Annotated in this window: 50 protein-coding genes (1 of these 50 only partly in view); 22 read left to right on the forward strand and 28 right to left on the reverse strand. The window is 69.8% G+C overall.

Annotated elements, in window-relative coordinates; translation table 11 throughout:
* From EFJ44_RS12125 to EFJ44_RS12145, 5 genes are all read right to left on the reverse strand, one after another.
* On the reverse strand, positions 1-93 hold a 93-nt coding region (locus EFJ44_RS12125; protein WP_132095103.1), incomplete at its 3' end, for a GTP-binding protein.
* A 55-nt stretch (positions 94-148) separates the two neighbouring features.
* Positions 149-2,230, reverse strand: a complete 2,082-nt coding sequence (fusA, locus tag EFJ44_RS12130; RefSeq protein ID WP_125257491.1) for an elongation factor G — start codon at positions 2,228-2,230, stop codon at positions 149-151.
* A gap of 135 nt (positions 2,231-2,365) precedes the next feature.
* Positions 2,366-2,839, reverse strand: coding sequence for a 30S ribosomal protein S7 (gene rpsG / locus EFJ44_RS12135; RefSeq protein WP_125257492.1), 474 nt, complete (start codon positions 2,837-2,839; stop codon positions 2,366-2,368).
* 39 nt (positions 2,840-2,878) lie between these two features.
* Positions 2,879-3,250 (reverse strand): 30S ribosomal protein S12, encoded by a 372-nt coding sequence (gene rpsL, locus EFJ44_RS12140; protein ID WP_125257493.1) that lies wholly within the window; start codon positions 3,248-3,250, stop codon positions 2,879-2,881.
* Between the two features lie 251 nt (positions 3,251-3,501).
* Positions 3,502-3,828 (reverse strand): hypothetical protein, encoded by a 327-nt coding sequence (locus EFJ44_RS12145; protein ID WP_125257494.1) that lies wholly within the window; start codon positions 3,826-3,828, stop codon positions 3,502-3,504.
* A gap of 87 nt (positions 3,829-3,915) precedes the next feature.
* Here EFJ44_RS12145 and EFJ44_RS12150 point away from each other — a divergent pair, with 87 nt between their 5' ends.
* The 4 genes from EFJ44_RS12150 (at position 3,916) to EFJ44_RS12165 (ending at position 8,298) form a co-directional block, all read left to right on the forward strand.
* Complete coding sequence (locus EFJ44_RS12150; RefSeq protein ID WP_125257495.1) at positions 3,916-5,499, forward strand: efflux RND transporter periplasmic adaptor subunit; 1,584 nt, start codon at positions 3,916-3,918, stop codon at positions 5,497-5,499.
* Positions 5,496-6,176, forward strand: coding sequence for an ABC transporter ATP-binding protein (locus EFJ44_RS12155; protein WP_125257496.1), 681 nt, complete (start codon positions 5,496-5,498; stop codon positions 6,174-6,176). The genes EFJ44_RS12150 and EFJ44_RS12155 overlap by 4 nt, the downstream gene beginning before the upstream one ends.
* A complete protein-coding gene (locus tag EFJ44_RS12160) occupies positions 6,166-7,464 on the forward strand; it encodes an ABC transporter permease (protein ID WP_206426916.1) in 1,299 nt (432 codons plus the stop codon). The genes EFJ44_RS12155 and EFJ44_RS12160 overlap by 11 nt, the downstream gene beginning before the upstream one ends.
* A gap of 69 nt (positions 7,465-7,533) precedes the next feature.
* A complete protein-coding gene (locus EFJ44_RS12165) occupies positions 7,534-8,298 on the forward strand; it encodes a hypothetical protein (protein ID WP_125257497.1) in 765 nt (254 codons plus the stop codon).
* Between the two features lie 60 nt (positions 8,299-8,358).
* Here the strand turns inward: EFJ44_RS12165 and rpoC are convergent, their stop codons facing one another.
* Positions 8,359-12,555, reverse strand: coding sequence for a DNA-directed RNA polymerase subunit beta' (gene rpoC, locus EFJ44_RS12170; protein ID WP_125257498.1), 4,197 nt, complete (start codon positions 12,553-12,555; stop codon positions 8,359-8,361).
* 103 nt (positions 12,556-12,658) lie between these two features.
* Entirely contained in the window at positions 12,659-16,774 is a 4,116-nt protein-coding gene (rpoB, locus tag EFJ44_RS12175) for a DNA-directed RNA polymerase subunit beta (protein ID WP_125257499.1), read from the reverse strand.
* 368 nt (positions 16,775-17,142) lie between these two features.
* On the opposite strand from rpoB, the gene EFJ44_RS12180 reads away from it, so the two are divergent.
* From EFJ44_RS12180 to EFJ44_RS12190, 3 genes are read left to right on the forward strand one after another with little or no spacing between them, the layout of a single operon-like run.
* A complete protein-coding gene (locus tag EFJ44_RS12180) occupies positions 17,143-17,508 on the forward strand; it encodes a YciI family protein (RefSeq protein ID WP_125257500.1) in 366 nt (121 codons plus the stop codon).
* A complete protein-coding gene (locus tag EFJ44_RS12185; RefSeq protein WP_125257501.1) occupies positions 17,505-18,731 on the forward strand; it encodes an RNA polymerase sigma factor in 1,227 nt (408 codons plus the stop codon). Before EFJ44_RS12180 ends, EFJ44_RS12185 begins: the two co-directional genes overlap by 4 nt.
* The gene (locus EFJ44_RS12190) at positions 18,728-19,228 is read left to right on the forward strand and encodes an FKBP-type peptidyl-prolyl cis-trans isomerase (RefSeq protein ID WP_125257502.1); all 501 of its coding nucleotides are present in this window, start codon (positions 18,728-18,730) and stop codon (positions 19,226-19,228) included. The genes EFJ44_RS12185 and EFJ44_RS12190 overlap by 4 nt, the downstream gene beginning before the upstream one ends.
* Here EFJ44_RS12190 and EFJ44_RS12195 read toward each other — a convergent pair.
* The 3 genes from EFJ44_RS12195 to EFJ44_RS12205 are packed head-to-tail and all read right to left on the reverse strand — an operon-like array spanning position 19,225 to position 21,128.
* Positions 19,225-19,644 (reverse strand): J domain-containing protein, encoded by a 420-nt coding sequence (locus EFJ44_RS12195; protein ID WP_125257503.1) that lies wholly within the window; start codon positions 19,642-19,644, stop codon positions 19,225-19,227. The genes EFJ44_RS12190 and EFJ44_RS12195 overlap by 4 nt on opposite strands.
* Before the next feature lie 7 nt (positions 19,645-19,651).
* Positions 19,652-20,473: a division plane positioning ATPase MipZ gene (locus EFJ44_RS12200; protein WP_125257504.1), complete on the reverse strand. Its 822-nt coding sequence runs from the start codon at positions 20,471-20,473 to the stop codon at positions 19,652-19,654.
* Between the two features lie 58 nt (positions 20,474-20,531).
* Complete coding sequence (locus EFJ44_RS12205; RefSeq protein ID WP_125257505.1) at positions 20,532-21,128, reverse strand: SPOR domain-containing protein; 597 nt, start codon at positions 21,126-21,128, stop codon at positions 20,532-20,534.
* Positions 21,129-21,202: 74 nt separating this feature from the next.
* Between EFJ44_RS12205 and panC the strand changes: the two genes are divergently transcribed.
* Positions 21,203-22,066: a pantoate--beta-alanine ligase gene (gene panC, locus EFJ44_RS12210; protein WP_125257506.1), complete on the forward strand. Its 864-nt coding sequence runs from the start codon at positions 21,203-21,205 to the stop codon at positions 22,064-22,066.
* On the opposite strand, the gene EFJ44_RS12215 is transcribed toward panC, so the two are convergent.
* The 4 genes from EFJ44_RS12215 to EFJ44_RS12230 form a co-directional block, all read right to left on the reverse strand.
* Positions 22,063-22,803: a chorismate mutase gene (locus tag EFJ44_RS12215; RefSeq protein WP_241209798.1), complete on the reverse strand. Its 741-nt coding sequence runs from the start codon at positions 22,801-22,803 to the stop codon at positions 22,063-22,065. The two genes, panC and EFJ44_RS12215, sit on opposite strands and share 4 nt — an antisense overlap.
* 213 nt (positions 22,804-23,016) lie before the next feature.
* Positions 23,017-23,601, reverse strand: a complete 585-nt coding sequence (locus EFJ44_RS12220) for a prephenate dehydratase domain-containing protein (protein ID WP_125257507.1) — start codon at positions 23,599-23,601, stop codon at positions 23,017-23,019.
* A 1-nt stretch (position 23,602) separates the two neighbouring features.
* On the reverse strand, positions 23,603-24,970 hold the full coding sequence (locus tag EFJ44_RS12225; protein WP_125257508.1) for a class II 3-deoxy-7-phosphoheptulonate synthase: 1,368 nt from the start codon (positions 24,968-24,970) through the stop codon (positions 23,603-23,605).
* A 77-nt stretch (positions 24,971-25,047) separates the two neighbouring features.
* Positions 25,048-25,551, reverse strand: a complete 504-nt coding sequence (locus EFJ44_RS12230) for a S49 family peptidase domain-containing protein (protein ID WP_125257509.1) — start codon at positions 25,549-25,551, stop codon at positions 25,048-25,050.
* A gap of 839 nt (positions 25,552-26,390) precedes the next feature.
* Between EFJ44_RS12230 and EFJ44_RS12235 the strand changes: the two genes are divergently transcribed.
* Complete coding sequence (locus EFJ44_RS12235; protein WP_125257510.1) at positions 26,391-26,873, forward strand: hypothetical protein; 483 nt, start codon at positions 26,391-26,393, stop codon at positions 26,871-26,873.
* A gap of 13 nt (positions 26,874-26,886) precedes the next feature.
* Here EFJ44_RS12235 and EFJ44_RS12240 read toward each other — a convergent pair whose 3' ends face one another.
* The 3 genes from EFJ44_RS12240 to EFJ44_RS12255 all read right to left on the reverse strand — a co-directional run bounded on the left by EFJ44_RS12240 (position 26,887) and on the right by EFJ44_RS12255 (position 30,616).
* Positions 26,887-27,162 carry a hypothetical protein gene (locus EFJ44_RS12240; protein WP_125257511.1) on the reverse strand — a complete coding sequence of 92 codons (276 nt, stop codon included), beginning with the start codon at positions 27,160-27,162 and terminating at the stop codon, positions 26,887-26,889.
* A gap of 569 nt (positions 27,163-27,731) precedes the next feature.
* Complete coding sequence (locus EFJ44_RS12250) at positions 27,732-29,264, reverse strand: acyl-CoA carboxylase subunit beta (RefSeq protein WP_125257512.1); 1,533 nt, start codon at positions 29,262-29,264, stop codon at positions 27,732-27,734.
* Positions 29,265-29,317: 53 nt separating this feature from the next.
* Positions 29,318-30,616, reverse strand: a complete 1,299-nt coding sequence (locus EFJ44_RS12255) for a replication-associated recombination protein A (RefSeq protein ID WP_125257513.1) — start codon at positions 30,614-30,616, stop codon at positions 29,318-29,320.
* A 53-nt stretch (positions 30,617-30,669) separates the two neighbouring features.
* Between EFJ44_RS12255 and EFJ44_RS12260 the strand changes: the two genes are divergently transcribed.
* The gene (locus EFJ44_RS12260) at positions 30,670-31,092 is read left to right on the forward strand and encodes a VOC family protein (protein WP_125257514.1); all 423 of its coding nucleotides are present in this window, start codon (positions 30,670-30,672) and stop codon (positions 31,090-31,092) included.
* A 32-nt stretch (positions 31,093-31,124) separates the two neighbouring features.
* Here EFJ44_RS12260 and EFJ44_RS12265 read toward each other — a convergent pair whose 3' ends face one another.
* From EFJ44_RS12265 to EFJ44_RS12280, 4 genes are all read right to left on the reverse strand, one after another.
* Positions 31,125-31,406, reverse strand: coding sequence for a hypothetical protein (locus tag EFJ44_RS12265; RefSeq protein ID WP_125257515.1), 282 nt, complete (start codon positions 31,404-31,406; stop codon positions 31,125-31,127).
* Positions 31,403-31,687 carry a hemolysin gene (locus EFJ44_RS12270; RefSeq protein ID WP_125257516.1) on the reverse strand — a complete coding sequence of 95 codons (285 nt, stop codon included), beginning with the start codon at positions 31,685-31,687 and terminating at the stop codon, positions 31,403-31,405. The genes EFJ44_RS12265 and EFJ44_RS12270 overlap by 4 nt, the downstream gene beginning before the upstream one ends.
* 30 nt (positions 31,688-31,717) lie before the next feature.
* Positions 31,718-31,981: a hypothetical protein gene (locus tag EFJ44_RS12275; protein ID WP_241209799.1), complete on the reverse strand. Its 264-nt coding sequence runs from the start codon at positions 31,979-31,981 to the stop codon at positions 31,718-31,720.
* Positions 31,982-32,067: 86 nt separating this feature from the next.
* Positions 32,068-32,526 (reverse strand): DNA polymerase III subunit chi, encoded by a 459-nt coding sequence (locus EFJ44_RS12280; RefSeq protein WP_125257517.1) that lies wholly within the window; start codon positions 32,524-32,526, stop codon positions 32,068-32,070.
* A gap of 85 nt (positions 32,527-32,611) precedes the next feature.
* Between EFJ44_RS12280 and EFJ44_RS12285 the strand changes: the two genes are divergently transcribed.
* Together EFJ44_RS12285 and EFJ44_RS12290 are read left to right on the forward strand one after the other, a co-directional pair.
* Positions 32,612-33,853 (forward strand): putative DNA modification/repair radical SAM protein, encoded by a 1,242-nt coding sequence (locus EFJ44_RS12285; RefSeq protein WP_125257518.1) that lies wholly within the window; start codon positions 32,612-32,614, stop codon positions 33,851-33,853.
* Positions 33,853-35,397 (forward strand): UdgX family uracil-DNA binding protein, encoded by a 1,545-nt coding sequence (locus EFJ44_RS12290; RefSeq protein WP_241209800.1) that lies wholly within the window; start codon positions 33,853-33,855, stop codon positions 35,395-35,397. Before EFJ44_RS12285 ends, EFJ44_RS12290 begins: the two co-directional genes overlap by 1 nt.
* Before the next feature lie 4 nt (positions 35,398-35,401).
* Here the strand turns inward: EFJ44_RS12290 and EFJ44_RS12295 are convergent, their stop codons facing one another.
* A complete protein-coding gene (locus EFJ44_RS12295) occupies positions 35,402-36,883 on the reverse strand; it encodes a serine hydrolase domain-containing protein (protein ID WP_125257519.1) in 1,482 nt (493 codons plus the stop codon).
* Positions 36,884-36,948: 65 nt separating this feature from the next.
* On the reverse strand, positions 36,949-37,641 hold the full coding sequence (locus EFJ44_RS12300) for a helix-turn-helix transcriptional regulator (protein WP_125257520.1): 693 nt from the start codon (positions 37,639-37,641) through the stop codon (positions 36,949-36,951).
* A gap of 146 nt (positions 37,642-37,787) precedes the next feature.
* On the opposite strand from EFJ44_RS12300, the gene ettA reads away from it, so the two are divergent.
* On the forward strand, positions 37,788-39,455 hold the full coding sequence (gene ettA, locus EFJ44_RS12305; RefSeq protein ID WP_125257521.1) for an energy-dependent translational throttle protein EttA: 1,668 nt from the start codon (positions 37,788-37,790) through the stop codon (positions 39,453-39,455).
* A gap of 58 nt (positions 39,456-39,513) precedes the next feature.
* On the opposite strand, the gene EFJ44_RS12310 is transcribed toward ettA, so the two are convergent.
* Together EFJ44_RS12310 and EFJ44_RS13880 are read right to left on the reverse strand one after the other, a co-directional pair.
* The gene (locus EFJ44_RS12310; protein ID WP_125257522.1) at positions 39,514-41,307 is read right to left on the reverse strand and encodes a PHA/PHB synthase family protein; all 1,794 of its coding nucleotides are present in this window, start codon (positions 41,305-41,307) and stop codon (positions 39,514-39,516) included.
* Positions 41,308-41,309: 2 nt separating this feature from the next.
* Positions 41,310-41,477 carry a hypothetical protein gene (locus EFJ44_RS13880; protein ID WP_164511912.1) on the reverse strand — a complete coding sequence of 56 codons (168 nt, stop codon included), beginning with the start codon at positions 41,475-41,477 and terminating at the stop codon, positions 41,310-41,312.
* 111 nt (positions 41,478-41,588) lie between these two features.
* On the opposite strand from EFJ44_RS13880, the gene EFJ44_RS12315 reads away from it, so the two are divergent.
* The 4 genes from EFJ44_RS12315 (at position 41,589) to EFJ44_RS12330 (ending at position 46,438) form a co-directional block, all read left to right on the forward strand.
* Complete coding sequence (locus EFJ44_RS12315; RefSeq protein ID WP_125257523.1) at positions 41,589-42,533, forward strand: LysR family transcriptional regulator; 945 nt, start codon at positions 41,589-41,591, stop codon at positions 42,531-42,533.
* Positions 42,534-42,633: 100 nt separating this feature from the next.
* Complete coding sequence (locus EFJ44_RS12320) at positions 42,634-43,995, forward strand: hypothetical protein (protein WP_125257524.1); 1,362 nt, start codon at positions 42,634-42,636, stop codon at positions 43,993-43,995.
* Positions 43,992-45,515 carry a type IV secretory system conjugative DNA transfer family protein gene (locus EFJ44_RS12325; protein ID WP_125257525.1) on the forward strand — a complete coding sequence of 508 codons (1,524 nt, stop codon included), beginning with the start codon at positions 43,992-43,994 and terminating at the stop codon, positions 45,513-45,515. Before EFJ44_RS12320 ends, EFJ44_RS12325 begins: the two co-directional genes overlap by 4 nt.
* Positions 45,512-46,438, forward strand: a complete 927-nt coding sequence (locus EFJ44_RS12330) for a 2-hydroxyacid dehydrogenase (protein ID WP_125257526.1) — start codon at positions 45,512-45,514, stop codon at positions 46,436-46,438. Before EFJ44_RS12325 ends, EFJ44_RS12330 begins: the two co-directional genes overlap by 4 nt.
* Here the strand turns inward: EFJ44_RS12330 and EFJ44_RS12335 are convergent.
* Positions 46,435-46,962, reverse strand: a complete 528-nt coding sequence (locus tag EFJ44_RS12335; protein ID WP_125257527.1) for an EF-hand domain-containing protein — start codon at positions 46,960-46,962, stop codon at positions 46,435-46,437. The two genes, EFJ44_RS12330 and EFJ44_RS12335, sit on opposite strands and share 4 nt — an antisense overlap.
* 109 nt (positions 46,963-47,071) lie before the next feature.
* Between EFJ44_RS12335 and EFJ44_RS12340 the strand changes: the two genes are divergently transcribed.
* The 5 genes from EFJ44_RS12340 to metH are packed head-to-tail and all read left to right on the forward strand — an operon-like array spanning position 47,072 to position 53,400.
* Complete coding sequence (locus EFJ44_RS12340) at positions 47,072-48,034, forward strand: ArsR/SmtB family transcription factor (protein ID WP_125257528.1); 963 nt, start codon at positions 47,072-47,074, stop codon at positions 48,032-48,034.
* A complete protein-coding gene (metF, locus tag EFJ44_RS12345; RefSeq protein WP_125257529.1) occupies positions 48,031-48,984 on the forward strand; it encodes a methylenetetrahydrofolate reductase [NAD(P)H] in 954 nt (317 codons plus the stop codon). The genes EFJ44_RS12340 and metF overlap by 4 nt, the downstream gene beginning before the upstream one ends.
* On the forward strand, positions 48,981-50,045 hold the full coding sequence (locus tag EFJ44_RS12350; RefSeq protein ID WP_125257530.1) for a homocysteine S-methyltransferase family protein: 1,065 nt from the start codon (positions 48,981-48,983) through the stop codon (positions 50,043-50,045). Before metF ends, EFJ44_RS12350 begins: the two co-directional genes overlap by 4 nt.
* The gene (locus tag EFJ44_RS12355) at positions 50,042-50,734 is read left to right on the forward strand and encodes a class I SAM-dependent methyltransferase (protein ID WP_125257531.1); all 693 of its coding nucleotides are present in this window, start codon (positions 50,042-50,044) and stop codon (positions 50,732-50,734) included. The genes EFJ44_RS12350 and EFJ44_RS12355 overlap by 4 nt, the downstream gene beginning before the upstream one ends.
* The gene (gene metH, locus EFJ44_RS12360) at positions 50,734-53,400 is read left to right on the forward strand and encodes a methionine synthase (protein ID WP_125257532.1); all 2,667 of its coding nucleotides are present in this window, start codon (positions 50,734-50,736) and stop codon (positions 53,398-53,400) included. The genes EFJ44_RS12355 and metH overlap by 1 nt, the downstream gene beginning before the upstream one ends.
* A 3-nt stretch (positions 53,401-53,403) precedes the next feature.
* On the opposite strand, the gene EFJ44_RS12365 is transcribed toward metH, so the two are convergent.
* Positions 53,404-53,958, reverse strand: a complete 555-nt coding sequence (locus EFJ44_RS12365) for a hypothetical protein (protein ID WP_125257533.1) — start codon at positions 53,956-53,958, stop codon at positions 53,404-53,406.
* A 109-nt stretch (positions 53,959-54,067) separates the two neighbouring features.
* Positions 54,068-55,779: the 3' portion of a TonB-dependent receptor gene (locus EFJ44_RS12370; protein ID WP_164511913.1), read on the reverse strand. The gene runs 1,387 nt beyond the window's last position; only the last 1,712 of its 3,099 coding nucleotides appear in the window; the start codon falls outside the window, past its right edge — the gene reads right to left on this strand; it ends in the stop codon at positions 54,068-54,070.

Consider the following 55,779-nt stretch of genomic DNA (forward strand, 5'->3'; position numbering starts at 1 on the left):
CGCCGCCGTCAGCGTCGTCTTGCCGTGATCCACGTGACCGATCGTGCCGATGTTGCAGTGCGGCTTCGTGCGTTCGAACTTTTCCTTGGCCATTCTCTTAGCTCCTCAGTCCCCGAACCGGGGTTCCTGTCTGGTTGGGGGTGTGGGTTTAGGCGGAGTGCTTCTTGATCACTTCGTCGGCGACGTGTTGCGGCACCGGGTCGTAGTGGTCGTACTGCATGGTGAACTGGGCGCGGCCCTGCGACATCCCGCGAAGGGTGTTCACGTAGCCGAACATGTTGGCCAGCGGCACGAAGGCGTTCACGACGGTGGCGTTGCCGCGCATGTCCTGACCCTGGATCATGCCGCGACGGCCGTTCAGGTCGCCGATGACCGAGCCCAGATACTCTTCCGGGGTCACCACCTCGACGGCCATGATCGGCTCGAGCAGCTTCGGCGCGCCCTGGGTGCGCAGTTCCTTGAAGGCGGCGCGCGAGGCGATCTCGAAGGCCAGCACCGAGGAGTCGACGTCGTGGAAGGCGCCGTCGATCAGGGTCGCCTTGAAGTCGATCAGCGGGAAGCCGGCCAGCAGGCCGTTGTCCTTGGCCGACTCCAGACCCTTCTGCACGCCCGGGATGTATTCCTTGGGCACCGCGCCGCCGACGATGGCGGACTCGAAGACGAAGCCCGAGCCCGGCTCGCCCGGCTCGAACACCAGCTTGACGCGGGCGAACTGGCCCGTGCCGCCGGTCTGCTTCTTGTGGGTGTAGTCGATCTCGGCCTTGCGGCCCAGGCTCTCGCGATACGCCACCTGCGGCGCGCCGATGTTGGCCTCGACCTTGTAGGTGCGCTTCAGGATGTCGATCTTGATGTCCAGGTGCAGCTCGCCCATGCCCTTCAGGATCGTCTGGCCCGACTCATGGTCGGTCGAGACGGTGAAGGACGGGTCCTCCGAGGCCAGCTTGGCCAGGGCGACGCCCAGCTTCTCCTGGTCGGCCTTGGACTTGGGCTCCACGGCGATCTCGATCACGGGGGCCGGGAACTCCATGCGCTCCAGGATGACCGGCGACTTGACCGGGTCGCACAGGGTGTCGCCCGTGCGGGTGTCCTTCAGGCCGGCCAGGGCGACGATGTCGCCGGCATAGGCTTCCTTGATGTCCTCGCGGTTGTTCGAGTGCATCAGCAGCATGCGGCCGACGCGCTCCTTGCGGTCGCGGGTCGAGTTCAGCAGGCCCATGCCCGTTTCCATCTTGCCCGAGTACAGGCGGCAGAAGGTCAGCGAGCCGACGAAGGGGTCGTCCATGATCTTGAAGGCCAGGACCGACAGGGGCTCGTCGTCCGACGCCCTGCGGGTGACGGGCTCCTCGGTCTTGTAGTCGATGCCCTGGGTCGCCGGGATGTCGATCGGCGACGGCAGGTAGTCGACGACGGCGTCCAGCAGGGTCTGCACGCCCTTGTTCTTGAAGGCCGAGCCGCACAGGATCGGATAGAAGGCGCCGGTCAGCACCGCCTTGCGGATGCACTTCTTGATCGTCTCTTCCGACGGCTCCAGGCCGTCCAGGTAGGCTTCCATCGCCTCGTCGTCGAGCTCGACGGCGTTGTCGATCAGGTACTGGCGGGCGGCGGCGGCCTTCTCGACCATGTCGGCCGGGATCGGCACGTCCTTGTAGGAGGCGCCCAGGCCGTCGTTGTCCCAGACCACGCCGGTCATGCGGACCAGGTCGACCAGACCCGACAGGTTGGACTCCGAACCGATCGGCAGCTGGATCGGCACGGCCTTGGCGCCCAGACGGTCGCGGATGGACTCGACCGACTTGTCGAAGTCGGCGCCGATCTTGTCCATTTTGTTGACGAAGACGATGCGCGGCACGCGGTACTTGTCGGCCTGGCGCCAGACGGTCTCGGTCTGGGGTTCCACGCCGGCGTTCCCGTCCAGCACGGTCACGGCGCCGTCCAGCACACGCAGCGAGCGCTCGACCTCGATCGTGAAGTCCACGTGGCCGGGGGTGTCGATGATGTTCAGGCGCTTCTCGCGCCAGAAGGCGGTCGTCGCGGCCGAGGTGATGGTGATGCCGCGTTCCTGCTCCTGGTCCATCCAGTCCATGGTGGCGGCGCCGTCGTGGACTTCGCCGATCTTGTGGGACTTGCCGGTGTAATACAGGATCCGCTCGGTCGTCGTCGTCTTGCCCGCGTCGATGTGGGCCATGATGCCGAAGTTGCGGTAGTCTTCGATTTTATGCGTGCGGGGCATTGGGGAGCGTGCCTTGCGGTCGATGCGGACCGGCGGAGTGCGCGGCCCTTGGAATGGGGTCTGGTCGGAGCGCGGGCGGTCTAGCCCAATCCCGCGGGGCCCGCCAGTGCGGCGAGCCCCGGCGGGCGGAAGCCCTTACCAGCGGTAGTGCGAGAAGGCCCGGTTGGCTTCGGCCATCTTGTGGGTGTCTTCCCGCTTCTTGACGGCGGTGCCGCGGTTGTTGGCGGCGTCCAGAAGCTCGGCGGCCAGCTTTTCCGTCATGGTGTTCTCGCCGCGCTTGCGGGCGGCGTTGACCAGCCAGCGGATGGCCAGGGCGCGACGACGGTCCGGACGGACCTCGACCGGCACCTGATAGGTGGCGCCGCCGACGCGACGCGAGCGGACCTCGACCGACGGGGCGACGTTGTCCAGCGCCGAGTGGAAGGTGGCGACCGGCTCCTGGTCCTTCTTCTTCTCGGCCAGGATGTCGAAGGCGCCGTAGACGATGTTCTCGGCGACGGCCTTCTTGCCCTCGTACATGACGTAATTCATGAACTTGGTGACGATCAGGTCGCCGAACTTGGGATCCGGCAGGACTTCACGCTTCTGGGCGCGGTGACGACGGGACATGGATCAATCCTCTTGAATCTGTAGGGCGCGCAGGGCGGATTACTTCGGACGCTTGGCGCCGTAGTGCGAACGGCGCTGCTTGCGGTCCTTGACGCCTTGCGTGTCCAGCACGCCGCGCAGGATGTGGTAGCGGACGCCCGGAAGGTCCTTCACGCGGCCGCCGCGGATCAGGACCACCGAGTGTTCCTGCAGGTTGTGGCCTTCGCCGGGGATGTAGCACACGGCCTCGATGCCCGAGGTCAGGCGCACCTTGGCGACCTTACGCAGAGCCGAGTTCGGCTTCTTCGGGGTCGTGGTGTAGACGCGGGTGCAGACGCCGCGGCGCTGCGGGCAGCCCTTCAGGGCCGGCACCTTGTTGCGGGCGACTTTCGGCTGGCGGGGCTTGCGCATCAGCTGGTTGATCGTGGGCATTCGAACTCGTCTCTCTTCTTCAATCGATGGAGGCGTGTGCCTTTCGGCCGGAGCGCCTCGACGCCTTCTTTTCGGACGGACCTGACGGACCGCCCCCGGGTGATTTCGAGCCGTCACGACAAACGCAAAAGCCGGAACGCGCGCTGAGGACGTTCCGGCGGGCACAGCCCGTAGAGTGAATTGTCACGATCGGAGCGGACGCGGACGCCCTCTCGAAGGTGGGCGGCTTCTACGCGCGCGGGGCCGCCGGGTCAAGGGCGGGGGCCGGAAGCCTGTGGAGGTCCGGCGGGCGCGAAGCGGATGGTGAATTCGACCCGGGTTTCAGGGGTCCAGATCTCGTTGCCGCCTTCGACGTTCAGGTCGTGGCGCCCTTCCGCCCCGTGTTTGGCGTGAAGGCCATAGCCGAATCCGGCGGGCTCCTCGCGCACCACACGGCAGTCCCGGGCGATGCCCTGGGGCGTGGCCCCGCAGTTGAGGACGACGATGGCGCGCGCCGGGCCGAGCTCGGTCTCCATGGTCGGCGCGCAACCGGCCAGGATCGCCGCGACGCCGAATGTCGGGAGAAGCCTGTTCGGCATGGGGTTGCTCCTGCGACGGAAAGCGCTCCTTCAAGCGTTAGCACATGACCGGGCTCGCGCCCTCCAGCCAGTGAAGATCCGTCGCCCATGACCGCCACGCCGCTCGCCGCCCCCAAGACGACGAAGCCCCGGTTCCGCCGGCCGCGGCGCGGTCTGCTGTTCGGGATCGGCGCCGTGCTGCTGGCGGCGCTGGGGATCTGGTTCTTCTTCCTGCGCGGGGACGGAAACGCCGAGCCCTATCGCACCGAGGCCGTGAGGCGCGGAGAGATCACGCGGTCGGTGTCGGCGTCCGGGACGCTGGAGGCGCTGGTCACCGTCGAGGTCGGCTCCCAGATCTCCGGCCAGGTGACGCAGGTCATGGTCGACTACAACGACCGCGTCCGGCGTGGTCAGGTCATGGCCGTTCTGGATCCCCAGAACCAGCGCAGCGCCGTGGAGCAGTCGCAGGCCCAGATCGCCTCGGCCCAGGCCGGCGTCGCGCAGGCCCAGGCGCAGGTCGCCCTGGCCCAGGCCGAGTACGACCGGCAGAAGTATCTGTTCGACCGCCAGATCATCGCCCAGGCGGCGCTGGACACGGCGGAGGCGTCGCTGCGCACCGCCCGCGCCAACGTCGCCAGCGCGCAGGCGCAGGTGCGGCAGGCGCAGGCGTCGCTGCGCTCCAACCAGGCCACCCTGGGCCGGACCACCATCACCGCCCCCATCGACGGCATCGTCATCGACCGCCAGATCGAGCCCGGCCAGACCGTGGCTTCGGGCCTGAACGTCGCCGTGCTCTTCACCCTGGCGCAGGATCTTGGCCGGGTGCAGGCGCTGGTGAACGTCGACGAGGCCGACATCGGACAGGTGCGCGTCGGCCAGCCGGTGCGGTTCACGGTCGACGCCTTCGCCGACGACAACTTCACGGGCGAGGTCACCCAGATCCGTGTCCTGCCGACGACGGAGTCCAACGTCGTGGCCTATACGGTCGTGGTCGAGGCAGACAATCCCGGCGAACGGCTGCTGCCCGGAATGACGGCGAACGCCGAGATCGTTCTGGAGGAGAAGCGCGGCGTGCTGCGCGTGCCCAACTCGGCCCTGCGGTTCACGCCGGCGGACGTCGAGACGCCGCAGCAGGGGGGCCGCGGCGGTGGGAACTCGCCGTTCGGCCCGGGCGCCGGCGGCGGACAGCAGCGTCGGGCGGGCGGCGCGCCCGGCCGCGGCAACATGGCGGCGGCCGTCATCGAGGAGCTGGGCCTCGACGCCGCGCAGAGAGCCCGGGTGCAGCCGATCCTCGACCGCGCCCAGCAGGAGGCGCGGGCGGCGCGGGGTGCGGGCGGCGGCCAGCAGGGCGGCCAGCGGCGACGCGGCATGAACCCGGCGGCGGCCGCCGCCTTCAACAAGGCCTTCGACGAGATCAAGCCCCTGCTGCGGCCGGACCAGCAGGTGAAGCTGGAGGCCCTGCGCGGCCGGTTCGCCGGCGGCGGCGGACGCGGCACGGTCTGGGTCCTGCGCGGCGGCAAGCCCGTGCAGGTCTCCATCCGGACCGGCGCCACCGACGGCAGCTACACCGAGGTTCTGGGCGGCGAGCTGAAGGAAGGCGATCAGGTCATCACCGGCGGCGGTCCGCGCCGCACCGACGAACGCGCCCAGCAGCAGGCCCGGCGCATGACGGGCGGCGGGTTCGGCGGATGATCGAGATCGACCGCCTGACCAAGACCTACGTGATGGGCGACGAAGTCATCTCGGCCCTCGCCGGCGTCTCGCTGCGCATCGATCGCGGCGAGCACGTCGCCATCGTGGGCCCGTCCGGGTCGGGGAAGTCGACGCTGATGAACGTGCTGGGCGGGCTCGATCGCCCGACCAGCGGCCTGTACCGCTTCGAGTCCGAACCCGTGGAGGACTTCGACGACGACCAGCTGGCCGGCTTTCGCAACCGGCGCATCGGCTTCGTCTTCCAGTCGTTCCAGCTGCTGCCTCGCCTGACGGCGGCGCAGAACGTCGAGCTGCCGATGATCTATGCCGGAGTGGACCCGGCCGTGCGGCGCGAACGGGCGGTCGAGCTGCTGACGCGCGTCGGGCTGGAGCACCGGCTGAACAACAGGCCGACGCAGATGTCCGGAGGGCAGCAGCAGCGCGTGGCCATCGCCCGCGCCCTGGCCAATGCGCCTGACCTGCTGCTGGCCGACGAGCCGACCGGCGCGCTGGACACGGCCACGGGTCAGGAGGTGCTGGCCCTGTTCGACGAGCTGAACGCCCAGGGACTGACGCTGTGCATCGTCACCCACGACCAGGAAGTGGCGGCGCGCGCCCGTCGCCGCATCGCCTTCCGCGACGGGCACGTCGTGCAGGATGACCGCAATGCTGGATAAGACCTCGACCAAGGGCCAGACCCTGCACTTCTCCACCGGCGGCATGAGTTCGCTGGAACTGGTGCGTTTCGCCGTCGGAGCCATCATGGCCCATCCGATGCGGTCGGCCCTGACGTCGCTGGGCGTGGTCATCGGCGTCGCGGCGGTGATCATGATGACCTCCATCGGCGTGGGGGCCCAGCAGCGGGTCGAGCAGGCCCTGTCGAGCCTGGGCACGAACATGCTGGTGGTGAGGCCCGGCGCGCCCCGGAGCGGGGGCGGCGGCGGCTTCGTGCGCGGCGCGGGCGGATCAGGAGCCAGCCTGACCGTCGACGACGCCGAGGCGATGCGCACCCTCGACGGCGTGGCCGCGATCTCGCCGGCCATCAACGGCGGCGCCCAGCTGGTCTACGAGGGCGCCAACTGGTCCAGCCGGATCGAGGGGGTGACGCCCGACTATCTGGTCGCTCGCGATCTCGAGATCGCCTCCGGCCAGATGTTCGACGAGGCGGCGGCCGAGAGCGGGCGCAAGGTCGCGGTGCTGGGCCAGACCGTGGTCACCGAGCTGTTCGGCGAGGGGGTCGACCCGGTGGGACAGCGCATTCGCGTGGGGCCCATCCCGTTCCAGGTGATCGGCGTGCTGGCCCCCAAGGGTCAGTCGGGCTTCCAGGACCAGGACGACATCGTCGTCATCCCGCTGGACGCCGCGCGCAGCCGCGTGATCGGCCGCGGTCCGGGCGCGCGCGGGAACAGCGTGAACCAGGTGTACGTGAAGGCGGTCGACGAGGACGCCCTGTTCCAGCTTGAGCAGGACGTGGCCGAACTTCTGCGGCAGCGGCACAGGATCCAGCCGGGCCAGGACGACGACTTCAACGTCCAGAACCTGACCTCCGTGCAGGAGGCGGCCCAGAGCTCGACCCAGACGTTCACGATCCTGCTGGCGGCGGTGGCCGGCGTGTCGCTGATCGTCGGCGGGGTCGGCATCATGAACATCATGCTGGTCTCGGTGACCGAGCGGACGCGCGAAATCGGCCTGCGCATGGCCATCGGGGCCCGGCGCTCGGACGTCCTCACCCAGTTCGCGCTGGAATCCGTGGCCCTGTCGCTGCTGGGCGGGCTGATCGGGCTGACCATCGGCGTGGGGGGCGCCTTGCTGATGTCGACGCTGGGGGATTGGCCGTCGGTGATCCCGGCGTGGGCGGCGCCGCTGGCCATCGGCTTCTCAAGCTTCGTCGGCGTGGTCTTCGGGGCCTACCCGGCGTGGCGCGCGGCGCAGCTGGATCCGATCGAGGCGCTGCGGCGGGAATAGCCGCGAAGGGGCCGCATCTTCGCCATGCTTGACCGATGTCCTCGCCCCATCGGGGTCGAGCGGGGGCGGATGGCGACGGGCAAGACAGGGACGCGGTGGCGGACGCCGGCGATCCTCATCGGATCGGCCGCCGCGCATGCCGTGGTCCTGGGCGTTCTGGGCCTTCGCGCCGTGCAGATGGACGCCTGGACCGGGCCGGAGCGTCCGGTCGTCCTCATCCAGATCGAACCCCGCCCGCTGCTGCGCGGCGAACGCCCGCGCGAACCCGTCCTCGCCGCGCCGCAGGAGACCGAAACCGCCGCCGAGCGGCGCGCGTCGACGGAGTCTGCCTCCAGCCCGGTCCGGCGCGAGGACGAGGAAGACGTGCCCGGCGCTCCCGTCCCGCGCACGCCGGCGGCCGGGGCACCCGGCCCTTCTGCGGCGGAGCAGGGCATCGACGACGCCTGGCGAGTTCCCGGCGCGCCGACGGGCCGCCAGGTCGGCCGCAGCCTGCGCGGGAGCATGATCGGCTGCGACGTGATGAACGGCCGTCTGTCCGCCGGCGAACAGGCGCAGTGCGACGAGTCCTTCAACCGCGCGGCGGGCGCCGCCCCGCCGATAGGCGGCAGCGGCGACGCCGGGCGCGACGCCCGTTTCGCGGCCCAGGGGGCGCGCGAGATCGAAGCCTATGAAGGGCGTCGGCGTCCGTTGGCGGGTGGAACCGGTCTGGGCGAGCACGGCGACTGTCCCGGCTCCAACTTCGGCACGGGCTGCCCGGGCCGGCATCTGGATCGGGGCTGGCGGCGCGACAACAACGACGTGATGACCGGGGCTCAAGGCGGCAAGGCGCGCTGAGACGACGAAAAAGGGCGGCCCCGAAGGACCGCCCCGTTCCGTTAGTCGTCACGCGGGGGCTCAGCCCTCGGTCGTCTCCAGCTCCGCGGCCAGATCGGCCGGCAGGGCCTCGACCGCCGCTTCGCGGGCGTCGGTCAGGGCCGCGTCGCGCTCGTTGGCGACGCGCTGCAGGCTGCGCAGATAGGCGCCCGTGCCCGCCGGGATCAGGCGGCCCACGATGACGTTCTCCTTCAGCCCTTCGAGGGTGTCGATCTTGCCGTTGACCGAGGCGTCGGTGAGGACGCGGGTGGTCTCCTGGAACGACGCCGCCGAAATGAAGCTGCGGGTCTGCAGCGACGCCTTGGTGATGCCCAGCAGGACCGGCTGCGTGGTGGCCGGACGGCCGCCGCGCTTCTCGACCTTCTGGTTCTCCAGAACGGCCTCGGCGACCTCGACGGTGTCGCCCTTGATCAGGGTGGTCTCACCCGGATCCAGGACCTCGACCTTCTGCAGCATCTGGCGGACGATCACCTCGATGTGCTTGTCGTTGATCGGCACGCCCTGCAGTCGATAGACCTCCTGCACCTCGTTGACGAGGTACTCGGCGAGGGCCTCGACGCCCTGGATGCGCAGCAGATCGTGCGGATCCGGGTTGCCGTCGATGATGTAGTCGCCCTTCTGGATCAGGTCGCCGTCCTGCACCGAGATGTGCTTGCCCTTGGGGATCAGGAACTCGACCGCTTCGCCCTGGATGCCGTCGGCGCTGACTTCCGGAGTGATCTTGATGCGGCGCTTGTTCTTGTAGTCACGACCGAATTCGACGCGACCGTCCATCTCGGCGATGACCGCGCAGTCCTTGGGACGACGCGCCTCGAACAGCTCGGCCACCCGCGGCAGACCGCCGGTGATGTCGCGGGTCTTGGCGCCTTCGGTCGGGACGCGGGCGATGATCTCGCCCGGCTTGACCTGGTCCCCGTTGGACACCGACAGGACCGCGCCGACCGGCAGCAGGTACCGGGCGTCGCCGCCCGAAGCCAGCTTGGCGTAGGCGTCGCCGGTGGTGACGCCCATGGCCGGACGCAGGTCCGAGCCGCGCGGGCTGGCGCGCCAGTCCGAGACGACGCGGTTGGCGATGCCGGTGGCCTCGTCGGTCTCCTCGCGGACCGACAGGCCCTCGACCAGATCCTCGAAGCGGATCGTGCCGCCGACCTCGGTCAGGATCGGGGTGGTGTAGGGATCCCACTCCGCCAGGCGCTGACCCTTGCCGACTTCGGCCCCGTCCTTGACCCGGATGCGGGCGCCGTACGGGATCTTGTGGCTTTCGCGATCCTTGCCGTCGACCACGATGGTGACGACGACGTTGCGGCTCATGGCCACCAGGTCGCCGTGCGCCGCCTTCACGGTCGGGCCCGTGACCTTGGCCGTGCCGGCGTTGGTCGCCTCGAAGAACGAGGTCTCCGCGACCTGGGCCGTGCCGCCGATGTGGAAGGTCCGCATCGTCAGCTGGGTGCCCGGCTCGCCGATCGACTGGGCGGCGATGACGCCCACGGCCTCACCGATGTTCACGTTGGTGCCGCGCGCCAGGTCACGGCCGTAGCACATGCCGCAGATGCCGGCGTCCGCCTCGCAGGTCAGGGCCGAGCGGACCTTGACCGACTGCACGCCCGCCTGTTCGAGGACCTCGATCTCCTCTTCCTGCAGATAGGTGTCGGCGGGGAACAGGACGGTGTCGGAGCCCGGCTCCTTGATGTCCTCGGCCGCGTAACGGCCCAAGACGCGCTGGCCCAGCGAGACGAGCACGTCGCCGCCCTCGACCACCGCGCGCAGGGTGATGCCGCGGGTCGAGCCGCAGTCTTCCTCGGTGACGATGGAATCCTGCGCCACGTCGACCAGACGACGGGTCAGGTAGCCCGAGTTGGCGGTCTTCAGCGCGGTGTCGGCCAGACCCTTGCGGGCGCCGTGGGTGGAGTTGAAGTACTCCAGCACGGTCAGGCCTTCCTTGAAGTTCGACACGATCGGCGTCTCGATGATCTCGCCCGAGGGCTTGGCCATCAGGCCGCGCATGCCGCCCAGCTGCTTCATCTGCGCCTGCGAACCGCGGGCGCCGGAGTGGGCCATCATGTAGACCGAGTTGACGTCCGGCCGCTCGCCCTCATGCAGGACGCGCGGCTGGGCGATCTCGCCCATCATGGCGTCGGCGATGCGGTCGGTGGCCTTGGCCCAGGCGTCGACGACCTTGTTGTACTTCTCGCCCTTGGTGATCAGGCCGTCGGCGTACTGCTGCTCGTACTCCTCGACCTGGGCGCGGGTCTCGCTGACCAGCTCCACCTTCTTGGCCGGGATGACGATGTCGTCCTTGCCGAACGAGATGCCGGCCTTGGCGGCCTCGCGGAAGCCCAGGCCCATCATCTGGTCGGCGAAGATGACCGTCGCCTTCTGACCGCAGTGGCGATAGACCTGATCGATCAGGTTGCCGATCTCCTTCTTGGTCAGGTTCTTTTCGAGCAGCCGGTAGCCGATGTTGACGTTGCGCGGCAGCAGGTTGGCCAGCTTCATGCGGCCCGGCGTCGTGTCGATCACCTTGGTGACCAGCTCGCCCGACGCGTCCATCTCGGTCCAGCGTGCCTTGATGCGGCTGTGCAGGGTGACCACGCCGGCGTCCAGGGCCGCGTCGATCTCGCCGATGTTGGCGAACAGCTTGCCCTCGCCGGGCTCACCGTCCTTGACCAGCGACAGGTAGTACAGACCCAGGACGATGTCCTGCGACGGCACGATGATCGGCTTGCCGTTGGCGGGCGACAGGATGTTGTTGGTCGACATCATCAGCACGCGCGCTTCCAGCTGGGCCTCGAGGCTCAGCGGGACGTGCACGGCCATCTGGTCGCCGTCGAAGTCGGCGTTGAACGCGGCGCAGACCAGCGGGTGCAGCTGGATGGCCTTGCCTTCGATCAGCTTGGGCTCGAACGCCTGGATGCCCAGACGGTGCAGGGTCGGCGCGCGGTTCAGCAGGACCGGGTGCTCGCGGATGACCTCTTCCAGGATGTCCCAGACCTGCGGCTGCTCGCGCTCGACCATCCGCTTGGACTGCTTGACGGTGCCCGACAGGCCCTTGGCGTCCAGACGCGCGTAGATGAAAGGCTTGAACAGCTCCAGCGCCATCTTCTTGGGCAGGCCGCACTCGTGCAGCTTCAGCTCCGGGCCGACCACGATGACCGAACGGCCCGAGTAGTCGACGCGCTTGCCCAGCAGGTTCTGGCGGAAGCGCCCCTGCTTGCCCTTCAGCATGTCGGCCAGGGACTTCAGCGGACGCTTGTTGGCGCCCGTGATCACGCGGCCGCGGCGGCCGTTGTCGAACAGGGCGTCGACGGATTCCTGCAGCATCCGCTTCTCGTTGCGGATGATGATGTCCGGCGCCCGCAGCTCCATCAGGCGCTTCAGACGGTTGTTGCGGTTGATGACCCGGCGATACAGGTCGTTCAGGTCGGACGTGGCGAAGCGGCCGCCGTCCAGCGGCACCAGCGGGCGCAGCTCCGGCGGGATGACCGGGACGATGGTCAGGACCATCCACTCCGGCTTGTTGCCGCTCTCAAGGAAGGCCTCGATCAGCTTCAGGCGCTTGGACGCCTTCTTGGCCTTCATTTCCGACGGGTTGTCGGCCAGTTCGGCGCGGTGCTTCTCGGCCTCGGCGTGCAGGTCGATGCCCATCAGCAGGTTGCGCACGGCCTCGGCGCCGATCTCGGCGGTGAAGCCGTCGTCGCCGAACTCCTCCTGGTAGCGGTAGAACTCGTCTTCCGTCAGCAGCTGGTTCTGCTTCAGAGGGGTCAGGCCCGGCTCGGTGACGATGTAGTTCTCGAAGTAGAGCACGCGCTCAACGTCCTTCAGCGCCATGTCCAGCATCAGCGAGATGCGCGACGGCAGCGACTTCAGGAACCAGATGTGGGCGACGGGCGAGGCCAGCTCGATATGGCCCATGCGCTCGCGGCGGACGCGGGCCAGGGTGACCTCGACGCCGCACTTCTCGCAGATGATGCCCTTGTACTTCATCCGCTTGTACTTGCCGCACAGGCACTCATAGTCCTTGGTCGGACCAAAGATGCGGGCGCAGAACAGGCCGTCACGCTCGGGCTTGAACGTGCGGTAGTTGATGGTCTCCGGCTTCTTGATCTCGCCGAACGACCACGAGCGGATCTTTTCCGGCGAGGCCAGAGCGATCTTGATCTGGTCGAAGGTCGGAGCGACCGGGACCGGGTTGAAGATGTTCAGGACGTCCTGGTTCATCTTGGTTCCTTGCTGCGGGATGACCCGCGAAAATCGATGAGGAGTGGGGTTCAGGGAGCGGACCGCCCTCCCCCGCCGTGCGGGAGAGGGCTCAGGTTCCGGATCAGCTGTTCTCCAGCTCCACGTTCAGACCCAGGGAGCGCATTTCCTTGATGAGCACGTTGAAGCTCTCGGGAATGCCCGCCTCGAAGCTGTCGTCCCCGCGGACGATCGCCTCATAGACCTTGGTGCGGCCGGCCACGTCGTCCGACTTCACCGTCAGCATCTCCTGCAGGGTGTAGGCGGCGCCGTAGGCCTCCAGCGCCCACACCTCCATCTCGCCGAAGCGCTGGCCGCCGAACTGCGCCTTGCCGCCCAGCGGCTGCTGGGTGACCAGCGAGTACGGGCCGATCGAGCGGGCGTGGATCTTGTCATCCACCAGGTGGTGCAGCTTCAGCATGTAGATGTAGCCGACGGTCACCGGACGCTTGAAGCGCTCGCCCGTCTGGCCGTCGTACAGGATCGACTGACCCGACTTGTCCAGACCGGCTTCACCCAGCAGGCGCTCGATGTCGTTGATGTGCGCGCCGTCGAACACCGGGGTGGCGAACGGGACGCCTTTCGACAGGTTGCGGGCCAGTTCGACCAGCTCGGCCTCGTCGTCCGGCAGGGGCGTGTCCTTGCCGTAGATGTCGGTCAGGCGTTCGATCAGGGCCTTCTTCTGTCCGCCGTTCTGCCAGTCCTCCAGCAGGCCGGCGATCTGCTTGCCCAGACCGGCCGCGGCCCAGCCCAGGTGCGTCTCGAAGATCTGGCCGATGTTCATGCGCGAGGGCACGCCCAACGGGTTCAGCACGAGGTCGACCGAGGTGCCGTCCTCAAGGTACGGCATGTCCTCGATCGGCAGGATCTTGGAGATGACGCCCTTGTTGCCGTGACGGCCGGCCATCTTGTCGCCCGGCTGAAGCTTGCGCTTCACGGCCACGAAGACCTTGACCATCTTCATGACCCCCGGGGGCAGTTCGTCGCCCCGCTGCAGCTTCTCGACCTTGTCCTCGAAGCGACGGTCCAGAGCCTTCCGCGCGTCCTCGAACTGGCGCTTCATGGCCTCAAGCTCGCCCATGGCCTTCTCGTCGTCGAGGGCGATCTGCCACCACAGGCCGCGCGAAAGCTCGCCCAGCTTCTCCTCGGTGACGGTCCCGCGACCCAGACCCTTCGGCCCCGAGGTGGCGTTCTTGCCGACCAGCAGCGGCTTCAGGCGGCCGTAGACGTTGCGCTCCAGGATCGCCAGCTCGTCGTCGCGGTCCTTGCCAAGGCGCTCGATTTCCGAGCGCTCGATGGCGACCGCGCGCTCGTCCTTGTCGACGCCGTGACGGTTGAACACGCGCACGTCCACGATCGTGCCGGCCACGCCCGGCGGAAGACGCAGCGAGGTGTCGCGCACGTCCGAGGCCTTTTCGCCGAAGATGGCTCGAAGCAGCTTCTCTTCCGGGGTCATCGGGCTTTCGCCCTTCGGCGTCACCTTGCCGACCAGGATGTCGCCGGGCTGGACCTCGGCGCCGATCGCCACGATGCCGGCCTCGTCGAGGTTGCGCAGGGCTTCCTCGCCGACGTTCGGGATGTCGCGGGTGATCTCTTCCGGTCCCAGCTTGGTGTCGCGGGCCATGACCTCGAATTCCTCGATGTGGATCGAGGTGAAGACGTCGTCGCGCACGATGCGCTCGGAGATCAGGATCGAGTCTTCGAAGTTGTAGCCGTTCCACGGCATGAAGGCGACCAGGGCGTTGCGGCCCAGCGCCAGTTCGCCGAGGTCGGTCGACGGGCCGTCGGCGATGACGTCGCCGGCCTTGACCACGTCGCCCACGCGCACGATCGGGCGCTGGTTGATGCAGGTCGACTGGTTCGAACGCTGGAACTTCGACAGGCGGTAGATGTCGACGCCCGAGCGGGCGGCGTCCACGTCGCCGGTGGCGCGCACGACGATGCGGGTGCCGTCGATCTGCTCGACGACGCCGTCACGACGGGCCACGACCACGGCGCCGGAGTCCACGGCCACGACCGCCTCCATGCCGGTGCCGACCAGGGGCGCGTCCGACTGGACCAGCGGCACGGCCTGACGCTGCATGTTGGCGCCCATCAGCGCGCGGTTGGCGTCGTCGTTCTCGAGGAACGGGATCAGGGCGGCGGCGACAGAAACGACCTGCTTCGGCGACACGTCCATCATGTCGACCGTGTCCTTGGTCAGCAGCTGGGATTCGCCGTTGACCCGGCCGGGGACCAGATCGTCGACGATCTCGCCGCCCTTGAGCTCGATGTTGGCCTGGGCGATGACGTGCTTCGCCTCCTCCATCGCCGAGATGTAGACGACCTCGTCCGTGGCCTTGCCGTCCTTCACGCGACGGTACGGGCTCTCGATGAATCCGTACTTGTTGACCCGGGCGTGGGTCGCCAGCGAGTTGATCAGGCCGATGTTCGGGCCTTCCGGCGTTTCGATCGGACAGATGCGGCCGTAGTGGGTCGGGTGCACGTCGCGCACCTCGAAGCCGGCGCGTTCGCGCGTCAGACCGCCCGGGCCAAGCGCCGACAGGCGGCGCTTGTGGGTGATCTCGGACAGCGGGTTGGTCTGGTCCATGAACTGAGACAGCTGCGAGCTGCCGAAGAACTCACGCACCGCCGCCGCGGCCGGCTTGGCGTTGATCAGGTCGTGCGGCATGACCGTGTCGATGTCGACCGAGCTCATGCGCTCCTTGATCGCGCGCTCCATGCGCAGCAGGCCGACGCGGTACTGGTTTTCCAGCAGCTCGCCGACCGAGCGGACGCGACGGTTGCCCAGGTTGTCGATGTCGTCGATCTCGCCGACGCCGTCCTTCAGGCCGACCAGGATCTGCAGGACTTTCAGCACGTCTTCCTTGCGCAGGACGCGGATGTCGTCGCCGACCTCCGGCGTCTCCAGACGCATGTTCATCTTGACCCGGCCGACGGCCGACAGATCGTAGCGCTCGCTGTCGAAGAACAGCGACTGGAACATGGCCTCGGCGGCCTCCGGCGTCGGCGGTTCGCCCGGACGCATGACGCGATAGACGTCGAACAGCGCGTCCTCGCGGCCGGTGTTCTTGTCGATGCGCAGGGTGTTGCGCATGTAGGCGCCGACCGTGACGTGGTCGATGTCCAGCACGTCGATGGTGGTGAAGCCGTGCGACTCCAGCAGCTCGATGGTCGGACCGTCCAGCTCGTCGCCGGCCTCGGCGTAGATCTCGCCGGTTTCCATGTTGACCGCGTCGGCGGCCAGATACTTGGTCAGCAGGGCGTCGGCGGCCAGCGACAGCGACTTCGTCGTGTCGCCCAGCTTCTTGGCCTGACGGGCGCTGATCTTCGTGCCGGCCGGGGCGATCACTTCACCCGTGTCGGCGTCGACCAGATCGAACTCCGGCTTCACCCCGCGCCAGCGCTCGGCCTTGTACGGCGTGACCCAGCCCTCGCCGCGCTTCTCATAAGGCACGGTTTCGTAGAAGGTCTTCAGGATCTCCTCGCCGTCCATGCCCAGGGCCATCAGGAAGGTCGAGGCCGGCAGCTTCCGGCGGCGGTCGATGCGGACGTAGACGATGTCCTTGGCGTCGAACTCGAAGTCCAGCCAGGACCCGCGGTAGGGGATGACGCGAGCGGCGAACAGCAGCTTGCCCGAGCTGTGCGTCTTGCCCTTGTCGTGGTCGAAGAAGACGCCCGGCGAGCGGTGCATCTGCGAGACGATGACCCGCTCCGTCCCGTTGACGATGAAGGTGCCCTTGTCCGTCATGAGCGGGATGTCGCCCATGTAGACGTCCTGCTCCTTGATGTCCTTGACCGAGCGCGCGCCGGTCTCCTCGTCGGCCTCGAACACGATCAGGCGCAGCTTGACCTTCAGCGGCGCGGCATAGGTCATGTCGCGCTGGATGCACTCCTCGACGTCGTACTTGGGCTCCTCGAACTCGTAGGAGACGTATTCCAGGACGGCGCGCTCGTTGAAGTCCTTGATCGGGAACACCGACTTGAAGACCGCCTCGATGCCCTCGTCCGTGCGCTGGCCCGGACGGCCGTCGCGCTGCAGGAACTGCTCGTAGGAGGCGCGCTGAACCTCGATCAGGTTCGGCATCTGCACCGCCTCGGGGATCTTCCCGAACGAGTGGCGGATGCGCTTCTTGCCGGTGAACGACGTGGCGGAGGCGATCTGGGCGGCGAGCGCGAGACCGTCGATGGACTTGGCCATTCTGTTTTCCCAATCGGCCCCGGGCAGGGCCTTTTCAATGCGGCGGCCCCGGCCCGCCGAACGGCGACCCGGGACTTCGGTGTTTCGGCGTCCACCCTCGGTCCGTTCGGGACCTGGACGCCTGAAATGTCGGGCTCCCTTGGGGAGGAGCGCGCCTTCGCACCGGTCTGAGGGCGACGAACCGGGCCTCGGCGCTTTCGCGCGGACTCGTGGAGGAGTGCGGGAAGGCGCTGATATACTCGCTTTTCGGACGAAATGAAGGCCCTGCGAAAAAAAGTGGCGCGGCCTGTCGAAACGGCGGTCTGTGGCGCGTCTCTCGGATGTCGTTCAGGATCGGACAGGCCGGTCCGCGATGGGGAGTTGAGACCATGCAGTACGCGCTATTGATTCACGAGAACGAGGCCGAATCCTATCCCGCCGGCGAGGCCGATCAGGCGTGGCTGGACATCCTGTCGGCGCACACGGCCTTCGGCGGGCAGATGGCCCGCGCCGGGGTCATGCGCGGCGGGGCCGGGCTGAAGTCGGTCGCCACCGCCACCACCGTCCGCGTCACGCCGGAAGGCCGAACCGTGCACGACGGCCCGTTCGCCGAGACCCGCGAGCAACTGGGCGGCCTCTACATGATCGAAGTCGACGATCTGGACGCCGCCATCGAGTGGGCGAGGAAGTTGCCGATCGCCCGCAACGGCTCGATCGAGATCCGGCCCATGTTGCCGGCGCCCGAGGGCCTTTGAGCGCACTCGACCGGGCCTTTCGGGAGGCGGGCGGCCGGGTCGTGTCGGCCCTGGCCGCCGGCTTCCGCGACCTTGATCTGGCCGAGGAGGCGTTTGCCGAGGCCTGTGCCCGGGCGGCTTCGACATGGGGCGACCGTCCGCCCCTCGACCCGGCCGCCTGGCTGTACTCCGTCGCGCGGCGGGTGGCGCTCGACCGCCTCCGGCACAAGGCGACCGCCGGCGCCCATCGCCCCGATGAGCCCGAGCCCGAGCCGACGCCCGAGGACCACATCATGCGGATGGACCCGCCAATTCCTGACGAGCGGCTGCGGCTGATCTTCGTCTGCTGCCACCCGGCGATCGCACCGGACGCGCGGGCGGCGCTGACGCTGAAGACCGTCTGCGGCCTGACCACGGCCGAGCTCGCGCAGGCCTATCTCCTGCCCGAGCCGACGCTGGCCCAGCGTCTGGTTCGGGCCAAGCGCAAGATCGCGGAGGCCGGCGTGCCGTTCGAGGTGCCGGGCCCGGAGCGTTGGGGAGAGCGGCTGGACGCCGTCCTGTCCACGCTGGAAGTCGCCTATGCCCAGGCCCACGCGGACGCGGCGCTGGCCGGGCCGCATGCCGGGTTTGGCCGGGAGATGCTGTCGCTGGCGGCCCTGCTGGCGCGGCTGACGCCGGACGAACCCGAGGTGCTGGCGCTGGCCGCCTCCCTGCATCTGACCGAGGCCCGGCGCGGAGCCCGGCTGGACGCCGAGGGGGCCATGGTCCCCTTGAGCGAGCAGGATGTGCGGGACTGGGACGCGGCGCTGTGCGACGCGGGGGAGCGGCTTCTGGCGAGGTCCGCGGCTCTCTCACGCGGCGCCCGCCACGCGCCGGGGCCAAGGGCGATCCAGTCCGCCATTCATGCGGCGCATGCGTCCCGACGGCGATCCGGCGTTACGCCCTGGCCCGACGTGCTGGCGCTCTACGACGCCCTGCTGGTCGTCCGGAACGACCCGGTCGTCCGCGCGAACCGTGCCGTCGCCCTGGCCCAAGCGTTCTGCCCCGCCGCCGCCTTGGCCGAGATCGATGGGCTCGGGGCCGTCGGCTGGCTGCCGTGGCACGCGGCACGCGCCGACATGCTCGCCCGGCTGGGTCGGCATGCGGAAGCGGTCGCGGAGTATGACGCGGCTCTGGCCCTGTCGCCGAAGCCCGCCGAAGCCCTGTTCCTGAAGCGGCGGCGCGCTGCTAGCGTGGCCGCATGATCCGTGCCCTTGCTCCTTTCGCCGCCGCCCTGACCCTCGCCGCCTGCGCCACCGCGCCCGTGCCGGCCGCTCCCCTGCCCGCGCCGACCCAGGCCGAATGGGAGGCCAATCAGGCCGAATGGCTGGCGTTCAACGCGAAGCAGCCGGGATGGAACGTGACCGAGAGCGGCCTGCAGTGGCGGCGCGTGGGCCGGGCCAACCCGTCGGGCGACCAGCCCCGGCCCGAGGACACGGTGAAGGTCCATTACCGCGGCGTGTTCACCGGCGGGCAGGAGTTCGACAGTTCCTACGCCCGCAACGAGCCGACCGAGTTTCCGCTGAATCGCGTCATCAAGGGCTGGACCGAGGGCGTCGGCATGATGCGGGAGGGAGAGACGTTCGAGTTTCTGATCCCCGGGTCGCTGGCCTACGGCGATCGCTGGGTCGGCGGTGAAATCCCTCCGAACTCGGCACTCCGGTTCACCGTGGAGCTTCTGGAAGTGAAGCGCGCCGACTAGCGCTTCAACAGATGGTCGCGCGCGGCGTTCAGTCGGGCGGCCAGACCTTCCGTGCCGCCTTGGTCCGGATGGGCTCGCGCCATCAGTCGGCGCCAGGCGGCGTTGATCTGGTCCGGCGTCGCGCCCGCCGGCACCCCCAGAAGCGAACGCGCTTCGGCGTCGTCCATGCCCACCCGGCGCCCCGGCAGCTCCCGCCTGCGCGAGGCGAAGGTCAGCCACAGGCCTCCGACCGCCAACGCCGAGGCCGTGATCCACGATCCGCGGGCGCCGGCCACAGCCGCGCCGCCCAGCATGGCCGCCGCCAGCAGGGTCGCCGCCACCCGCCACTGCCCCCGGCCCGCGCGCTCCGTCTGGCGGCCAAGCCTGACTAGAGCCCACAACGCGATCGCCGCCAGCAGGAGGACGATCAGGGTCATCGGCGGCTCAGGCCGCCTCGTCCGGCACGGTCTCCGCGCCCAGATCCAGCGCCAGCATCAGGCTGCGCAGTTCCTGCCGCGCCGCCACGTGGGCCAGCGACACGGCGACGGGGCGCACCTCCGGCGAAAGGTCCGCCACCGTCAGGCCGAACGGGAAGAGCTCCCGGTAGATGACCCGGTCGCGCAGGCCCGGCCCGACCCGGAATCCGACCCGGCGCGCGAGGGCGGCGATGCGCTCGTCAAGGCGCTGGCGGTTGCGGGCGGCGGCCACGGCCAACCTGTTGGACAGCACGATCCAGTCGATCGGTCGCCCCCCCGCGACGGCGCGGCGCTTGCGCGCCTCCCAGACGGTTTCGGCGTACATCGACGGCCGCTTCACCTCCAGCGTCACGGGATCGACCGTGCCCAGCATGTCGAAGTCGACGAAGCTGTCGTTCATCGGCGTGACGATCTGATCGGCCGCGGCGTGGGCCGCGCGAGTGATGGGCGTGTCGCCGCCGGGCGTGTCGATGCAGACGAACTCGCCCTGACGCCGCGCTTCCTCCAGCGCCTGTTCGAAGGTCGCCAGCTGGGTCGTCTCGTCGGCCCTGGCCAGGGCGACGCCGTCGCCCATATCGGGCGCGGAGGGCAGCGGCAGGGTCACGCCGTTCGCCTGCGCCCACGCGGCGCGGTTCTCGAAGAAGCGGCCGAGAGAGCGCTGGCGCAGGTCGAGATCCAGGACCGCCACCCGCTTGCCGGCGTCCAGCAGGGCGCAGGCGACGTGGATGGCGAGGGTGGACTTGCCCGCCCCACCCTTCTCATTGCCGAAGACGATCACATGGGCGGACATGCCGCGAACCCCCGAACGCGTGACTGGTCGCGGGGAGTGGCCGGAATTGAGGGCGACTTCAAGCCCCGCGAGCGCACCAGGGGCCGTCGACGCGCGCGGCGGCGCAGACGGCCGCCGCGGCGTCGGCGGGCGCGGCGACCTTCAGGCGCACCAGATCACGACCGTCGACCGTGACCGGCTCGAAGCGGGGGCTCAGCCCGGACAGGGCGTCGTGGGCGCTGAACTTCGACCAGGCGGCCTCGGCGCCCTCACGGCTGGAGAACGCGCCCAGCTGGATCAGGCGCGTGCCGCGCGACCGGGCCGGCATGACGGCGGGGCGCAGTCCGGCGGCCTGGCGCTTGACCTCCTCGACCGCGGCCCCGGCCACCACCGGGGCGGCGGCCTTGACCATCGCCGGCGCCAGACCGTCGCGGGCGTCCCAGAGGTCGTGCGGGTCCATGACCTGCACCGTCAGGGGCCGGGCGCGGCGAAGTCCGATGTCGGCGGCGGTCCGTGGGGCCTCGCGGCCCGGCCGCTCCATCGACACGGGGACGTCGGACACCATGCGGGCCAGATTTTCGAAGCGCGCGGGATCGGCCTCGACCACGCCGCAGGCCGACAGCGTCGTTGCGGCGGCGGCGACCAGCACTGGACGGAACAGGATGCGCAGGACCATAAGCCGACTCTAAACGCCGGTCTTTGAAGCCCGGTTCACGAACAGGCTTAAGCGTCGGAGTTAACGCGGAAACCATGATCGTTTCGGATGCGCCCCTGCCCCTCGTGGGCTCGATCGCCGAGCTGCGCGCGACGATCGGCGGCTGGAGGGCGCAGGGCCGCACCGTCGCCTTCGTGCCGACCATGGGCGCCCTGCACGAAGGGCACCTCGACCTGGTGCGCGAGGCCGGACGACGCGCCGATCAGGTGGTGGCCAGCGTCTTCGTCAATCCGACCCAGTTCGCCGCGCACGAGGATCTGGGGCGCTACCCGAGGCAGGAGGCGGAGGACGCCCGGCTGCTGGCCGGCGCGGGGTGTCATCTGATGTACGCGCCGACCGTCGCGGAGATGTACCCCGACGGCGCCACGACGACGGTTTCGGTGGGCGGCCCGGCCGAGGATCTGGAGGGCGCCTTCCGGCCGCGGATGTTCGGCGGGGTCGCCCTGGTGGTCGCCAAGCTGTTCAACCAGGTCCGGCCCGACGTCGCGGTCTTCGGCGAGAAGGACTGGCAGCAGCTGGCCGTGATCCGCCGCATGGTGCGCGACCTGGATTTCCCGGTGGAGATCGTCGGCGTGGCGACGGCGCGGGACGGCCACGGCCTGGCCCTGTCCAGCCGCAACGCCTACCTCGACGACGGCCAGCTGGCCGTGGCGCGCGGGCTGAACGGCGTGCTGGCCGAGGCGGCGGCGAAGGCGCGCGCCGCCGCGCCGCTCGCCGCGGTCGAGCGCGAGGCGCACGCGGCCTTGCTGCGGTTCGGATTCGACCGCGTCGACTACGTCGCCGTCCGGCAGGCGGAGACGCTGGCGGCGTTCCGCTCCGGCGTCGTCGAAGGCCCGGCGCGGGTGCTGGCCGCCGCCTGGATCGGCACGACGCGGCTGATCGACAACCTCCCGGTCTAGTCCAGCGTGCCCACCAGACCGTCGATGCGCTCCATCGGCACGGCGGCGTCGACCAGCGACAGGGTCCAGCCGCGGTGGGTGGCCAGGCCCCAGCGGCCGGCGCCCGGGCCGAAATCGGCGCCGCCGCTGGAGACGGTGACGCGCCGACCCGGCGCCAGCGAGGCCGGGTCGATGCGGCCGACGGCGAGCGCGCGGGGCGCCGAACGGCCGCAGCCGTCGAAGACGCGCAGATCCGACCAGTCCGAGCGCAGGCCGAGCCACCAGGGGTGGTCGGCCTGGAGCGCCAGCACGGCCACGCCCTTCCCTTCCGCGGCGAAGGCAAGGGCGGCTTCCGCGTCGGGACTTTCGATCAGGGTCGCCGCCTGGCCGAAGCGGCGGCGGGCGGCGTCGACGGCGCGGCCGGAGCCGTCGGGCGCCCAGACACGGACCTGGGTCTCGGTCTGACGGGCGAGGCCCCAGCCGACGATTTCCCGCCACAGGCCTTCGACCGCGCGGACCTGATCGGGACGGGCGCCGGCGGTCATGCGGGCGAGGACGGCGGCCTCGCGGTCGGGGCGGAGCGGCAGGTGCGCGCCGGACGGGGCGTCCTTGGCGCGGCCGACCCGGTCGGCGAGGGCCAGGCGGCGCTGGAAGAGGGCCAGCATCTGATCGTCCAGCAGGTCGATCTCGTGGCGCAGGGCGCCGAGGGTCATCTCGTCGGCGGACTGCGGGCGGGGGGATGCGAGGGAAAGGGTCACGGTTTCGGCTTTCGATGAGGAGGGAGGGCACCTCGCCGCTTCGTCAGAAGCGGTCGCCGGCGAGACGTGCGGGTCAGACCCGCGCCTCAGCCGGCGCGTCGAAAGCCGTAGGCGTAGAAGGTCGCGGCCGCGGCGAAGGCGCGGGCGACGGCAGGCTTGGCGATGGCGGAAACGCCGACCATGCGGGAATGAGGCCCGGTCTTCAGGCCCGCGTCAAGCCGGCTCGCGGCACAGAAGCACGAAGCGGGTGCGGTTTTCGGCCATTTCCTGCATGTCGTTGCGCAGAATCTTCAGCCCGTAGATCTCGGCGGCGGGCGGCGGCGCGAGGGCGGCGCGACTGCGGTCCCCGGCGTCGGCCACCGCGCGGGCCGCGCCCGCGGTGTCGAAGGCCTCGACCTGGGTCAGTTTCAGGGCCGCGATCTGCGGCTGGCACTGGGCCAGGGCGACCGGGTGGCTCTCGACCGTCTTGACGTCCGAAAGGCGCGCGCCGTCGACGGCCATCAGGGCCAGCCGGATCGGCCGCCACACTTCGGTGATCCGGTGCAGGCCCGAGGCCTCGACCAGGGTGGCGGCGGGCTCGACCCGCCCGACGATGGCGTTTTCGACAGGGATCAGCGCGCAGTCGCAGTCGCCGGAGCCCACGGCGTCCAGCGCCTGCTGGAAGGTCTCGAAGCCCACGGCCTGGTCCCACGGCCGCAGGGCGGCGCAGGCCTCGTGGCTGAAGGCGCCGGGCGCGCCCTGGAAGGCCACGCGCCCGGGACGGTCCGCCCCGCCGCCGATCGAGCCGCGGCCGACCATGTCAGGCCGCCTCGGCGTCGGCGCGTCGGCCGGACTTCAGCCGCTCGGCCACCAGGAAGGCCAGCTCCAGCGCCTGGTCGGCGTTCAGGCGCGGGTCGCAGTGGGTATGGTAGCGGCTGGACAGGTCGTCCTCGGTCAGGGCCTGGGCCCCGCCCAGACACTCGGTCACGTTCTGGCCGGTCATCTCCAGATGCACGCCGCCGGGGTGCACGCCCTCGGCCTCGGCCACGTCCACGAAGGTGCGGACCTCCGACAGGATGCGTTCGAAGGGACGGGTCTTGTAGCCGTTGCCGGCCTTCAGCGTGTTGCCGTGCATCGGGTCGATCGACCACACCACGCGCTTGCCGGCCGCCTTCACCGCCTTCATCAGCCGCGGCAGCCGGTCGCCGACCTTTTCCGCGCCGAAGCGGCCGATCAGGGTCAGGCGGCCGGGCACGTCGTCCGGGTTCAGCACGTCGATCAGCGGCAGCAGGTCGTCCGGCTCCATCGTCGGCCCGCACTTCAGGCCGATGGGGTTCCTGATCCCCCGGGCGAACTCGACGTGGGCGCCGTCCAGCCGGCGGGTGCGCTCGCCGATCCAGAGCATGTGGGCCGAGGTGTCGAACCATTCGCCCGTGGCGCCGTCCTGACGCGTCAGGGCGCTTTCGAGATTGAGCAGCAGGGCCTCGTGGCTGGTGAATATCTCGACCTGGCTGAGCTCGGGATGGGTCTGCGGCGTGATGCCGACGGCTTCCATGAAGGCGAGGGCCTCGGCGATCTTGTCGGCCAGTTCCCGGTAGCGTGCGCCGGGACCGGCGTCGGCGAAGCCCAGCGTCCAGCGATGCACGTTGTACAGGTCGGCGTAGCCGCCGCCGGCGAAAGCGCGCAGCAGGTTCAGGGTCGACGCCGACTGGTGATAGGCCTTCAGGAGGCGCTGCGGGTCCGGGACGCGTTCGTCCGGCGTGAAGCCCATGCCGTTGACGATGTCGCCGCGGTAGCTGGGCAGGGTGACGTCGCCGATCGTCTCCAGCGGCGAGGAACGCGGCTTGGCGAACTGGCCGGCGATGCGGCCGACCTTCACCACCGGCTTGCGGCCCGCGAAGGTCAGGACGACGGCCATCTGCAGGATCAGGCGGAAGGTGTCGCGGATGTTGTCGGTCGAGAACTCCTTGAAGCTCTCGGCGCAGTCGCCGCCCTGCAGCAGGAAGGCCTCGCCCGCCTCGACCTGGGCCAGGCGCTCGCGCAGGCGGCGGGCCTCGCCGGCGAAGACCAGCGGCGGCAGCGCCTTCAGCTCGTCCTCGACGGCCGACAGGGCGCCCGCGTCGGGCCAGTCCGTCGGCATCTGGCTGACGGGTTTGTGTCTCCAGCTCTCGGGCGTCCAGCGGCTCATGCCGCCAAGATAGGCTGGAGACGTGGGCGGAACAATGAACGACGGGCGCGGTATTTGCGCCCGTCGTTCCGGAGGCGTCAGCCGACGCGGGCGGCCGCGGCGGTCAGGGCGTCGACGTCGGACAGCATCAGCACCTCGTCGCCCTGGATCATCACGCCGGGCGTGGTGGTGAAGGCGGCCGGGGCGCGGTCCAGCGCCTTGAGCGCGGCGGCGACGCCCTCGCCGAAGGCGAAGATCGGGATGCCCGCGGCGTGGGCCCGGCCCACCATGTCGCGCAGCACGTCCAGATCCGCCTCGGGCGCGCCCGCCGGCACCACCAGCGCCTTCAGCGAGCCGTCCGAGAGATGCTCGACCGTCGCCGTGGGCATCACCATCACGCCGCCGTCCGAGATCGGGCCGTCGGACATGGCCATGGGGGCGAGGGACAGGCCTTGGGCGCGCAGGGCGCCTTCGGCCTCGCCCATGTGGCCGAAGCTCATGGACCGGCGCATGGCCAGGCCGATGCGGGCGCGGACCGGCGCGGGGCGCCAGGCCTGACGGCCGTAGGGGCGGGCGGACGAGACTTTGCGTTGGGCGTGCAAGACGGCTCCTTCTGGGGTTCACGATGCGCCGAGAGTCGATCGACCGGCCGCGCGGACGCGCGGTCGGGGAAAGAGATCGAGAGTTCGGATGAGGGGGAGATGGGGACGGAGGGGCGGAATTTCAAATCGGGGCGGGCGTGCGGAAGCGCCCTGCGGCGATGCACGCAAGGTGGAAAGGGCGGGCGGAGCGCCGGGCGCGGTGCCCGGATGCAGATGTGATTTACCGTTTCGGCTTCGCGACGACGCTCCGCGCGGCTCGTCTGATCGAAAGCTGTCCGAGGTGGCCTTCACCACCGCACAGGGCCGCTGACTTGGCGACTAACGGACGCGCCTTCGGCGGGCGGGCGGGAGACTTGCGAACCCCGGCCCCGGACGCGCGCCTTCCCGTGACGCGCCATGACTTCCCTGTTGCCCTAACGCTCGCGTCGCGGACGCTCGCTGCTTGAGGGCAGGATCGCTCGCGAAACGCGCGCTCCGGCCGGGGAAGCCGGCCGGTCGGGAACATGTGAGTTCCCGACGCGGCCCCCGCTCAAACCGCTTCCGCCGCGACAAGCTCGCAAGGCCTTGCGCCCTTCCCCTGCGACGGAACCCGCGCATGCTGCCGCAGACCCGAACCGGGGCCGGAAAGTCGGGGCTGGAAATGTGCAGAGCATTGAAGGTGCGTGGAAAGTCGGGAGAAGTCGTCAGGACTTCATGGACCGTGCCGACGCAGCCGACCGACGCCGTCGCCGTCGGTACGAGCGACCGCGAACTTCATCCGCCGCCTTGCTCAAGCGAAACGGGTCGTGACAGATCCGACAAGCGTGGCCATTCTCGCCGGCACAGCCAGGGAGGTTTTCATGCGTCGTCTGATCGTCGGTCTGTCCTTCATCGCTCTCGCCCCGGCGGCGCTGGCCGCGTGCGGCCAGCCTGCTGCCGAGACCAAGACCGAGGCCGCCGCGCCCGCGGAAACCGCAGGTGAAGTTGCGTCGCCCGCCTCGCCCGGTCCGGTCGAAGCTCCGGCGAAGGCCGACCCCGCGCCGGCGGCCACGGCCGGCCCGCGTCAGGTTCGCTGCGTCATCACCGCCAGCCCCGAAAACTACGAAGGGCCATGCTTGTTCACGCCCGACCAGAACGGCAGCTTCGCCGTCGCGCCGCCAGGCGGTCGCGAATGGCTGGGCGGCGAGATCGGGCAGGTCGCCGTCTTCGTGCTGGAGCCCGGCGTCGCCGACGTGCGCGGCCTGACCAAGGACGGGATCAACTCGCGGTGGGGACGGGCCCAGCGCTCGACCAGCGACCCGGCCTGCTGGGACGGCTCGGACTTCCGGATCTGCGCCTACTGAGGCGGCCGCGACCTCAGCGGCGCAGCATCATCCCGATGATCACGCCGATCCCCAGCGCCGTGAAGGCCGAGCGCAGCGGGTCCTCGACCACCGCCTGACGCGCGGCGATCGCGCGCTGGCGGGCCTGCTCGCGCGCGGCGGACAGGTCGCCCTTCACCGTCTCGCGCAGCGAGGGGCGCTGAGGCGCGGCCGGGTCCTGCCGCAGCCCGTCGTCCACCGTGCCGTACTGACCCTCGCCGGCGGGGATCAGGGTGGTGTCGGTCTCGTCGAAACGGGTCGCGTCGGTCATGGGGAGGTCTCCTGCGAGGGGCTGGGGGTCGCAGGAGACAATGAGGCGGAGGCCACGGGGTTCCCCGGTCGTTTGTCCTTCTCCCCTCGGGGGAGAAGGTGGCCTCGCGGAGCGAGGTCGGATGAGGGGTCGCGCCGGTGACCGCCGTATCGATTGGCTCGGCCGACGCCTGAGTGACCCCTCATCCGTCAGGCTTCGCCTGACACCTTCTCCCGCAAGGGGAGAAGGATCACCTGAGCCGCGGCCCCACCTTCTTCTCCAGCAGGGCCACCAGCTCGGGCTGCATGAAGGCGTAGTCGTCGGGGACGCCCAGCACGATCACGCGGGCGCGCTTCAGGTGCGGGCGGAAGCGGCGCTGGACCCCGGATCAGGTCCGGGGCTTGCGCGCCGCCTCCATCACGAAGATCAGGTCGGCCCACTCGATCATCTCGGGATCGACCGGCACGTCGGCGTCGGGCGCCAGGCCGGCGGACGCCGTCTCCACCCCCGGCCCGTCCGCGAAGACCCGCTCCGCCGTGGGCGAGCGGAAGCGGTTGCGGGCGCAGAGGAAGAGGAGGTTGGTCAGACGGTCACAGCGGAATATTGTCGTGCTTCTTCCACGGGTTCTCCGCCACCTTGCCCTTCAGCGTCCGTAGTGCGCGGATCAGGCGGCGCCGCGTGCCGTGGGGCATGATGACGTCGTCGATGTAGCCCAGCTTGGCGGCGACGAAGGGGTTGGCGAAGCGGTCCTTGTACTCCGCTTCCCGCGCCGCCAGCGCCTCGGGGTCGCCGGCTTCCTTGCGGAAGATGATCTCGACCGCGCCCTTGGCGCCCATCACCGCGATCTCGGCGGTGGGCCAGGCGTAGTTGACGTCGCCGCGCAGGTGTTTGGAGCTCATGACGTCATAGGCGCCGCCATAGGCCTTGCGCGTGATGACGGTCAGTTTCGGCACGGTGGCCTCGGCATAGGCGAACAGCAGCTTGGCGCCGTGCTTGATCAGGCCGCCGTACTCCTGCTTGGTCCCCGGCATGAAGCCCGGCACGTCGACGAAGGTCACCACCGGGATGCCGAAGGCGTCGCAGAAGCGGACGAAGCGCGCGGCCTTGCGGCTGCTGTCGATGTCCAGCACGCCGGCCAGGGTCTGGGGCTGATTGGCGACCACGCCGACCGACTGGCCGTCCAGGCGGCCGAATCCGGTGACGATGTTCTTCGCATAGTCGGCGCCGATCTCGAAAAACTCGGCCTCGTCGACCGTCTTCAGGATCAGCTCCTTCATGTCGTAGGCTTGGTTCGGATTGGCCGGGACCAAGGTGTCCAGCGACGCCTCGTCCCGCTCCGGATCGTCGTAGCTGTCGCGCACCGGCGGCTTCTCGCGGTTCGACAGGGGCAGGAAGCCGATCAGGCGGCGGACCTCGGACAGGGCCTCCAGATCGTTCTCGAAGGCGCCGTCGGCGACGCCCGACTTGCCGGCGTGCACGCGGGCGCCGCCCAGCTCCTCGTGCGTCACGACCTCGTTGGTGACGGTCTTCACCACGTCGGGGCCGGTGACGTACATGTAGGAGGTGTCCTTCACCATGAAGATGAAGTCGGTCAGGGCCGGGGAATAGACGTCGCCGCCGGCGCAGGGGCCCATGATGACGCTGATCTGGGGGATCACCCCGCTGGCCAGGGTGTTCTGCAGGAAGATGTCGGCATAGCCGGCGAGGCTTTCGACCCCCTCCTGGATGCGGGCGCCGCCGGCGTCGAAGATGCCGATGATCGGCGCGCCGTTGGTCAGGGCCATCTTCTGGATCTTGACGATCTTGGCCGCGTGCGCGCCCGAGAGCGAGCCGCCGAAGACGGTGAAGTCCTTGGAGAAGACGTAGACCAGCCGCCCGCCGATGGTGCCGCGGCCGGTGACCACGCCGTCGCCGGGGATGCGCTGTTTGTCCATGCCGAAGTCGTGGCTGCGGTGCTCCACGAACATGTCGGTCTCTTCGAAGCTGCCCTCGTCCAGCAGCACCTCGATCCGCTCCCGCGCCGTCAGCTTGCCCTTGGCGTGCTGGGCCTGGATGCGCTTCTCGCCGCCGCCGAGACGGGCCGCGGCGCGACGGGCTTCGAGCTGTTCGAGGATGGATTGCATGAAGAGACTCCCTTGCGGCCCGACTTAACCCGTCAGTCGCGGGGGGAGAAGGGTCAGCTCTTCTGCGCGCGCAGCTCCGCCCAGCGCTCCAACCGCTCGCGCACCTTCGCCTCGTGGCCCTCGCCGGGCGGGTCGTAGAAGGTTCGGCGGTCCATGCCTTCAGGGAAGTAGTTCGCGCCGGAGAAGCCGTCCTCGGCGTCCGGGTCGTACTGGTAGCCCTTGCCGTAGCCCAGCTCCTTGAGAAGCTTCGTCGGGGCGTTGCGGATGTTGGCGGGCGGCATCAGGGAGCCGGTCTCGTGCGCGGCCTTCTTCGCCGCGCCGTACGCCTTGTAGACCGCCACCGACTTGGGCGCGGTGGCGAGGTGGACGACGGCCTGGGCCAGGGCCAGTTCGCCCTCCGGCGAACCGAGGAAGTCGTAAGTGTCCTTCGCCGCATTGGCGACCAGCAGGCTGAGCGGGTCGGCCTGGCCGACGTCCTCGACCGCCATGCGGACGATGCGGCGCGCCAGATACAGCGGATCCTCGCCGCCGTTGAGCATGCGCGCGAGCCAGTACAGGGCCGCGTCAGGGTCGGACCCCCGCACGGATTTATGAAGCGCGGATATGAGGTTGTAGTGCTCTTCTCGACTTTTGTCGTAGGCGGGTGCGCGGCGTTGCAGCGTCCCGGCCAGAGCCTGCACGTCCAGCGGTTCGGTCGCCGGCAGGGCAAACAGCACCTCGGCCATGGTCAGCAGATAGCGGCCGTCGCCGTCGGCCAACGCCAGCAGGGCCTGACGGGCTTCCGGCGTCAGCGGCAGGGCGCGGGCCTCGGCCGCCTCGGCGCGAGTCAACAGTTGATCCAGCGCCGGATCGTCCAGTCTTTTCAGTACATAGACCTGGCTGCGCGACAGCAGAGCGCCGTTCAGCTCGAACGACGGGTTCTCGGTCGTGGCGCCGACCAGGGTGACGATCCCCTCCTCGACGTACGGCAGGAAGCCGTCCTGCTGGGCGCGATTGAAGCGGTGGATTTCGTCGACGAACAGCAGGGTGGACTGGCCCGCGGCCCGACGGCCGCGCGCGGTCTCGAACGCCTTGCGCAGGTCCGCGACACCGGAGAAGACGGCGCTCAGCGACTGGAACTGGTAGCCCGCGGCCTGGGCCAGCAGGCGGGCGATGGTGGTCTTGCCGGTGCCGGGCGGCCCCCACAGGATCATCGAGCCCAGCCGGCCCGCCTCGACCATCCGCCGGATCGGGCCACCCGGGCCCAGCAGATGATCCTGACCCACCACCTCGTCGAGGCTGCGCGGGCGCAGGCGCTCGGCCAGGGGGGCGTCGGGCGGGTGGACGCCGGAAGCTTCGAAAAGGTCGGACATGCCGCACAGATAGGCTCTAGGCCCCCGTCCGGCGAGGCCCCATATTGGCCGCCATGACCGATCCGAACCTGCTCCGGCCCGGCGGCGTGACGCCGTATCTGACCATCCCCTCGCGCGGCGGGCAGGCGGCGGTGGAGTTCTATCGCGCCGCCTTCGGGGCCGAGGAGCAGTTCCGCAACGTGGCCGACGACGGCGAGCGGCTGATGCACAGCCGGCTGGTGATCAACGGCGGCGTGGTGATGCTGTCGGACGAGTTTCCCGAATACGGGCAGACGCCCGACGTCGAGCCGCAGGGCGTCACCCTGCACCTTCAGGTCGACGACGCCGACTTCTGGTGGGAACGGGCGATGAAGGCCGGCTGCGTGCCCGTGACGCCGCTGGCGGACCAGTTCTGGGGCGATCGTTACGGCCGCCTGACCGACCCGTTCGGCCATTGCTGGTCGATCGGGGCGCCGATCCTGCGGGGCGGCGGCTGAGGCGGAGCCCGAGGCTCCGCCTCGCGATCAGGTCAGCCGCAGTCCACCGACTGGATGATCCCCGTCGCCTCGTCGAAGCGGACGTTCAGGCGATCCGGCCGATAGTCCTTCGTCGTCGGGCAGGTGGTGCAGACGATCCGGACCGGCTTGTCCGCCGGGAAGGTGACGGCGCCGACGTGGGTTCCGATCAGCGATTTCGCATCCTCGGCGTCGCACTGATGCGGGCTGGGCGTGCCGGCGTCCGGCATGGGGGCGCAGGCGGCCGCGACGGCGCCGGTCAGTCCGGCGAGGGTGATGAGCGCGAGCGTCTTCATCCGCAGTTCACCGACTTCACGACGTTGGTGCGGGTGTCGAAGACCACGTTCACGCGGCTGGCGTTGTAGTCCATCGTCACGGCGCAGGTGTCGCACACCACGCGACGGACCTCGCCGGGCGCGGCGGCGGGCAGTTCGGAATGCTGGCGGCCGATGTAGGGGCGGTACTTCGCCGCCGGGCACTGCTCGGCGCCGCCGGCCGGCGGCTCCATGCCGTCGACGGGCGCGCAGGCGGCCAGGGCCAGCAAGCCCAGGGGGGCCAGAAAGGCGAGGCGGATCATGGGAGTGTCCTTCTTGAGGTTGGCCGCGGCTCAGCCGCAGCGGACGGTTTCGACCTTGTTGGTCTCCTGGTCGAAGAAGATGTTCAGCCGGGTCGGCGACCAGTCCTCGGTCACCGCGCAGGTCGTGCAGGTGACGCGGCGGGCATAGGGGTTCACCGGCACCGGAATCTCGCTGCGGTCCTTGCCGATCAGCCACTGCAGCTCATGCGCGCCGCACTGGTCGCGCCCCGCGCCGGGGATCTCCGCGGCCGAGGCCGGCGTCAGGTCGTCGACGGGAATGGCCGAGGCGACCACCGCGGGCTCGACTTCGCCGTCCCGGGCGGGCGGGGTCGAGGCGTCGCCGCCGGAGGCGCAGGCGGACGCCGCCAGCGCCAGCGCGATCAGGCCGCCTTTTGCCAGGCGCCCTCCGGAGACTGCTTCCAGTAGGCCAGGGCGGCCCCCTGCCCCTTCAGCGCCTTCCAGCGATCGCGCTCCGCCTGCACCGCCAGATCGTCGCGCCCGTCGAACAGGATGAAGCATCTTTCGTACCCTTCCGTGCGGCCAAGCTCTGCGCCGTCCAGGATGAACAGCGCCTGAGCGCCGTTCAGGTTCTCTCCCGATTGCGACAGAAGGATGGGCTGCCGCTCTGCATGCGGTTTGTCGGCCCGGCCGTGGGCCAGAAAACCGTCGTCGCGATAGGTCCAAAGATCACGGTCGACCGTGTCGAGGCGGTCAGGCGAGCCGACGCGCACCAGCGCCTTCCACCCCCGCTCGCGCGTCTTCTCCAGCAGCCCGGGCAGCACCTGCTCCAGGCTGGATCGCTCGAGGTGGTAGAACCAGATTTCGGGGGCGCTCGTCACGGACGCATGGTGGCCGAGCGGAGGCGGGATAACAACCGGTCCGGCTCAGCTTGCATGCGGAGGAGTTAGAACATATCCAGAACAGATGGCCCGTCTGGATTTGCGCAAGAAGCTGGAAATATTGGCGGATGCGGCGAAGTACGACGCATCCTGCGCCTCATCCGGGTCGAGCAAGCGGAACTCCGTCGGCGGCAAGGGCGTGGGGTCCACCGAGGGGATGGGCATCTGTCACGCCTACACGCCGGACGGGCGGTGCGTGTCGCTGCTGAAGATCCTGCTCACGAACTTCTGCATCTTCGACTGCGCCTACTGCATCAATCGCACCAGCTCGAACGTGCCGCGGGCGCGGTTCAGCGTGCAGGAGGTCGTGGACCTGACGCTGAACTTTTATCGCCGGAACTACATCGAGGGCCTGTTCCTCTCGTCCGGCATCGTGAAGTCGTCGAACCACACGATGGAGGAGATGGTGCGCGTGGCGCGGTCGCTGCGCGAAGATCACGACTTTCGCGGCTACATCCACCTGAAGCTGATCCCCGAGGCCGATCCGGCGCTGGTCGAACAGGCCGGGCTTTACGCCGACCGGCTGTCGGCCAACGTCGAACTGCCGCGCGACGAGGCGCTGGAGCGGCTGGCGCCGCAGAAGGATGCGGGCGTCATCAAGCAGGCCATGGGCCGCGTGCGGCTGAAGGTCGAGGAGGCCAAGGGCGGCAGGAAGGATCGCGCCAGGCCGCCGCGTTTCGCGCCCGCCGGCCAGTCGACCCAGCTGATCATCGGCGCGGACGGCGCGCCCGACGCGGAGATCCTCGACCGGTCCGCGTCGCTGTACGGCGGCTACGGCCTGCGCCGCGTCTACTATTCCGCCTTCAGCCCCATTCCGGATTCCTCGTCCGCCCTGCCCCCGTCGAAGCCGCCGCTGATGCGGGAGCATCGGCTGTACCAGGCCGACTGGCTGATGCGGTTCTACGGCTTCTCCGCGCCGGAGATCGCCTCGGCGTCGCCCGACGGCATGCTGGACCTCGCGGTCGATCCCAAGCTGGCCTGGGCGCTGGCCAACCGGGACAGGTTCCCCGTCGACGCGAATGTGGCCGACCGCGAGATGCTGCTGCGCGTGCCGGGCCTGGGCGTGAAGTCGGTCAACCGGATGATCTCGGTGCGCCGTCACCGGACCCTGCGGCTGGAGGACGTGCAGCGGCTGACGCGCGGCATCGACAAGGTGCGCCCCTTCATCACGACGCTGGACTGGACGCCCGGCGGCCTGACCGACGCGATCGACCTGAAGGCGCGCCTGGCGCCCGCCCGCGCGCCGGAGCAGCTGAGCCTGTTCTGATGCGGACGGTGAGCCTGACCTCGGAGACGGACCTCGCCGGCTGGCGCGAGGCGGCGCGCGGACTGCTGCTGGCGGGGGTCGAGCCGCAAGGCGTTCGGTTCCGGGTGGGCGGGCAAGGCGGGCTGTTCGACGCCCTTCCGCCCGCTCATCCCGGCGAAAGCCGGGACCCAGTTCTTTCGGAGGAATCCGGTGGCGGGGATTGGCGGTCGAGCGAAGCGCCCGGCGCCGGCGCGGCCAAAACACTGGGTCCCGGCGTTCGCCGGGATGAGCGGATGGAGAAGGTCATCACCGTGCCCCGCGCCTTCCCCGACCTCGCCGCCGAGGTGGCGCTGCATCGCTCCGAAGACCGGTTCGATCTGCTCTATCGCCTGCTGTGGCGGGTGCAGGGCGAGCGCGACTTGCTGAAGGTGGTGTCCGACCGCGACGTGGCGGACGCGATGGAGCGGGCGAAGAACGTCAGCCGGGCCAGCCACAAGATGAAGGCCTTCGTCCGTTTCCGGCAGACGCAGGACGACGCCGGCGACCGCTGGATCGCCTGGTTCGAACCTGCGCATCGGGTGCTGGAGAAGACCGCGCCCTTCTTCCAGCGGCGCTTCACCACCCTGCGCTGGACCATCCTGACGCCCGACGGCACGGCCGATTGGAACGGCGAGGCCCTGTCTTTCGGCCCGCCCGCCACGCGCGACATGGCCCCGCAGGAGGACGAGGTCGAGGAGTTCTGGAAGACCTACTACGCCTCCACCTTCAACCCGGCGCGGCTGAAGACGAGGACCATGCAGGGCGAGATGCCCAAACGGTACTGGGCCAATCTGCCGGAGGCGTCGCTCATCCCGGAACTGGTGGCGCGGGCGGAGGTTCGGGAAAGGGAGATGGTCGCCGCCCCCGCCACGCCCGCCAATCCCAGGCTGATCCGCGCCGTCGCGCCGGTGGTGGAGCGCGCCGCGCAAGACGCGCCGCCGCCCGAGACGCTGGAGGCGCTGGAGCGGGCGGTCCAGGGCTGCCGCCGCTGCCCCCTGTGGCGCGATGCGACGCAGGGTGTGTGCGGGCGCGGACCGGCCCGGGCCGACTTGATGATCGTCGGCGAGCAGCCGGGCGATCAGGAGGATCTGGCCGGCGAGCCCTTCGTCGGTCCGGCCGGTCAGGTGCTGAACGCCGCCATGTCCGAGGCGGAGGTCGACCGAAGCCACGCCTTCGTCACCAATGCGGTGAAGCACTTCAAGCACGAGCCGCGCGGCAAGCGCCGCATCCACCAGACGCCGACCACGAGCGAGATCACCGCCTGCCGCTGGTGGCTGGACGCCGAGCGGGCGATCGTGAAGCCGAAGCTGATCGTCACCCTGGGCGCCACCGCCGCCTTTGGCGTGCTGGGCCGCAAGGTGGCGGTGACGAAGGAGCGCGGCCGGCCGATCGCGCTGGAGGACGGCTCGACCGCGCTGCTGACCGTCCACCCCAGCTATCTGCTGCGCATCCCCGACAAGGCCGCCGCGGCGGCGGAACGGGCTCGGTTCGTGGAGGATCTGCGCGCGGCGCGGGAGTTGCTGTGAGGGCTCAGCGCGGGACGCGGACGAACTCGAAACCGTCGTAGGTCAGTCGGTCCGGGCCGTCGAAGACGATCACCTGACCCTGCAGGGGGATCAGTTCGACGCGCAGGCTGTCCGGCTGGGTGAAGGCTTCGGCCTCGGCCGACAGCACGCCGATGCGCACGCTCACCGCTCCGTCGCGCACCGCGATCTCCATCCGCCCCAGGTCCGGATTGTCGTAGACGCCGGCCAGGTCCTCGAGCGGGCGGCTCGTCAGCCACGGACGGCCGCGGCGGGCCTCGAAGTCGGCGGCGATGCGGGGGCGCAGGCCCTCGATCCGCGTCGCCAGGGCGTCGACCTGGGCGTCGTAGGTCTCGTCGACGTCGGGCACGTCGCGCCAGAGGTCGTAAAGATAGTTGGCCAGCAGATCGGCGAAGCCGCCGGCCACGGCATCCTCGTTGATCAGCACGACCACGCCGATGCCTCGTTCGGGCATGAAGGAGACGTGGGCCCGCGAGCCGCCGAAATTGCCGAAGTGGTGAAGCAGCAGGTCGTCGCCGAAGCGGCCCACGCGCCAGCCCAGCGCATAGCCCTCACGCACGTAGGGGCCGAAGGTCTCCGCCTGCTCCACCAGAATGACGTGGGTCGAGGCGATCAGTCCCTCCGGGAAGACGCGTCGCCCATCCAGCAGACCGTCGGTCAGCTGCACTTCCAGAAAGGCGGCCATGTCGCGCGCCGAGGACGTCAGGCCGCCGGCGGAATGCAGGGTGGCGTCGGTCTTCTGCAGCGGCGCGGGCACGGGACCGCCGGGCAGGTGACCGAGATGGCCGACGGCTCCGGCAGGATCGACGCGGGCCGAGGTCGCCGTCATGCCGAGCGGGGTCAGCACCTCCCGGGCCACGAGGTCGCGCCAGTCCAGGCCGCGCTCCGCCTCCAGCAGGCCGGTGGCGAGATTGTAGCCCACGTTGGAATAGCGGAACCGGCCGGGCGGCGTTTCGGGATCCCATCGGGTGACGCCCAGCAGGCGGAGACGCGTCGCGGCGTCGTGCTCGCCGGTGTAGGCCAACCGGAAGGTCAGCGGGCCGTTCTCGACCCCGGCCCGATGCGCCAGCAGGTCGCGCAGGCTGGTCGTGGCGGCGATCCCGGCGGGGAGCGGCCCCCCGGCCCATGACGCGACCGGGGCGTCCAGATCCAGCTCGCCGCGCCCGGCCATCGCCGCCAGCGCCAGGGCCGTGACCGGCTTGGTGGCCGAGGCGACGTAGAAGCGCGTGTCGGCGTCGACCGGCGCGCCGGTGCGGACGTCGGCGACGCCCCGGCCGGTCAGCAGCACCACCTCGTCGCCCACGACCACGCCCACGGCCACGCCCGGCACGACGCCCAGCCGGTCCAGACTGCGCGCGATGAAGGCTCCGGCTCGGGCGGCGCGGGGGTCACTCTCCTGAGCGGCGGTCAGGCCGGGGGCGAACAGGACGGCGACGGCGAGAACGAAGTCGGTCAGGCGAGCGGGCATGGGAGACTCCGGATTGGCGTCGGCGCCCCTTCTGCGCGGGCCGCGCCCGCAGGTCTTGAACGAAATCAACCCGGCCGGAACAGGCGGCGCAGCGCGGCCGGCGACCAGCCGGCCGCCGCCCCGACGCGACGGGTCATGTGCGCCTGATCGCTGTAGCCGTGGGCGGCCGCCACCTCGGCCAGCGGCAGGTCGGTGCGGATCAGGTCGCCGAGGGCGACCGCGAGTCGACGATGGTCCCGAAGGCGGCCCGGCGTGGCGCCGAACTCGCGACGGAAGGCGCGCGCGAGGCCGGCCGGATGGGCGCCGACGCGCCGCGCCAGCGCGGCGCCGTCGGCCGGCGACGCCAGAAGGTGGGCGCGGGCCGCCCGAACCCAGGCCGGGGGCATGCGTGGCGCCTTCGAAACCACGGGGCCCGTCGGCGAGGGATCGTGCGTCCGGCGCAGTTCGCCCACCTCGTCCCGCGAGCAGGCCCGGACGCCGTAGCCCGGCCCGAACCCGCCGCTCCGGTTCCACGAGAGGACCAGCGCGCCGGCCGGGCCGAAGACGTTCTCGTGCTCGAACCCGGCCGGCTTCACGCTGAGGGTCGGGCCGGACGCCTCGATGCGGCCGGCCGCGCTGTCCTCGGCGTAGTCCCCGGCGATCATCCACGAGGTCTGAAGGCCCGCATGGCGATGCGCGCGGCAGGTCTCGCCCGGCTCATAGTGGCTGAGGACCAGGCGGTCGGCCCCGGTCGTCCGAAGCGTGATCGTGATCGGCATGCGCGGTCCCTTCCGGGGAAGAGGCCGCGGACGCCGCCGATGGATGCACCCCGCCCCCTGCCCGCCTCATTTGCCCTTCTGGGCCCCAGTCGCTACATCCCGCGCCGACCTCCCCACACTCCAGACGACAGGGCGCGACGCTCCCCATGGCGCAGCAATACATTTTCCAGATGCAGGGCCTGACCAAGGCCTATCCCGGCGGCAAGAAGGTCTTCGAGAACATCTGGCTGAGCTTCTACAACGACGCCAAGATCGGCGTCGTCGGCGTCAACGGCTCGGGCAAGTCGACGCTGCTGAAGATCATGGCCGGGCTGGACACGGAGTTCCAGGGCGAGGCCAGGGCCGCCGACGGCGTGAAGCGCGGCTATCTGGAACAGGAGCCGCAGCTGGATCCGGCCCTGAACGTCCGCGAGAACGTCGAGGCCTGGTGCGAGGAGAAGCAGTGGGTCAACCGCTTCAACGCCATCGCCGCGGAGATGGCCGAGAACTACTCCGACGAGCTGATGGAGGAGATGACCGCCCTCCAGGAGAAGATCGACGCCGGAGACGTCTGGGACATCGACAGCCGCATCGAGATGGCGATGGACGCCCTGCGCTGCCCGCCGGACGACTGGGCGGTGATCAACCTGTCCGGCGGCGAGAAGCGCCGCGTGGCGCTGGCCCGCCTGCTGCTGTCCAAGCCCGACATGCTGCTGATGGACGAACCGACCAACCACCTGGACGCCGAGTCGGTGGCCTGGCTGCAGCACCATCTGGAGAACTTCCCCGGCTGCGTCATCCTGGTGACCCACGACCGCTACTTCCTGGACCAGGTCACGAAGTGGACGCTGGAGCTGGACCGCGGCAAGGGCCATCCGCACGAGGGCAACTATTCCAGCTGGCTGGAAGCCAAGCAGAAGCGCGTGGTGCAGGAGCAGTCGGAGAGCGAGGCCCGCCAGCGCGCCCTGACCCGCGAACTGGAATGGGTGCGCTCCGGCGCCAAGGCCCGTCAGGCCAAGTCCAAGGCCCGTCTGGCCGCCTATGAGCGCATGGTCGCCGAGCAGGAGAACTCGGCCAAGGCCCAGACCCACGCCGTCATCCAGATCCCGCCCGGCCCGCGTCTGGGCAACGTGGTGCTGGAGGTCGAGGGGCTGGAGAAGTCCTACGGCGACAAGCTGCTGTTCAAGGACCTGACCTTCAAGCTGCCCCCCAACGGCATCGTCGGCGTGATCGGCCCGAACGGCGCCGGCAAGTCGACCCTGTTCCGCATGATCACCGGTCAGGAACAGCCCGACGCCGGCAAGATCCGCGTCGGCGAGACGGTCAAGCTGGCCTACGTCGACCAGTCGCGCGACGACCTGAAGCCGGACGACACCATCTGGCAGGCCATCTCGGGCGGCACCGACGTGATGATGGTCGGCAAGCGCGAGATCAACACCCGCGCCTACGTCGGCAGCTTCAACTTCAAGGGCGGCGACCAGCAGAAGAAGGTCGGCCTGCTGTCGGGCGGCGAGCGCAACCGCGTGCACCTGGCCAAGACCCTGGCGACGGGCGGCAATCTGATCCTGCTGGACGAACCGACCAACGACCTCGACATCGAGACCCTGCAGAACCTCGAGGAGGCGCTGGAGGAGTTCGCCGGCTGCGCCGTGGTGATCAGCCACGACCGCTGGTTCCTGGACCGCCTTGCCACCCACATCCTCGCCTTCGAGGGCGACAGCCACGTGGAGTGGTTCGAGGGCAACTTCGAGGCGTATGAGGAAGACAAGAAGCGCCGCCTCGGCGCCGACAGCCTGATCCCCCACCGCATCAAGTTCCAGAAGTTCGGGCGGTAACAATCAGATCTAAAAACGAAAAGGGGTGGCAGGATCACCTGCCGCCCCTTGTCGTCGGTCAGTGCCTCACCCGGACGTAGTCGCCGGGGGCGGCGGTCAGGGCCTTCAGCTTGCCCGCGCCGGGCTTGCGCGGCTTGACCTTGTCGTCGGCCGCCAGTTCGGCCAGCCAGCCCTGCCATTCAGGCCACCAGGAGCCTTCCTTCTTCGCGGCCCCGGCCAGCCAGGCCTCGGGATCGGCGGGGGCGTCGGCGTTGGTCCAGTAGCCGTGCTTGCCGGCGGCCGGCGGGTTGATCATGCCGGCGTTGTGGCCCGAGCCGCCCATCAGGAAGCGCGTCGGACCGCCGAAATGCGTGCGCTGGGCATAGGTCGACCTCCACGCCGAGACGTGGTCGTCCTTGAGCGCGATCAGCATGACCGGCGTGGTGATCTTCGACAGGTCCAGCGCCACGCCGTCGATCGTCACGCCGCCCGCGTCCTTCAGCCGGTTGCCGGCCAGGATCTCGCGGCCGTACTCCTTGAGGAACCGCGCGGGGATGCGCGCGCCGTCGTCGAACCACCACAGGAGGTCCGAGGCGCGGGCCTCGTCGCCCAGCAGGTAGTGGGTCACCACCGACGACCAGATCAGGTCGTTGGCGCGGACCGTGGCGAACAGTTTCGTCAGGTCGTGCGCCTCGACGTAGCCCTTGCGGTCCAGATAGCGGTCGAAGGCGTCCAGATCGCCCTTGCCGGTGAAGACCGACCATTCGCCCATGTCGCCGAAATCGACCAGGGCGGCGATCAGGGTGGCCGACGCCACGCGGTCGCCCTGCCCGGTCTGGACCAGATACGCCAGCGTCATGGCCGACAGGGTGCCGCCCAAGCAGTAGGAGACCAGGTCGACGTCGGCCTCGCCGGTCGCCGTCCGCACCGCGTCCATGGCGGCGACGACGCCGTCCTTCACATAGGCGGTCAGGCCCTTGTCGGCCATCGCCTCGTCGGGATTTGCCCACGACACCACGAAGACGGTGTGGCCCTGATCCACCAGCCATTTCAGATAGCTGGCCTTGGGCGTCAGGTCGAAGAGGTAGTATTTATTGACCAGCGGCGGCACGAACAGCAGGGGACGGCGGAAGACCTTTTCGGTCGTCGGCGCGTACTGGATCAGCTCCAGCAGTTCGTTGCGGAACACCACGGCGCCGGGGGTGGCGGCGATGTTCCTGCCGAGTTCGAAGTCGTTCGGCGCGCGGCGCGCGATCAGACCGTCCCCGCGGGCCACGTCGTCCAGCAGATTGGTCAGGCCGGTGAGCAGGCTGAGGCCGCCGCTCTCCACCGTGCGGCGCGCGACCTGCGGATTGGTGTGCGCGAAGTTGGCCGGCGACAGGGCGTTCATCAGCTGTCTGCCGGCGAAGTCGACCTGGGCGCGCGTGGCGTCGTCCACCGGCGCGGCGGCGACGAATTCCTGCATCCGCTTCGCCGACAGGAGATAGGCCTGCTTCAGCCAGTCGTAGACGGGCTCCTCGGTCCAGGCGGGATCCGAGAAGCGGCGATCGCCGCGCTCGGGCGCCGCGACGGGCTCGGGGCTGCCGCCCATGATCCGCTCGCCGAAGCCGCGCCACAGCGCCGTCCAGTCCTGCCAGCCCTGCATCTGCGCCTGCATCAGGGCCGCCGGACTGGTCATCACCGCCGTGTTGAAGTCCCACCACGCCCGCGCGACCGTGGTGGGGTCATAGGGCAGCGGCTCGGCGGACAGCGCCTTCCGCGTCGTCGCCTGCACCGCGGCGGCGGCGCTGAACATCAGCCCGGTCAGGGCCTCGGCCACGACCTCGGGATCGGGCGGGATCATCAGCGGCGGTTCGCGACGCGCGTCGGTCAAGATCAGGCCTCCGGGGCGGTCAGGACGTCGACGGCGTCGCCGTCCTGCGGCGCCACGAACAGGAACGCCAGCGCCCGGTCGGGGTTCGCCGCGGTCCAGAGGGGGCAAAGGGCCGGCGTCGCCTGTACCTGAGCGGCGTCGGGGCGGAAGTCGGCGGCGTCGAAGGCCATGGCGGCGATCCCGGTTGGGTGAACTCTGTTGGCCAAGCTTATGTCATGGCTTTTTCGCCAAGACGATGCCATGATATGCGCTTTCATTGTGCATTTTTGCACAGGCTAGGCATGAGCGACGACTTCAACTGGAATGACCTGCGCGCCTTTCTGGCGGTGGCCCGAACGGGGCGGCTGACGGCGGCGGCGGCGCGGTTGGGCGCGGACCACACCACGGTGGCCCGGCGCATCGCGGCGCTGGAGGCTGCGCTGGGGGCGCGCCTGTTCGACCGCAGCCCACAGGGTTACGCCCTCACCGCCCACGGCGAGGCCCTTCTGCCGCACGCCGAGAAGATCGAGAGCCTGACCCTGCGCGCCGCCGGTCAGGTGGGCGAGGCGGATCAGGCCCTGACCGGCGCCGTCCGCATCGGCGCGCCGGAGGGGTTCGGCAGCTATTTCCTCGCCCCGCTGATGGTGAAGCTGGCCGAGCGCCATCCCCAGCTGGAGATCCAGCTGGTCGCCATCCCGGGCGTGGTCAGCCTGTCCAAGCGCGAAGCCGACATCGCCGTGACCCTCAGCCCGCCGCGCGAGGGGCGGCTGGTGTCGCGCAAGCTGACCGACTACGGCCTGGGTCTGTATGCGGCGCCGGTCTATCTGGACGCCCGGCCCCCGATCCTGACCCGGGCCGCCATGGCCGGCCACCGCTTCGTCGGCTACATCGGCGACCTGCTGTACGCGCCGGAGCTGGACTACATGCAGGCGCCCGACGTGGACATCCACGTGGCGCTGCAGAGCTCCAACCTGATCGCCCAGCTGCAGGCCGCGTTGGCCGGTGCGGGCCTGTGCGTCCTGCCCGACTTCATCGCCCGGCGGGAGGCCGGCCTGCGGCGCGTGCTGCCGCACGACGTCGGTCTGGAGCGCAGCCTGTGGCTCGTGGTTCACGCCGACCTCAAGGCCCTGGCCCGCATCCGGGCCGTGATGTCGATCATCGTCGAGGCCGTGCGGGCGGACAGGTCCAGCTTCCTTTCGCCCGCGACGCCCGCTTCCCCGCGCGCCCGCGCAGGTCCGCAACCTTGACGGTGAAGATCATCCGCCCGACGCTTCCCCCGCCCGTCCGACGGAGGCCCCGCTGACCGCGCCCCAGACGCCCAGCCTGAACCTGAGCTCCGGAGAGCCGGTGAAGGTCGCCGCCGCGCGCCTGATGCGTCTGGCCGCCGAGGTCATGCCGCAACGGCGCGTGGGCTTCATCCGCAACGCAGGACGCAATCTGCCGACGACGCGCGCCAGCCTCGCCGCGCTGGCGCCTCTGGTGGAGGCGGATCCGCGCCAGCCCGTGCCCGAGGCGTTGCTGGAGTCGGTGAACCACAATCCTTACGGCGGCGCTTCCGTCGGTGACGGGGTCAGCCCATCGGTCGGCCGCTTGGGAGCAGACCTGCTCAAGGAGGCCGGCTGGGCCCTGGAAACCGATCCGGACCTGAGCCGGGGTGCCGACCTGTATCTCCTGGCGGGCGACCTGCTTCTGGCGGCGCCGGAGGCGAAGCTGGACGCCGAACTCGTCGCCCTGTGGCCCTATCTGGAACGGACCATCCGCTTCGACTTCCCGCCCGGCGCGCCCGCGGCGCCCGACGAGGCGTCGGCGGCCCTGCTGAAGGACGCGGGCTTCATGGCGCTGCTGGACCGCGTCGCCGCCATGGGCCTGCGGGATCCCGGCGGCCGGGAGTGGGATCGCGCGCATCTGGCCCGGCTTCTGGCCCCGATCTGGCTCGCCCGATCGCCGGCGGCGCATGAGCCGCTGTCCGAAAATCAGACCGAGCGCCTGATGCACGCCGCGGCCGCCCCGCGCATGGACTGGGCCCTGCCGACCCTGATCCCGGGCGAGTGGACCGACCTGTCGCCGGCCGACGCCGCCGTGGTTTTGACCTTGGTCGGCGAGGCGGAGCGGCTGGGCGAGAAGCGCTGGCCGCTCACCCTTGAACACGCCTGCGACCGGGTGCGCAGCCGCTCGCTGGCCTGCTACGGCGGCGCCCTGCTGTTCGAGCTTCAGGGCTATGGATCCGGCGGCGAGCCGGGCCTGATGTCGGTGCTGATGGCCGGCGACCGGATCTTCGTGGCCGAGGGCACGTCCGCGCCCCTGCATCACGCCACCGATGCGGTGGGGCTGCGTCTGGACACGCCGGACGCGCGTCGGGATTTCCTCGTTCTGTTCGCCGGGTGGGTCAGCAGCGGCGAAGGCCGGTTTCACGTCATCGCGACGGAGCGGGATCTGGCCCCCCGGTTCACGGGCTCGCCGGAGCAGTGGGACGCCGTGACTCCCCTCATCGCCCCGCTGGAGGATCTGGGCCGGGGCGAGGACGGGCGCTGGGGTTTCGACGCCACCGTCCTTTACGGCGACGCCCTGTTCCGCGCCCGGTTCAGGCTGAACGAGATCGGTCAGGTCGTCATGACCGACGAGGAGATGCTGGCGCATGGCCTCCCGGTGAACGTCGAGGTGCGCGACGGGCCGCTGGTGCATCTGAGGACGGGACGGGAGGACGCATGACCGTGGAACTGGTGCCGGCCACCAACGAGCTGACCCTGCCCGAGACCATCGACAGGCCCGGCATGATCGTGGCGTGGTCATTGGAAGAGGAGCACGGCCGGATTCCCCCCGGCTTCACCATCGGCGACCGCGACAAGCGGTCGGACGGACTGCTGGACCCCATACTGATGGAGCGTGAGGGGCACCTGATGACCATCGCGCCGACCGGCGCGGGCAAGGGCACGGGCTGCATCGTTCCGGCCCTGCTGCGCTTCGACGGGCCGGTCATCGTCATCGACCCCAAGGGTGAGAACGCCCTGATCACCGCCCGCCGCCGCCGGGAGATGGGCCAGCAGGTCGCCGTCATCGATCCGATGGGCGTGACCGGGCTGCCGTCGGCGGCGCTCAACCCGCTGGACGTGCTGGACGCGGACTCCCCGACCTTCGTCGACGACGCCATGGCCATCGTTTCGGCCATGACGCAGGACGACCTGAGCGTCGGCACCAACGACGGCCGCTACTGGGCCGAACGCGGGGCGACTTTCGTCCTGGGGATCATCCTTCACGTCGTCGCGGACCTGCCGCCGGCGCGGCGGCATCTCGAGACGGTCCGAGATCTGGTGAACCAGGCGGTCGGCGAGCTGGCCACATACACCGCCGTGGCCGAGCGTCACCCGGCCGCCGACCTTTCGGGAACCGTCCTGTCCGCGCTGGAATCCTCGCGTGACCCGGAGGCGCGCCGCATCGGCCAGATGCTGCGCATAGGGGCCCTGACCACCATCGGCGGCATCCTGTCCTTCTCCCAGAGCATCGTCGATCTGGTGCGGGGCGGCGCGATCGCGCCGACGATCCGCGATACCAGCTTCGACCTGGGCGCCGTGACCCGCGGCGAGCCACTGTCGATCTATCTGGTGCTGCCGCCGCACATGCTGTCCAGCCATGGACGGCTGCTGCGGCTGTGGGTCCACACCCTGATGACGCGCATCACGGTCCGGAACGGTCGACCCGAGAAGTCGACCCTGTTCATCCTCGACGAGGCGGCCCAGCTGGGAACCTTCGACGCCCTGCGCAGCGCCGTGACCCTGTTGCGCGGCTATGGGCTGCAGACCTGGAGCTTCTGGCAGGACGCCTCGCAGCTGCAGCGCCTCTATCCGCACGACTGGGAGACGATGATCAACAACTGCCGCGCGGTGCAGTGCTTCGGCGCCAACACCATGCTGGCGGCGCGGACCATGGCGAGCCTGGTCGGCTACCACAAACCCGACCAGTTGCTCGAACTGGACGACGACGAGATGCTGCTGCAAATCTCGGGCGATCTGCCCGTGCTGGCGCGCCTGCCGAACTATCGCGCCGACCCGGTGTTCAAGGGGATGTTCGACGACAATCCCTTCCATGACGCCACCCGCCCGGTCGAGCGCCCGAAGGTGAAGGTCAGCCGCGTCTTCCAGCGGAGCAGCAGACCGGCGCCCGAGCCGGCTCCCGCGGAGACCCGGGACGAAGTGCTGAAGCGGCTGAGGGCCGCGCAGAGCGAGGGCAAGTGAGCGACCGTCCCGCCGTCCTGATCGTCCAGCCCCATCTGGGGCCGATCGCGCCCTTTCTGGAGGGAAGCTACGACGTTCATCGCCTGTGGGAGGGACCTCCGGTCGAGGCGGAGGCCCTGATCGAGGCGATCGTGGTCGCGGGCGAGTTTCCGCTCGATCCCGCATTGATGGACCGCCTGCCGAAGCTGAGGCACGTCGCCTGTTTCACCGCCGGCTACGACGGCATCGATCCGGCCTGGTGCCGGGCGCGGGGGCTGGAGGTGACCCACGCGCCGGGAGTGAATCACGAGGACGTGGCGGACCACGCCATCGGGCTGATCCTGGCGGCGCACCGCAAGATCGCCTCGGGCGACGCCGACGTCCGCGCCGGGCGCTGGACGCCGCGGTCGAAGACCATCACGCGCTCCCTGGGCGGGCTGGGGCTGGGGATCGTGGGTCTGGGGGCGATCGGCGCGGCGGTGGCCCGACGCGGCGAGGCGATGCGGATGATTCCCTCATGGTGGGGGCCACGGGCCAAGGACGCGCCGTGGCCGCGCGCCGGGAGCCTGATCGATCTGGCGAAGGCCAGCGACGTGCTGGTCGTCGCCTGCCGGGCCGACGAGAGCAATCGCGGGCTGATCTCGGCCGAGGTCATGCGGGCGCTGGGACCCGACGGCCTGCTGGTCAACGTCTCGCGCGGTCAGGTCGTGGACGAGGACGCCCTGATCGAGGCGCTGAAGTCGGGACGGCTGGGCGCCGCGGCGCTGGACGTGTTCGAAACCGAGCCGACCGACGCGGCGCGCTGGGCCGACGTGCCGAACACGGTGCTGACGCCGCACACGGGCGGAGCGACGACGCAGGCGGTGCAGGGCATGCTGGGCCTGCTGCTGCAGAACCTCGACGCCGTGCTGAACGGCCGGCCGCCGGTGACGCCCGCGCCCTAGCGCTGGGGCCGCTCGTCCTCGGTGACGCGGCCGTCGCCGTTCTGGTCCAGCCGGTCGAACATGGCGGCGGCGGCGGCTCGCGCCTCGGCCTCGGTCACCCTGCCGTCGCCGTTCGCGTCCGAGCGGCCCATGCGCCGTCCGCCGCGACCGGAGGCCTCCATTTCCGAGGCGTCTACGACCCCGTCGCCGTTCGCGTCGGCGCGGCGGAACCGCTCCAGCGAACGGTCCTGAAAGCCGGACAGCGTCAGGCCGCCCTTGGGCATCTCGCCCCATGGCCCGCCCACGGGGCGATCGGGGTCGGCCGGTGCGCCCTCGCGGACCGGGGGCGGATCCTGCGACGCGGCGGCTCCGGCGCCGCCCGACGCCGTCGAGGAGTCTCGAGGCTGAGCGTCGGCGGATCCCGCCGAGGCCGGGATCGTGGCGTCGATCAAGGCGTCGTCGGGCTCGGACGCGCCGCCGGCGGGAGCGGGCGAACAGGCCGCGAGGCCCAGGGCGGCGGCAGAAATGACGAGGGGCAGGCGCATGGGAGGGCTCCGATCAGTCTCTGGCCTGAAACGCGCCGAAGCCGCGGAATCCTTCGCCGACCCATGATTTTGCTTGCATAATCATATAAGGATATCTTTATATGATGCCATGACCTACCGGGCGGATCATCTCGTGGAGGCGCTGCGCGGGGCGGGTGAACCGACGCGCCTGCGCATCCTCGCCCTGCTGGCGACCGAGGAACTGTCCGTCATGGAGCTGTCCGGCGTGCTGGAACAGAGCCAGCCGCGGGTCAGCCGCCATCTGAAGCTTCTGACGGACGCCGGACTGATCGAACGCTTCCCCGACGGCGCGCGGGTCTTCTACCGGCTGTCCTCCGATCTGTCGGCGCGCCATCTGATCGAAGCCATTCTGGATCTGCTGGACGACTGCGACGGCGAGGCCGACCAGCGCCGTCTGGACGCCGTGCGCCGCGAGCGCGAGGCGGACGCCGAGGCGTATTTCGACCAGATCGCCCCCAGCTGGGACCGGATTCGCTCGCATCACGTCCGCGAAAGCGCGGTCGAAGAGGCGATCCTGGCCGCCGCCGGAGACGGCCCGTTCGATCGCATGGTGGACCTCGGCACCGGCTCCGGGCGCATGCTGACCCTGCTGGGGCGGAAGGCGAGGACCGCGATCGGCCTGGATCTCAGCCAGAACATGCTGAACATCGCCCGCGCCAATGTGGCCAGGGCCGGCATCGACAAGGTCGAGCTGCGGCACGGCGACGTCTTCGCCACGCGCCTGCCGGACATGACGGCCGACCTCGTGGTGGTGCATCAGGTGCTGCACTACCTGACCGATCCGGCCGCGGCCGTCGCGGAGGCGGCCCGGCTGGTGCGACCGGGCGGCCGCCTGCTGATCGTCGACTTCGCCCCCCACGCGCTGGAGCAGATGCGCGAAGAGCACCAGCATCGCCGGCTCGGCTTCGACGACGCCGAGATGCGGCGCTGGCTGGCCGCGGGCGGCCTGGAGGCCGCGCCCGCGACCGTCCTGCCGCCCGACCGCGAGGGGCTGACCGTCTGCATCTGGACCGGCCGCCGGGCCGCCCTGAAGGAAGTGAAGGCCGCATGAGCGCCGAACCCCTGAGCCTGTCGCAGGCCCGCGCCCTGCTCCTGTCGCCGCTGGGCCCGGTGGCGCGCGCCGGCCGCGACGCCAGCCGGCCGCGCGTCTCCTTCGAATTCTTCCCGCCCAAGACCGACGAGGCCGAGGCCAATCTGTGGAGGGCCATCTCGCGTCTGGCCCCGCTGAAGCCGGAGTTCGTGTCCGTCACCTACGGCGCCGGCGGCTCGACCCGCGAGCGCACGCACCGCACCGTCACCCGCATCCTGGCCGAGACCGGGCTGAAGCCCGCCGCCCACCTGACCTGCGTCGAGGCCAGCCGGGGCGAGATCGACGAGGTCATCGCCGAATACAAGGCCGCGGGCGTGCGCCACATCGTGGCGCTGCGCGGCGATCCGCCGGGGACCGCCGGCATCGGCGGCGCCTATGTTCCGCGCGCCGACGGCTACGCCAACGCCACCGAACTGGCCGCCGCGATCAGCCGCGTGGGCGGGTTCGAGATCACCGTCGGCGCCTATCCGGAGAAGCACCCGGAGAGCCCGTCGATCGAGCACGACGTCGAGGTGCTGAAGGCCAAGGTCGACGCCGGGGCGACGCGCGCGATCAGCCAGTTCTTCTTCGACATGGACGCCTTCCTGCGCTTCCGCGACCGCGTGAGGGCCGCGGGCGTCGAAATCCCCCTGATCCCCGGCATCATGCCGGTGTCGAACTTCACCGGCCTGAAGCGCATGAGCGCGGCGTGCGGCGCTTCGGTGCCCGACTGGCTGGCGGCGCATTTCGACGGGCTGGACGACGATCCGGAGACCCGCAAGCTGCTGGCCGCCTCGGTCGCCGCCGAGACCTGCGCCCGGCTGCAGGAGGAAGGCTTTCAGGACTTCCACTTCTACACCCTGAACCGCGCCGACCTGGTCTACGCCATCTGCCGCGTGCTGGGCGTGCGCGAAGACAAGGCCGCCGCATGACCCGCGCCGAACGCATCAAGGCCCTGAAGGCCGCCGCGCGCGAGCGCATCCTGGTGCTGGACGGCAGCTGGGGCGTGATGATCCAGCGGCGTCAGCTGTCGGAGGCGGACTTCCGTGGCGAACGCTTCGCCCGTCACAACCATCCGCAGCAGGGCAACAACGACCTGCTGATCCTGACGCGTCCGGACGTGATAGCCGACCTGCACGACCAGTATTACGCCGCCGGCGCGGACATTTCGGAGACCAACACCTTCTCCTCGACGCGGATCGGCCAGGCCGACTACGGGTTGGAAGACGCCGTCTACGACCTGAACTTCGAGGGCGCCCGCATCGCCCGCGAGACGGCGGACCGCTGGACGGAGAAGGAGCCGCACAAGCCGCGCTTCGTCGCCGGCTCGATCGGCCCAACGAACCGGACCCTGTCGCTGAGCCCCGACGTGAACGACCCCGGCTACCGCGCCGTGACCTATGACGAGGTCTACGACGGCTACAAGGAACAGGCCCGCGCCCTGCACGACGGCGGCGTCGACCTGTTCCTGGTGGAGACCATCTTCGACACGCTGAACGCCAAGGCGGCGATCAAGGCGATCCTGGATCTGCAGGACGAGGGGTATGAGCCCCTGCCCCTGTGGATCTCGGGCACCATCACCGACCGCTCGGGCCGCACCCTGTCGGGCCAGACGGCCGAAGCGTTCTGGAACTCCGTCCGCCATGCCCGACCGTTCGCCGTCGGCTTCAACTGCGCCCTGGGCGCCGACCTGATGCGGCCCTACGTCGCCGAGCTGTCGCGGCTGGCCGACACCCTGGTGGCCGCCTTCCCCAACGCGGGCCTGCCCAACGCCATGGGCCAGTATGACGAACAGCCGCACGAAACCGCCCACTTCATCGAGGAGTGGGCGAAGTCGGGTCTCGTCAACATCGTCGGCGGCTGCTGCGGCACGACGCCGGACCACATCGCCTGCGTCGCCGGGCAGGTGACGGGCGTGGCGCCGCGCGCGATCCCCGACCGGCCCGTGGCCATGCGGCTGTCGGGGCTGGAACCGTTCGAGCTGGTGGCATGACCAAACCCGCCTTCAACTTCGCCGATCCCGACTTCGTCGCCAAATACGTCGAGAAGGGCCCGCGCGCCTTCATGCCCGGACAGCCCGGTGTGCTGCAGATGGCCGGCATACTGCTGGCCGAGCGCGTGCCGGACGACGGCCATGTGCTGGTCGTCGGTGCCGGCGGCGGGTTGGACACCCAGGCTCTGGCCAAGGCGGGGCCCCGCTGGCGCTTCACCGGCGTCGATCCTGCCGGGGAGATGCTGAACCTTGCCCGTCATATCCTTGGCGAAGAAGCCATGCGGCGCGTCGACCTGATCGAGGGCGGCGTCGAGGCCGCGCCGGAGGGACCGTTCGACGGCGCGACCATGATCCTCGTGCTGGGCATCATTCCGGACGACGGGTCCAAGCTGACGACCCTGCGGAATATCCACCGGCGGCTGAAACCGGGGGCTCCCTTCGTTCTGGTTGACCGCTGCGACAGCGCCGACAACCCGCACTTCGACCGCAATATGGACCGCTATGTCGCCTTCGCGTCGGCCAATGGCGTCGATCCCGAGACGCTGACCAGTGCGCGAGGCAGCCATCGCGGCAATCCCGGCCTCGCCACCGCCGCCCGCGACGAGGCCCTGCTGGCCGAGGCCGGGTTCGGTGACATCGAGTCGTTCTACCACGCCATGAACTGGCACGGCTGGGTGGCCTACGCCTGATGCGCCCCACCTTCATCAACGTCGGCGAGCGGACCAACGTCACAGGCTCGGCCAGGTTCAGGAAGCTGATCGTCGAGGGCGATTATGCCGCCGCGCTCGATGTCGCGCGCCAGCAGGTCGAGGCGGGCGCCCAGATCATCGACGTCAACATGGACGAGGGGCTGCTGGACGGCGTCGTCGCCATGCGGACCTTCCTCAACCTGATCGCCGCCGAGCCCGACATCGCCCGCGTGCCGGTGATGATCGACAGCTCCAAGTGGGAGGTGATCGAGGCGGGCCTGAAGTGCGTCCAGGGCAAGCCGATCGTCAATTCGATCAGCATGAAGGAGGGCGAGGCCGCCTTCCGCGAACAGGCGATCAAATGTCTGCGCTACGGCGCCGCCGTGGTCGTCATGGCCTTCGACGAGGTCGGTCAGGCGGACACCGCGGCGCGCAAGATCGAGATCTGCACCCGCGCCTATCGCATCCTGGTGGATGAGGTCGGCTTCCCGCCCGAGGACGTCATCTTCGACCCCAACATCTTCGCCGTGGCGACGGGGATCGAGGAGCACGACAACTATGCCGTCGACTTCATCGAGGCGACGCGGGTCATCAAGGCCACCCTGCCCCACGCCCACGTCTCGGGCGGGGTGTCGAACGTGTCGTTCAGCTTCCGCGGCAACGAACCGGTGCGCCGGGCGATACACAGCGTCTTCCTGTACCACGCCATCGCCGCCGGCATGGACATGGGCATCGTCAACGCGGGCGACCTGCCCGTCTATGACGACATCGATCCGGAGCTGCGGGAGGCGGTCGAGGACGTCATCCTGAACCGGCCCCAGCGCACCAACGTGTCGAACACCGAGCGGCTGGTCGACATGGCGCCCCGGTACAAGGGCGAGAAAGGCGCCGCGCGGGTGGTCGACCTGTCGTGGCGCGAGCAGCCGGTGAGCAAGCGCATCGAGCACGCCCTGGTCCACGGCATCACCGAGTTCATCACGGCTGACACGGAGGAGGCCCGTCTGGCCGCCGAGCGCCCGCTGCACGTCATCGAGGGCCCGCTGATGGACGGGATGAACGTCGTCGGCGACCTGTTCGGCTCGGGCAAGATGTTCCTGCCCCAGGTGGTGAAGTCGGCCCGGGTGATGAAGCAGGCCGTGGCCTGGCTGGAGCCCTTCATGGAGGCCGAAAAGGCCGGCCAGCCCCGTCAGCAGGCGGGCAAGATCCTGATGGCGACGGTCAAGGGCGACGTCCACGACATAGGCAAGAACATCGTCGGCGTCGTTCTGCAGTGCAACAACTACGAGGTCATCGATCTCGGCGTCATGGTGCCCGCCGACCGCATCCTGGACGAGGCGGAGAAGCACGGCGTGGACGTCATCGGCCTGTCCGGCCTGATCACCCCGTCGCTGGACGAGATGGTGTTCGTCGCGCGCGAGATGGAGCGGCGCGGCTTCGACGTCCCCCTGCTGATCGGCGGGGCGACGACCAGCCGGACGCACACGGCGGTCAAGATCGAGCCCGCCTATCGCCGCGGATCGACCACCTACGTCGTCGACGCCAGCCGGGCCGTGGGCGTCGTCTCCGGCCTGCTGTCGCCGACGGAGAAGGCGAAGAACGAACAGGCCACGCGCGACGAATACGTCCGCATCCGCGAGCAGTATGCGCGCGGGCAGGAGGTGAAGGCCCGCGCCACCCTGCAGCAGGCGCGCGCCAACCGCTGGCGGCCCGACGCCGGGCAGCCCCTGCCCCCGCCCCCGTCGTTCACCGGCGTGCGGGCGTTCGACGCCTGGGACCTGAAGGACCTGGCCGACCACATCGACTGGACCCCCTTCTTCGCCAGCTGGGAGCTGATCGGCCGCTACCCCCAGATCCTGGAGGACGAAATCGTCGGCGACGCGGCGCGGGACCTGTTCCGCGACGCCCGGGCCATGCTGAAGCGGATCGTCGACGAAAAGTGGTTCACCGCGAAGGGTGTGGTCGGCTTCTGGCCCGCCAACGCGCGCGGCGACGACGTCGTGGTCTGGGCCGACCAGGCCCGCACGACCGAACTGGCCCGTTTCCACGGACTGCGCCAGCAGATCGCCAAGTCGAACGGCAAGCCGAACCTGTGCATCTCGGACTTCGTGGCCGAGGACGGCGACGACTGGCTGGGCGCCTTCGCCGTCACCGCCGGCCACGGCGAGCTGGAGAAGGCGGCGGAGTTCAAGGCGGCCGGCGACGACTATTCCGCCATTCTGGCCACCGCCCTGGCGGACCGGCTGGCCGAGGCCTTCGCCGAGCGCCTGCACAAGGAGGTACGGACCACGCTGTGGGGTCACTCGCCCGGCGAGGACCTGTCGGTGCAGGAGCTGATCGAGGAGAAGTATCAGGGCATCCGTCCGGCGCCCGGCTATCCGGCCCAGCCCGATCACACGGAGAAGGCGACGCTGTTCCGCTTGCTGAACGCGGGCGAGAACGCCGGCATGGCCCTGACCGAAAGCTTCGCCATGACGCCGCCGGCCTCGGTTTCCGGCCTGTATTTCGGGCATCCGGGCAGCCACTATTTCGGCGTCGGCAAGATCGACCGGGACCAGGTCGAGGATTATGCGGTGCGCAAGGGTCTGTCTGTGGAGGAGACCGAGCGGTGGCTGGCGCCGATCCTCAACTACGACCCGGCGGCCATCGGCCGGGCCGACGCGGCCTGACGCCTACTCCAGCCCCACGTCCTTCAGGCTGGGCGGCGCGTCCGTGATGCCCAGGGAGATGCGCCGCGCCGCATGCTCGCATCGGCCGGGCAGGCCGAAGAACAGGCCGAAGGTCTCGTTGCGCAGGGCCTGATCGCCCGCCAGCACCGGGGCCCACATCCGGCGCGCGCCCTCGGCCGCGGCCTCGGCCTCGGCGAGGGCCCCGGGCGACTGGAAGGCGCGCCCCGCCTCCAGCGCGGCTCGGAACTTCGTCGCCTCCACGCGGCCCAGATCGATCAGGCGCAGATCCAGTTCGTCCGCCGTGCCCAGGCTTTCGCCCGTGGCCACGTGCCCGGAGACGAGGGCCTCGCACCACGCCACCAGGGAGTAGTCCGCCTCGGGGGCGCCCGGCGGCAGCGGCGTGGCATAGGCCAGCGCCTCCAGCGTGCGGCGTGACCGCTCCGCGTCTTCACCCGTGAACTGCGTGCCGCCGGTGCGGATGACCTCGTCCTGCGCGGCGGCGGGGGCCGCGGCGGTCATCACGGTCAGGGACGTCAGGGCGGCGAGAAGGAGGCGCATGGGAACTCCGGAAGGTCGTCGTCCGGATACGGCGCCCCGCCGCCTCCGGGCAAGAAAAAGGCGGCGGGTCCGAAGACCCGCCGCCCCATCTCTCTGCGTCGTCGGCCGCCTAGAAGCGGTAGGCGACGCTCAGACGGACCGAACGCGGCGCCTGATAGGCGGTCACGCGACCGTAGTTCGGATCCGGATCGGCCGGGCTGGTCCGATCGCCGAACTCGTTGAAGTCCTGCTCCGAGTCGAAGTTGAAGACGTTGAACACGTCGGCGCGGAGCACCAGCGAGTCGCCCGGGATCGTGAAGACCTGCGCCAGATCGTAGGCGAAGGTCATGTCCAGGTTCGTCAGCCAGTCACCCTCGAACTGCGAGCCGCGCGGCGTGGCCACGCCGCCGCAGAACCACGACGCCGCGCCGTACAGCGAGGCGAAGAAGTCCGTCGGGTGCACGCCCTGACAGCCGAACTGACGCGGCGACTGGATGATCAGGTTGGCGCCGACGTTGAACGCCGGGGTCACCTGCCAGTTGCCGAATGCCTTGAACGTGTGTTCGCGGTGGTTCGGCAGCTTGCCGAAGGAGTTGTCCGTCAGGCCGGGCTGGTCGAAGTCCTGCGACAGACCGGGGTCGGTCTGGCCGTTGTCGGACTTCAGCGCGCCCTCGTAGTTGCCTTCCGAATCCGACCAGACGTAGCTGAAGCGGCCCGCCCAGACGCCGTCGAAGGGCTTCTCCATCGAGATCTCGAGGGCCTTGTAGGTCCGCGAGGGGGTCGGATAGTTCAGCTGGTCGGCCGTCAGGGTGATCTCACGATCGCTGGTGACGCGGCCGCCCGTGGCGCGGCTCAGGTCGGCGCCCGACAGGGTGATGACCATGTCCTCGCCCGGGTTGGTCAGCACGTACTGGTGGAAGCCGTACCACACCGAGTAGCACTCGGCGTAGGTCAGGTTGTCCGGGTTCGGGTTCGAGCAGTAGTCCAGCACCGCGGCGTCGATGGCGACGTCGTCGATGGCGGTGCCCAGGTCACGATAGGTGGCCTTGATCCCGAAGGTCCAGTCGTCGAACACCCGGGTTTCGTAACCCAGGATGAACTCGTCGACGTACATCGGGTCGATTTCCTTGTCGACCTGCGTCGAGATCGGACGAACCTCGCCGGAAGCGAAGTTGCCGCCGCTGACGAAGGTGCCGAGGATCGGCTCGCCCGTCGTGTCGTGGATGCCGTCGGCGTTGGCGTCGTTCGGGCCGCCGGTGCGATTCAGGGTCCAGACGTCCTGGATGAAGAACTCGGCGCCGGCCAGACGCTGGTTGGTGTTCACGGCCACCGGCAGGAAGTAGCGACCGAAGAAGCCGAACAGCTTGGAGTCGCCGTCGCCGAAGACGTCGTAGGTGGCGCCGAGGCGCGGAGCCCACTGGTTCTGCAGATCGACGAAGGCGACGCCGGCGATGTTCTCGTTCTCGAAGCCTTCGTTGCGCAGGCCGAGGTTCAGGGTCAGGCGGTCGGTGACCTCCCAGCTGTCCTGGATGTAGTAGGCGTTCTGCGTCGAGGTCCAGGCGCCGTCGTTGTCGTAGGCCCGGATGCGGACGCGCGTCGGCAGACCGGCGCCGTCGTAGTTCTGGTAGCGGTACCAGATGCCGCCGGTGCGGTCGCCCGTGCAGTTCACGGCCACCGAGATCGGGCCGCCCGGACGGCAGTAGTTGTAGCCCGTGCCCGAATAGTCGAGCGACTGCGAGGCTTCCAGCTTCTCCTGGTCGATGCCGAGGCGGAAGTGGTGCGAACCGAAGAAGTCGGCGTAGATGTCGACGTCGGCGCGCAGGACCTCACGACGGTCCGAGT

The sequence above is a fragment of the Brevundimonas fluminis genome (assembly GCF_003934285.1).
Lineage (GTDB): Bacteria > Pseudomonadota > Alphaproteobacteria > Caulobacterales > Caulobacteraceae > Brevundimonas > Brevundimonas fluminis.

Excerpts from the sequence above, each read along its gene's own strand:
- EFJ44_RS12260 (WP_125257514.1), top strand. The coding sequence starts at position 30,670 with ATGACCGATCCGAACCTGCTCCGGCCCGGCGGCGTGACGCCGTATCTG.
- EFJ44_RS12290 (WP_241209800.1), top strand. The coding sequence starts at position 33,853 with ATGCGGACGGTGAGCCTGACCTCGGAGACGGACCTCGCCGGCTGGCGC.
- EFJ44_RS12325 (WP_125257525.1), top strand. The coding sequence starts at position 43,992 with ATGACCGTGGAACTGGTGCCGGCCACCAACGAGCTGACCCTGCCCGAG.
- metH (WP_125257532.1), top strand. The coding sequence starts at position 50,734 with ATGCGCCCCACCTTCATCAACGTCGGCGAGCGGACCAACGTCACAGGC.
- EFJ44_RS12365 (WP_125257533.1), bottom strand. The coding sequence starts at position 53,958 with ATGCGCCTCCTTCTCGCCGCCCTGACGTCCCTGACCGTGATGACCGCC.
- EFJ44_RS12160 (WP_206426916.1), top strand. The coding sequence starts at position 6,166 with ATGCTGGATAAGACCTCGACCAAGGGCCAGACCCTGCACTTCTCCACC.
- EFJ44_RS12315 (WP_125257523.1), top strand. The coding sequence starts at position 41,589 with ATGAGCGACGACTTCAACTGGAATGACCTGCGCGCCTTTCTGGCGGTG.
- EFJ44_RS12155 (WP_125257496.1), top strand. The coding sequence starts at position 5,496 with ATGATCGAGATCGACCGCCTGACCAAGACCTACGTGATGGGCGACGAA.
- fusA (WP_125257491.1), bottom strand. The coding sequence starts at position 2,230 with ATGCCCCGCACGCATAAAATCGAAGACTACCGCAACTTCGGCATCATG.
- EFJ44_RS12250 (WP_125257512.1), bottom strand. The coding sequence starts at position 29,264 with ATGCAATCCATCCTCGAACAGCTCGAAGCCCGTCGCGCCGCGGCCCGT.
- panC (WP_125257506.1), top strand. The coding sequence starts at position 21,203 with ATGATCGTTTCGGATGCGCCCCTGCCCCTCGTGGGCTCGATCGCCGAG.
- rpoB (WP_125257499.1), bottom strand. The coding sequence starts at position 16,774 with ATGGCCAAGTCCATCGACGGTCTCGCGCTCGCCGCCCAGATCGCCTCC.
- EFJ44_RS12190 (WP_125257502.1), top strand. The coding sequence starts at position 18,728 with ATGATCCGTGCCCTTGCTCCTTTCGCCGCCGCCCTGACCCTCGCCGCC.
- EFJ44_RS12165 (WP_125257497.1), top strand. The coding sequence starts at position 7,534 with ATGGCGACGGGCAAGACAGGGACGCGGTGGCGGACGCCGGCGATCCTC.
- EFJ44_RS12195 (WP_125257503.1), bottom strand. The coding sequence starts at position 19,644 with ATGACCCTGATCGTCCTCCTGCTGGCGGCGATCGCGTTGTGGGCTCTA.
- EFJ44_RS12270 (WP_125257516.1), bottom strand. The coding sequence starts at position 31,687 with ATGATCCGCCTCGCCTTTCTGGCCCCCCTGGGCTTGCTGGCCCTGGCC.
- EFJ44_RS12285 (WP_125257518.1), top strand. The coding sequence starts at position 32,612 with ATGGCCCGTCTGGATTTGCGCAAGAAGCTGGAAATATTGGCGGATGCG.
- EFJ44_RS12225 (WP_125257508.1), bottom strand. The coding sequence starts at position 24,970 with ATGAGCCGCTGGACGCCCGAGAGCTGGAGACACAAACCCGTCAGCCAG.
- EFJ44_RS12240 (WP_125257511.1), bottom strand. The coding sequence starts at position 27,162 with ATGACCGACGCGACCCGTTTCGACGAGACCGACACCACCCTGATCCCC.
- EFJ44_RS12255 (WP_125257513.1), bottom strand. The coding sequence starts at position 30,616 with ATGTCCGACCTTTTCGAAGCTTCCGGCGTCCACCCGCCCGACGCCCCC.
- EFJ44_RS12150 (WP_125257495.1), top strand. The coding sequence starts at position 3,916 with ATGACCGCCACGCCGCTCGCCGCCCCCAAGACGACGAAGCCCCGGTTC.
- EFJ44_RS12145 (WP_125257494.1), bottom strand. The coding sequence starts at position 3,828 with ATGCCGAACAGGCTTCTCCCGACATTCGGCGTCGCGGCGATCCTGGCC.
- EFJ44_RS12205 (WP_125257505.1), bottom strand. The coding sequence starts at position 21,128 with ATGGTCCTGCGCATCCTGTTCCGTCCAGTGCTGGTCGCCGCCGCCGCA.
- rpsG (WP_125257492.1), bottom strand. The coding sequence starts at position 2,839 with ATGTCCCGTCGTCACCGCGCCCAGAAGCGTGAAGTCCTGCCGGATCCC.
- EFJ44_RS13880 (WP_164511912.1), bottom strand. The coding sequence starts at position 41,477 with ATGGCCTTCGACGCCGCCGACTTCCGCCCCGACGCCGCTCAGGTACAG.
- EFJ44_RS12265 (WP_125257515.1), bottom strand. The coding sequence starts at position 31,406 with ATGAAGACGCTCGCGCTCATCACCCTCGCCGGACTGACCGGCGCCGTC.
- EFJ44_RS12335 (WP_125257527.1), bottom strand. The coding sequence starts at position 46,962 with ATGCGCCTGCCCCTCGTCATTTCTGCCGCCGCCCTGGGCCTCGCGGCC.
- metF (WP_125257529.1), top strand. The coding sequence starts at position 48,031 with ATGAGCGCCGAACCCCTGAGCCTGTCGCAGGCCCGCGCCCTGCTCCTG.
- EFJ44_RS12235 (WP_125257510.1), top strand. The coding sequence starts at position 26,391 with ATGCGTCGTCTGATCGTCGGTCTGTCCTTCATCGCTCTCGCCCCGGCG.
- EFJ44_RS12220 (WP_125257507.1), bottom strand. The coding sequence starts at position 23,601 with ATGGTCGGCCGCGGCTCGATCGGCGGCGGGGCGGACCGTCCCGGGCGC.
- rpoC (WP_125257498.1), bottom strand. The coding sequence starts at position 12,555 with ATGAACCAGGACGTCCTGAACATCTTCAACCCGGTCCCGGTCGCTCCG.
- EFJ44_RS12340 (WP_125257528.1), top strand. The coding sequence starts at position 47,072 with ATGACCTACCGGGCGGATCATCTCGTGGAGGCGCTGCGCGGGGCGGGT.
- EFJ44_RS12180 (WP_125257500.1), top strand. The coding sequence starts at position 17,143 with ATGCAGTACGCGCTATTGATTCACGAGAACGAGGCCGAATCCTATCCC.
- EFJ44_RS12355 (WP_125257531.1), top strand. The coding sequence starts at position 50,042 with ATGACCAAACCCGCCTTCAACTTCGCCGATCCCGACTTCGTCGCCAAA.
- EFJ44_RS12200 (WP_125257504.1), bottom strand. The coding sequence starts at position 20,473 with ATGTCCGCCCATGTGATCGTCTTCGGCAATGAGAAGGGTGGGGCGGGC.
- EFJ44_RS12300 (WP_125257520.1), bottom strand. The coding sequence starts at position 37,641 with ATGCCGATCACGATCACGCTTCGGACGACCGGGGCCGACCGCCTGGTC.
- EFJ44_RS12350 (WP_125257530.1), top strand. The coding sequence starts at position 48,981 with ATGACCCGCGCCGAACGCATCAAGGCCCTGAAGGCCGCCGCGCGCGAG.
- rpsL (WP_125257493.1), bottom strand. The coding sequence starts at position 3,250 with ATGCCCACGATCAACCAGCTGATGCGCAAGCCCCGCCAGCCGAAAGTC.
- ettA (WP_125257521.1), top strand. The coding sequence starts at position 37,788 with ATGGCGCAGCAATACATTTTCCAGATGCAGGGCCTGACCAAGGCCTAT.
- EFJ44_RS12295 (WP_125257519.1), bottom strand. The coding sequence starts at position 36,883 with ATGCCCGCTCGCCTGACCGACTTCGTTCTCGCCGTCGCCGTCCTGTTC.